This is a genomic window from Brevundimonas subvibrioides, from assembly GCF_027271155.1.
Classification (GTDB): Bacteria; Pseudomonadota; Alphaproteobacteria; order Caulobacterales; family Caulobacteraceae; genus Brevundimonas; species Brevundimonas subvibrioides_D.
On record NZ_CP114542.1, the window covers coordinates 2,636,915 to 2,694,585 of the forward strand.

Annotated in this window: 33 protein-coding genes (2 of these 33 running past the window's edge); 9 read left to right on the plus strand and 24 right to left on the minus strand. The window is 65.7% G+C overall.

The window, feature by feature from the left end:
* A protein-coding gene (locus tag O3139_RS13265; RefSeq protein ID WP_269514532.1) for a TonB-dependent receptor domain-containing protein crosses the window boundary here: on the minus strand, positions 1–192 show its beginning. Its footprint begins 2,943 nt before the window's first position; the window shows 192 of its 3,135 coding nt (coding positions 1–192); it begins with the start codon at positions 190–192; its stop codon lies beyond the left edge, outside the window.
* Between the two features lie 45 nt (positions 193–237).
* Positions 238–1,629, minus strand: coding sequence for a dicarboxylate/amino acid:cation symporter (locus O3139_RS13270; protein WP_269514533.1), 1,392 nt, complete (start codon positions 1,627–1,629; stop codon positions 238–240).
* 256 nt (positions 1,630–1,885) lie between these two features.
* Here O3139_RS13270 and O3139_RS13275 point away from each other — a divergent pair, with 256 nt between their 5' ends.
* The 5 genes from O3139_RS13275 (at position 1,886) to manD (ending at position 8,481) form a co-directional block, all read left to right on the plus strand.
* Entirely contained in the window at positions 1,886–3,685 is a 1,800-nt protein-coding gene (locus O3139_RS13275; RefSeq protein ID WP_269514534.1) for a sensor histidine kinase, read from the plus strand.
* Positions 3,685–5,031: a sigma-54-dependent transcriptional regulator gene (locus tag O3139_RS13280; protein ID WP_269514536.1), complete on the plus strand. Its 1,347-nt coding sequence runs from the start codon at positions 3,685–3,687 to the stop codon at positions 5,029–5,031. The genes O3139_RS13275 and O3139_RS13280 overlap by 1 nt, the downstream gene beginning before the upstream one ends.
* A 368-nt stretch (positions 5,032–5,399) precedes the next feature.
* On the plus strand, positions 5,400–5,606 hold the full coding sequence (locus O3139_RS13285) for a hypothetical protein (protein WP_269514538.1): 207 nt from the start codon (positions 5,400–5,402) through the stop codon (positions 5,604–5,606).
* Between the two features lie 31 nt (positions 5,607–5,637).
* Positions 5,638–7,191 carry an amidohydrolase gene (locus O3139_RS13290; RefSeq protein ID WP_269514539.1) on the plus strand — a complete coding sequence of 518 codons (1,554 nt, stop codon included), beginning with the start codon at positions 5,638–5,640 and terminating at the stop codon, positions 7,189–7,191.
* 81 nt (positions 7,192–7,272) lie between these two features.
* The gene (manD, locus tag O3139_RS13295; RefSeq protein ID WP_269514540.1) at positions 7,273–8,481 is read left to right on the plus strand and encodes a D-mannonate dehydratase ManD; all 1,209 of its coding nucleotides are present in this window, start codon (positions 7,273–7,275) and stop codon (positions 8,479–8,481) included.
* A 102-nt stretch (positions 8,482–8,583) separates the two neighbouring features.
* On the opposite strand, the gene O3139_RS13300 is transcribed toward manD, so the two are convergent.
* The 9 genes from O3139_RS13300 to O3139_RS13340 all read right to left on the minus strand — a co-directional run bounded on the left by O3139_RS13300 (position 8,584) and on the right by O3139_RS13340 (position 21,932).
* Positions 8,584–10,020 carry an efflux transporter outer membrane subunit gene (locus O3139_RS13300; protein ID WP_269514541.1) on the minus strand — a complete coding sequence of 479 codons (1,437 nt, stop codon included), beginning with the start codon at positions 10,018–10,020 and terminating at the stop codon, positions 8,584–8,586.
* Positions 10,017–13,085: an efflux RND transporter permease subunit gene (locus O3139_RS13305; protein WP_269514543.1), complete on the minus strand. Its 3,069-nt coding sequence runs from the start codon at positions 13,083–13,085 to the stop codon at positions 10,017–10,019. Before O3139_RS13305 ends, O3139_RS13300 begins: the two co-directional genes overlap by 4 nt.
* A gap of 15 nt (positions 13,086–13,100) precedes the next feature.
* Complete coding sequence (locus O3139_RS13310; protein WP_269514544.1) at positions 13,101–14,048, minus strand: efflux RND transporter periplasmic adaptor subunit; 948 nt, start codon at positions 14,046–14,048, stop codon at positions 13,101–13,103.
* Positions 14,049–14,247: 199 nt separating this feature from the next.
* Positions 14,248–14,874, minus strand: coding sequence for a TetR/AcrR family transcriptional regulator (locus O3139_RS13315; RefSeq protein WP_269514546.1), 627 nt, complete (start codon positions 14,872–14,874; stop codon positions 14,248–14,250).
* A gap of 195 nt (positions 14,875–15,069) precedes the next feature.
* On the minus strand, positions 15,070–16,269 hold the full coding sequence (locus tag O3139_RS13320) for a cation:proton antiporter (RefSeq protein ID WP_269514547.1): 1,200 nt from the start codon (positions 16,267–16,269) through the stop codon (positions 15,070–15,072).
* A 155-nt stretch (positions 16,270–16,424) separates the two neighbouring features.
* Positions 16,425–17,552: an aldose epimerase family protein gene (locus O3139_RS13325; RefSeq protein ID WP_269514549.1), complete on the minus strand. Its 1,128-nt coding sequence runs from the start codon at positions 17,550–17,552 to the stop codon at positions 16,425–16,427.
* A gap of 113 nt (positions 17,553–17,665) precedes the next feature.
* Positions 17,666–19,183 (minus strand): tryptophan halogenase family protein, encoded by a 1,518-nt coding sequence (locus tag O3139_RS13330; RefSeq protein ID WP_269514551.1) that lies wholly within the window; start codon positions 19,181–19,183, stop codon positions 17,666–17,668.
* Positions 19,180–20,703, minus strand: a complete 1,524-nt coding sequence (locus tag O3139_RS13335; RefSeq protein ID WP_269514552.1) for a tryptophan halogenase family protein — start codon at positions 20,701–20,703, stop codon at positions 19,180–19,182. The genes O3139_RS13330 and O3139_RS13335 overlap by 4 nt, the downstream gene beginning before the upstream one ends.
* Before the next feature lie 2 nt (positions 20,704–20,705).
* On the minus strand, positions 20,706–21,932 hold the full coding sequence (locus O3139_RS13340) for an MFS transporter (protein ID WP_269514553.1): 1,227 nt from the start codon (positions 21,930–21,932) through the stop codon (positions 20,706–20,708).
* A gap of 126 nt (positions 21,933–22,058) precedes the next feature.
* Between O3139_RS13340 and O3139_RS13345 the strand changes: the two genes are divergently transcribed.
* Positions 22,059–23,060 (plus strand): cupin-like domain-containing protein, encoded by a 1,002-nt coding sequence (locus O3139_RS13345; RefSeq protein WP_269514554.1) that lies wholly within the window; start codon positions 22,059–22,061, stop codon positions 23,058–23,060.
* A gap of 257 nt (positions 23,061–23,317) precedes the next feature.
* Positions 23,318–25,174 carry a glycoside hydrolase family 9 protein gene (locus O3139_RS13350; protein ID WP_269514556.1) on the plus strand — a complete coding sequence of 619 codons (1,857 nt, stop codon included), beginning with the start codon at positions 23,318–23,320 and terminating at the stop codon, positions 25,172–25,174.
* 140 nt (positions 25,175–25,314) lie between these two features.
* Here O3139_RS13350 and O3139_RS13355 read toward each other — a convergent pair whose 3' ends face one another.
* Positions 25,315–28,356 carry a TonB-dependent receptor gene (locus O3139_RS13355; RefSeq protein WP_269514557.1) on the minus strand — a complete coding sequence of 1,014 codons (3,042 nt, stop codon included), beginning with the start codon at positions 28,354–28,356 and terminating at the stop codon, positions 25,315–25,317.
* A gap of 140 nt (positions 28,357–28,496) precedes the next feature.
* On the opposite strand from O3139_RS13355, the gene O3139_RS13360 reads away from it, so the two are divergent.
* On the plus strand, positions 28,497–30,011 hold the full coding sequence (locus O3139_RS13360; protein WP_269514558.1) for a tryptophan halogenase family protein: 1,515 nt from the start codon (positions 28,497–28,499) through the stop codon (positions 30,009–30,011).
* Here the strand turns inward: O3139_RS13360 and O3139_RS13365 are convergent.
* The 4 genes from O3139_RS13365 to O3139_RS13380 all read right to left on the minus strand — a co-directional run bounded on the left by O3139_RS13365 (position 29,993) and on the right by O3139_RS13380 (position 48,168).
* Positions 29,993–32,518 carry a glycoside hydrolase family 3 protein gene (locus O3139_RS13365; protein ID WP_269514559.1) on the minus strand — a complete coding sequence of 842 codons (2,526 nt, stop codon included), beginning with the start codon at positions 32,516–32,518 and terminating at the stop codon, positions 29,993–29,995. The genes O3139_RS13360 and O3139_RS13365 overlap by 19 nt on opposite strands.
* 244 nt (positions 32,519–32,762) lie before the next feature.
* Positions 32,763–33,857, minus strand: a complete 1,095-nt coding sequence (locus O3139_RS13370; RefSeq protein ID WP_269514561.1) for a LacI family DNA-binding transcriptional regulator — start codon at positions 33,855–33,857, stop codon at positions 32,763–32,765.
* A 63-nt stretch (positions 33,858–33,920) separates the two neighbouring features.
* Positions 33,921–35,192, minus strand: coding sequence for a sugar MFS transporter (locus O3139_RS13375; RefSeq protein ID WP_269514562.1), 1,272 nt, complete (start codon positions 35,190–35,192; stop codon positions 33,921–33,923).
* 307 nt (positions 35,193–35,499) lie between these two features.
* On the minus strand, positions 35,500–48,168 hold the full coding sequence (locus tag O3139_RS13380) for an autotransporter outer membrane beta-barrel domain-containing protein (protein ID WP_269514563.1): 12,669 nt from the start codon (positions 48,166–48,168) through the stop codon (positions 35,500–35,502).
* Between the two features lie 334 nt (positions 48,169–48,502).
* On the opposite strand from O3139_RS13380, the gene O3139_RS13385 reads away from it, so the two are divergent.
* Positions 48,503–49,609, plus strand: a complete 1,107-nt coding sequence (locus O3139_RS13385; RefSeq protein ID WP_269514564.1) for a hypothetical protein — start codon at positions 48,503–48,505, stop codon at positions 49,607–49,609.
* A 159-nt stretch (positions 49,610–49,768) separates the two neighbouring features.
* Here the strand turns inward: O3139_RS13385 and O3139_RS13390 are convergent, their stop codons facing one another.
* The 8 genes from O3139_RS13390 to O3139_RS13425 all read right to left on the minus strand — a co-directional run.
* The gene (locus O3139_RS13390; protein ID WP_269514566.1) at positions 49,769–50,638 is read right to left on the minus strand and encodes a LysR substrate-binding domain-containing protein; all 870 of its coding nucleotides are present in this window, start codon (positions 50,636–50,638) and stop codon (positions 49,769–49,771) included.
* Between the two features lie 71 nt (positions 50,639–50,709).
* A complete protein-coding gene (gene hfaB, locus O3139_RS13395) occupies positions 50,710–52,002 on the minus strand; it encodes a holdfast anchoring protein HfaB (RefSeq protein WP_269514567.1) in 1,293 nt (430 codons plus the stop codon).
* Entirely contained in the window at positions 51,999–52,865 is an 867-nt protein-coding gene (gene hfaB / locus O3139_RS13400; protein WP_269514568.1) for a holdfast anchoring protein HfaB, read from the minus strand. The genes hfaB (O3139_RS13395) and hfaB (O3139_RS13400) overlap by 4 nt, the downstream gene beginning before the upstream one ends.
* Positions 52,866–52,896: 31 nt before the next feature.
* The gene (gene hfaA / locus O3139_RS13405) at positions 52,897–53,331 is read right to left on the minus strand and encodes a holdfast anchoring protein HfaA (protein WP_269514570.1); all 435 of its coding nucleotides are present in this window, start codon (positions 53,329–53,331) and stop codon (positions 52,897–52,899) included.
* Between the two features lie 70 nt (positions 53,332–53,401).
* Positions 53,402–54,016 (minus strand): hypothetical protein, encoded by a 615-nt coding sequence (locus tag O3139_RS13410; protein WP_269514572.1) that lies wholly within the window; start codon positions 54,014–54,016, stop codon positions 53,402–53,404.
* Between the two features lie 726 nt (positions 54,017–54,742).
* Entirely contained in the window at positions 54,743–55,042 is a 300-nt protein-coding gene (locus tag O3139_RS13415; protein WP_269514573.1) for a hypothetical protein, read from the minus strand.
* 191 nt (positions 55,043–55,233) lie between these two features.
* The gene (locus O3139_RS13420; RefSeq protein WP_269514575.1) at positions 55,234–56,274 is read right to left on the minus strand and encodes a cupin-like domain-containing protein; all 1,041 of its coding nucleotides are present in this window, start codon (positions 56,272–56,274) and stop codon (positions 55,234–55,236) included.
* 119 nt (positions 56,275–56,393) lie between these two features.
* Positions 56,394–57,671: the 3' portion of a tryptophan halogenase family protein gene (locus tag O3139_RS13425; protein ID WP_269514576.1), read on the minus strand. The gene runs 261 nt beyond the window's last position; the window shows 1,278 of its 1,539 coding nt (coding positions 262–1,539); the start codon falls outside the window, past its right edge; the stop codon is at positions 56,394–56,396.

Consider the following 57,671-nt stretch of genomic DNA (forward strand, 5'->3'; position numbering starts at 1 on the left):
GCCGACCGAGTCGCCAGCCTGGCCATTGTCCTCGGCCTGATCGGCGATCGACTGCGCCGCCTGCGACAGTTGGGTCGTCGAGGGCACGGACGCGGGTGTCTGCGAGGTCGTCTGTGCCCAGGCTGCAGGAGCCAGGCTCAGCAGCGCAGCAGCGGCGGTGGTCGCCAGCATTGCAGTCTTTTTGGTGTTCATGTTCATCCTCCCAAAGTCTTTTTTGTTTTCAGGCACGCGAAAGGTTCAGTCTTTCGCCAACACAAGATCGTCCCCCGGCCCGGCAGCCGGATCGGCGGCGGCGGCCAGCGGGCGGGGCGATCCGTCGAGCGCCTCGCGCAGCGCGTCGCGGTCCAGCTCGCCTTCCCAGCGCGCCACGACCAGGGTCGCCACCGCATTGCCGATGAAGTTGGTCAGGGCCCGGCACTCGCTCATGAACCGGTCGATGCCGAGGATCAGCGCCATGCCCGCGATGGGCACTGAGGGCACCACCGCCAGCGTCGCCGCCAGGGTGATGAAGCCCGCGCCCGTGATGCCCGCCGCCCCCTTGGAGGACAGCATGGCCACCAGCAGCAGCAGGATCTGGTCCTGCAGGCTCAGGTCGATGTTCAGCGCCTGGGCGATGAACAGGGCCGCCATGGTCATGTAGATGTTGGTGCCGTCCAGATTGAACGAATAACCCGTCGGCACGACCAGACCGACCACGGACTTGGAGGCGCCCGCCTGCTCCATCTTCTGCAGCAGACTGGGCAGGGCCGCCTCGGACGAGGAGGTGCCCAGCACCAGCAGCAGCTCCTCCTTCAGATAGCGGATCAGCTTGAAGATCGAAAAGCCGTTGGCGATCCCGACCAGGCCCAGCACCCCGACGACGAAGATGGCGGCGGTCAGATAGAAGGTGGCTACCAGCGCGATCAGGTTGGCGACCGTGGCGATGCCATAGGCCCCGATGGTGAAGGCAAAGGCCCCGAACGCCCCGATCGGCGCGGCCTTCATCACGATGGACACCAGCTTGAAGAAGGCGGCGGATACGGCCTCAAGGAAGGTCAGCACCGGCCGGCCCGCGTCCCCGACGCCGGCCAGGGCGATGCCGAAGATCACCGACACGAACAGCACCTGCAGGATGTTGCCGGTCGAAAAGGCGCTGACGAAGGTGTCGGGAATGACGCCCAGCAAAAAGCCGATCACCGTCGTCTCGTGCGCGGCGGTCGAATACTGGGACACGGCCGCCGGATCGAGGCTGGCCGGATCGATGTTCAGGCCCCGGCCCGGCTGGACCAGATTGCCGACGACCAGCCCGACGATCAGGGCCAGGGTCGAGAACACCAGGAAGTATGCGAACGCTTTGGCCGCCACCCGGCCCACCCGGCCGAGGTCCCGCATGCCGGCGATGCCCGTGACGATGGTCAGGAAGATCACCGGGGCGATCACCATCTTGACCAGCTTGATGAAGCCGTCGCCCAGCGGCTTCAGTTGAGCCCCGAGCCCTTCGACAACCTCCCCGTTTGCGTCGACGGTATTGGGAAAGAAATGCCCGATCAGCCCGCCCAGCAGGATCGCACCCAGAACCTGAACATACAGATGGCGGTACCAGGCGCGCTTAACGCCGGTCCCATGAACTTGATCGCTGGCGTGGATCACCCGAACTCCCCTGCAACCATGGCTGCCGTTTCCTTCACGGTCTGACGCCGTGTCTTGAAGCAAGTGTGGCCGCAATTTCGCCGCATAAGAAGTCCGGGCCGAGGTCAGTTCAAGTCACGGTAAACAAAGATATAATTTCTGGTCTCGTCGCGATCCGTGCGGCTTTTCGCGTGAATATCTGGCTTGTTTGTGCGGAAAACCGCATACCTTGCTCATGGCGAGGTCGGGCATGGTTTCCCAGGGTTTTGTGTGGCGCGTGAGGTATTCGCCCCTCTGGATCGGGCTGGTTCTGGCGTGGCTGATGGCCACAGGCCTTGCGATGACGGTCGCCGGCGAGGTGGCAAGGCAGGGGGCCCAGGCCGATCTGGCCCGCCAGGCCGAGGCCGGCGCCGCGCTCCATGCAGCCGTCCTGCGCAGCGAACTGGAGAAGCATCGGTCGTTTCCCCTGGTGCTGTCACAGGATCCCGCTGTGATCGCCATGCTGGACAGCCCCGATCGCGAAAGGGCGGATGCGGTCAGCGCGAAGCTTCAGACCCTGGCCCAGCAGGCTCGCGCTGCCGCCATCTATGTGCTGGACGATCGTGGCGTCGCTCGCGCGGCGAGCAATTGGCGTGAGCCCACCAGTTTTGTCGGTTCCGACTACAGTTTCCGGCCCTACTTCAGCGGAGCCATGCGCAATGGCTCGGCAGAGTTCTTCGCTCTCGGCACCGTCAGCGGTCGGCCCGGGCTCTATCTGGCGCGCCGGATCGGGCCGACGTCGGCTCCATTGGGGGTGGTGGTCGTCAAGGTCGAGTTTGACGCGCTGGAGGCGGAATGGAGAGGGTCGGGAGAGCCGGCCTATGTCACGGACGCGCGCGGGGTGGTTCTGGTCACCAGTATCCCGGAATGGCGCTTTCGCCGCAGCCGCCCGCTGACGGACGCCGAACGACGGGCGATCATGGCGGACCAGACCCTGAGCGGACAATCGCTGGCGCCCCTGCCGTTCGACCCTCCCGCAGTTGATGATCCCGCGATGGTTCGCGCGGCCGTCGATGGTCCTGAAGAAGACTGGATGGCGGCGCGGGCCGCCACCGATACCCCCGGCTGGACCTTGCATCTGCTCAGTCCGGTGGACGGGACGATCGTCGCCAATGTGGCCAGCGCCCGGGCCGTCGCCGGTCTTCTGGTGACCTTGCTGGCGGTCGGCGCGGGCGTGCTTCTTCGCCGCCGGCAGCAGTCCATGGCAAAAGCCCTGGCCGAGGAAGCGGCCCGCGCAGAACTCGAAAGGCGAATCGACGAACGGACCACCGAGTTGCGGGCTGCCAACGCGCGGCTCAGCGAGGAGATCGACGAGCGGCAAAGGGCCGAAGCCAGCCGCGAGATCCTGCGCGAGGAACTGGTCCAGGCCAACAAGCTGGCCACCCTTGGACAAATCGCCGCCGGTGTCGCTCACGAGATCAATCAGCCCGTCGCGGCGATCCGCACCCATGCGGAAACCGCCGTCGCCTATTCGGACCGGGGCGATGTCGAGGGGGTTCGACGCAACCTGGAGCGCGTCGCCGATCTCACCGAGCGGATCGGCTCGATCACGGACGAACTGCGCGCCTTTTCGCGCAAGTCCAGCAAAGGCGTGTCGGCGGTCAATCCCTGCGAGGCGATCGATGGGGCCCTGCTCCTGATGGGTGCCGGTCTCCGTGCGGGGATGGTCGATCTTGTTCGGACCGGCTTGCGTGATGTCCGCGTGCTGGCCGAGCCGATCAGGCTCGAGCAGGTCATCGTCAATCTCGTGCAGAATGCCTTCGAGGCCATGGTCGACCACGCCGTGAAGAGCCCGCAGGTCGTGATCGACGTGGCCCGACGCGACCAATGGGTCGAGATCTCGATTTCCGACAATGGTCCGGGCGTAGATCCATCGGTCGCAGATGCTCTGTTTACCCCGTTCGTGACCACCAAGACCAAGGGGTTGGGCCTGGGGTTGGTGATCTGTCGCGACATCATCGCCGGGTTCGGCGGGGAACTGAACCTGCGGGCCGGCAAAGCCGGTGCGGACTTCGTTATCGCCTTGAGGCCGGCCTGATGAAATTCTGCCGCCCCCGCGCCGTCGCGCTGATCGATGACGACGGCGACTTTCGCGAAGCCTTGCACGAGCGTCTGGCGCTGGAGGCCTACGAGGTCCAGGCCTTCGGCTCGGCCGAAGCGGCGCTGAAACGGATCAGTCCCGACTTTCCCGGCGTCGTCGTCACCGATCTGCGCATGCCGGGCATCGATGGCCGTGCGCTGCTATCGCGGTTGCAGGCGATCGACGAGGGTCTGCCAGTCGTGATGATCACGGGGCATGGTGACATCGCCGAGGCGGTCGATGCCCTGGCCCAGGGTGCCTATGACTTCGTCGCCAAGCCTTTCGCGTTCGAGCGCCTCGCAACCAGCCTGAACCGTGCACTGGAAAAGCGTGGCCTCGTCCTCGACAACCGGGCGCTGGCGGCCGCTCTGCCGCCTCCGGAAGCCACGCTGGCCCTGCTCGGCGAGAGCCCGTCGATCGTCCGGCTTCGGGGGGTCATCGACCAGATCGCCGACGCGGGCATGGACGTCCTGATCGAAGGAGAGACAGGCGCGGGCAAGGAGGTCGTCGCCCGCGCCCTGCACAACAGTGGCCGTCGTCGGGTCCATCCGTTCGTCGCCGTCAACTGCGGCGCGCTGCCGGAGGGCCTGATCGAGACCGAACTGTTCGGCCATGAGCCCGGTGCCTTCCCTGGGGCCCTGCGCCGGCGGATCGGACTGGTTGAGCAGAGCCATCGCGGGACGCTGTTCCTCGACGAGATCGAGAGCATGCCGGAGCAGGCGCAGATCAAGCTGCTGCGTGTCGTCGAGCAGCGGGAAATCCAGCCCCTCGGTGCCGGGCGCCCCCGGCCGCTGGACCTGCGCATTCTGGCGTCTTCGAAAACGGACCTCGAGGGTGCCGTCGCCCGCGGGGCCTTTCGTGAAGACCTGTTCTATCGGCTGAATGTCCTGAAGCTGGTCGTACCCCCGCTGCGTGAGCGTCGCGAAGACGTCAGCCTGCTATTCTCGCACTTTCTTTCGCGCGCTGCTGCAGCGCGGCAGCTGACGCCCCCCGCGATGACGCCGCGTGTCCGGCGTGTGCTCATGAATCACGACTGGCCCGGAAATGTCCGGGAACTGGCCCATTTCGCCGAACGGGTCTGTCTCGGGCTTGAGTCGACCGAAAACGACGCGACCGTCGCGGATGAAGGCAGCCTCGCCGACCGTATGGATCGATTCGAACGCGAGTTGATCGAGGACGCACTGCGGCGACATCACGGGGATGTGGGCGCGATCACTGAGGCACTCCGGATTCCTCGCAAGACGCTATACGACAAATTCCAGCGCCATGGCCTGCGACCCGCCGAATTCCGACAGGTCGTTTAGCTGCCCCAGCGCTGCCAACATGGCCTTGACAGGTCAACCAGACGAGGCTCTGTCAATCCAAACCGTCTGCAGAGCCACCGCCCGGCACCCTGGCCTTGCCCGACAGCAGAGGCTCGATCCGGGACCACTGAGCCTCATCCAGTTCATAACGCTTCACACCCATCGCTGACCTCCGCCAAAGCGGAGAACCATGAATCAGGCATCAGGCAGCGCGTGAATCCCTGGATGTCGATTGGACCTGGGGGAGACGAGTTTTCATTGGACTGACAGCATCATTCCGACGGGCACCCGGCCTGCAGCCATGGCGCAATCGGCCAACCCGTCCCACTACTTCGGCAGCTCGCCGGAGGTGATGCGGACGTGGTCTGGTGTACGTGAAGGCCCCGCAGTCGGTCTGGAATGTGGAGGACCTGCCGGCCGGCGTGCGGCTGTTGTGGACCCGCTTCGGCCCGATGTTCGCCGCCGTTATTCGTCGCAAGCGGGTGTGGGGGGACGTGCTCCCTCTATCGACCGCGCCCGGCCTCGCCATACCCGTGTTTGACCTGCCGTCAGAAAGCTGGCGCTATCGGGACTGACAACAACCCCCGGGGCCGCATGCGACACCTGTTGATCCTCCTCGTACTGGCCTGGAGCTCGCTTTTCCCGGCCTGCGCTAGTGCCGCCCAGGTCGATCTTCTTCTCCGGAACGGCCGCGTCTTCACCGGCGATCCCTCTCACCCCTGGGCCTCCAGCATCGCCATTTCCGGGGAGCGGATCGTCGCCCTCTCTGACGATCCGCTCGGCGCTGACCTGTCGATGCAGCCAGCACGAGCGATCGACCTTGAGGGCCGGTTTGTGATGGCGGGAGTGAACGACGCTCACGATCACGTCGGCGGCGTGCCGTTCGGACAGGTCGTGACGACCCCGACGCCGGCCATGCGCAACCCGCCCATGTCGGAAGTCCGGGCCGCCCTGGTCGCGGCGGCCGGTGCCGCTGCTCCGGGGACCTGGCTTCACCTCGTGGCGGGTCCGCTGGTTCTGGCGGATCCGACGACGCCGTCGATGCTGGACGAAGCGGCCGGCGATCATCCGGCGATCATCAGCGCCTGGTGGGGACATGGCGTCGTCATCAACGCCATCGGGCGTCGGCGGCTCAACCTGTCCGACGATTCCCCCGAAATCCCGGGAGGCCTGCTGGTTCGGGATCCCGAGGGGAGGCTGACGGGCCAGCTTGACGAATATGCCGGCTGGTCCGTGTTGAAGGCGCTTCATTCCTCGGCGGGGGTTGAAGCGACCGCAGACTATCTGACGGCCTATGCACAGCGGCGGCTGGCCGAAGGCGTGACCACCGTCCAGATCATGGAAGGGAATCAATCCCCCGACGTCTTTCTCGCGGCCGTTCGACGCGCAGACGTGCCTCTGCGCCTTCGCATCATCCGATTTCCGATCACCAACCTGGATGGCTCGACCGACAACTGGATTGCGAGCGACCTGCCAGCGCGCGCGCGCGTCTCGGGCGTCAAATGGGTGCTCGATGGGACTCCGATAGACGGGCTCGCGTATCGGACCACCCCCTATGAGGGGCGGGGCGATTGGCGGGGGCGACTGAACTTCGACCCTGAACATCTGCGGGCACAGCTTCGCCTCGCTCTGGATCAAAACGAACCCCTGGTGCTTCATGCCGTCGGTGACGCGACGGCCAGGCTCGTACTGGACCAGATGGAAGCCATGGCCGCGGCGGAGCAGTGGCGACAGCGGCGGGTCCGGATCGAGCATGCCAACGGCATCACCGGGGCGCAGGTCGCGCGAGCCGCGGCCCTGGGGATCGTGATCGGACAACCCCGGCCCACGTCACCCATCCGTTCCTGGCGTGAGGCGGGCATCCCCGTCGCCTATGGTTCGGATGGCGGGTTTCCTCCATTTGTCGCCTTCGCCCAAGTCACCGACCCTGCCAATCCGCACAGCGTGTCGCGCGAGGAAGCGATCGGCCTGCTGACGACAGGACCCGCGCTCGGCGAATTCGCCGAAGCCGAGCTCGGCCGCCTGGTGCCTGGAATGCTGGCCGATATTGTCGTGCTGTCGCAGGATATCACGACCGCGCCGCAGACGAGTCTGGCGGAGACACGCAGCGTCCTGACAATCGTTGGCGGACAGATCGCCTTCGACGGTCGCGCGCCATAGGCGGCGGCCCAAAGTTCGCCACCGGGATCCGCAGGTGCACGAAGAAACTGCTAGATCGCGGCGAAGGATCGAGGAACCGAGATGAAGATCGAGTCGGCGAAAGTCATTGTCACGTGTCCCGGGCGTAACTTCGTGACGCTCAAGATCACGACCGATCAGGGAGTCTACGGCATCGGCGACGCCACATTGAATGGTCGCGAACTGCCGGTGGTGTCCTATCTTGAGGACCATGTCATCCCGTGCCTTGTGGGAAAGGATCCGCGCCGGATCGAGGACATCTGGCAGTATCTCTATCGGGGCGGGTACTGGCGTCGCGGCCCGGTGACCATGTCCGCCATCTCTGCGGTCGACACAGCGCTCTGGGACATCAAGGCCAAGATGGCCGGCATGCCGCTTTACGACCTTCTGGGCGGCAGGAGCCGCGAGGGGGTCATGGTCTATGGCCATGCAAACGGCATCGATCTGGCCGAAACCGTGGACGAGGTCGGTCGCTATATCGACATGGGCTACCGGGCCATTCGCGCCCAATCCGGCGTGCCGGGCATCAAGGACGCCTACGGCGTTGGCCGGGGCAAGATGTATTATGAGCCGGCGGACGCCGCCCTTCCGTCCGAGACGGTCTGGGATACGAGCAGATACCTCAATTTCGTGCCCCGGCTTTTTGACAAACTTCGCGATACCTATGGCTTCGACCAACACCTGCTGCACGACGCCCACCACCGGTTGACCCCGATCGAGGCCGGATCGCTGGGTCGCCGACTGGAGCCCTATCAGCTGTTCTGGCTCGAAGATGCGACGCCGGCTGAAAACCAGGAGGCGTTCAAGCTGATCCGCCAGCATACGACGACGCCCCTGGCCGTCGGCGAGATCTTCAACACGATCTGGGACGCCAAGGACCTGATCCAGAACCAGCTCATCGACTATATCCGCACAACGGTCGTCAGGGCCGGCGGGATCACCCACCTGCGCCGGATCGCGGACTTTGCCGGCGTCTGGCAGGTCCGGACCGGCTGCCACGGCGCGACCGACCTGTCGCCCGTGACCATGGGCGCGGCCCTGCATTTCGATGCCTGGGTCCCGAATTTCGGCATCCAGGAATACATGCGTCACACGCCGGAGACGGACGCGGTCTTCCCGCATGACTACACCTTCGAAAAGGGCTTCCTCTATCCGGGCGAGACGCCGGGCCACGGGGTCGATATCGACGAAGCCGAGGCCGCCAAATACCCCTACAAGCCCGCCTACCTGCCCGTCGCGCGGCTGGAAGATGGCAGTATGTGGAACTGGTAAGGGCGAAGCCGTCATGACGCCGGCTCACCGATCTGCCAACCGCCCTCGCTTGAAGGGCCGGTGATCGGAGGTCCGAACTTCGTCGTTCGGCACCCGATGGAGTCACAACCGTCGTCGATACGACGTTGAGCCTGACGTCGGTGCCACCGTATCGACATCGCGCCATCCGGCACCCAATGCCAGCTGTGCCGATATCCAGGCCTGAAGTTCATCGGACTGCGCCTGAAGGGCGTTGATCTGGACCGACAAGGCGTCCGCTTCGGCCTGCAGACGCGCCAGACGCGAAGCCTGCCCGGCGCTCTCGCGGACGACCACCAGATCACGTCGGCTGTCGGAAGCGTCCATGGCACTCAGAGCCAGGCGCGCGGCCTCTCTGCGGCTCTGCCAGACATCCAGGGCGCCGTCGGCTTCTTCCAGGGCGGCCAGGGTCGTGCCTTCCCAGCGGGCGAGCGCCGCTTCGGATCGAGCGTCGGCCGCGACCACGCGCTGACGCAGTCGGGGCATGTCAAACAAGCCCCAGGTGAGCGACGGCCCGACAGAAAAGCCCGTCGCGCCGGCATCGCCCAGGCGATCGGGATCCGCCGTGAGATTGACGTTGCCCGCCAGACTTATGCGCGGATAGAGGTCCGCGACCGCCACCCTCGCCTGCGCCGCCGCGGCGGCGAACTGTCGTTCTGCGGCCGCAACATCCGGCCTGCGCCGCAGCATGCCGGCCGGATCGCCGGCCGCCAGCGTCGTGGGCACCTGTGGCAGACGCCCATCGGCCAATGTAGTGCCCGGCGCATCTCCGCTCAGCACGGCGATGCGACGGGCAGCATTGCGCTGCGCCGCGCCCACCGCAGGCAGTTCCGCCCGGGCCTGGTCCAGCGCCGCCCTGGCCGCCTCCGTATCGTATCGCGAAACCCCGCCGAGGGTTTCGGCCGTCTCCAGGCTGTCCAGGATCTGCTGCTGGACGTCCACGCGCCGTTGAATCCGCTCTTCGAGCGCGGACGCGTACCGATACTCGGCCCAGGCGCGGACGAGCGCAGCGGCGACGCCGGCTTCCACCTGACGACGCATCCAGCGCGCTTCGTCTGCCTGCGCTCGCGCCATGTCGAGGTTGGCGGCCAGACCCCCGAACAGATCGAGTTCCCAGGACAGACCGACGCCGACATTGGCGAGCGTCTGGGTCGACAGCCGTTCGGGCGTTCCCGGAACCGGGGGTTGAGACAATCCGGCGACGCGGGTCCGGGTAAGACCCGCCCCGACTTGACCGCCCGGCCCACGTGCCGCCAGCGACTCGCCCGCAAGGGCCTGTGTCGCTCGAAGATTGGCGTCCGCCGCCCTCAGATCGGCGTTGCGGCTCAAGGCGCGTTCGACGAGGCGATCCAGCGCCGGGTCGTTGAATCCGGTCCACCAGTCGAGAACGACCTGCCCCTCCTGATCGTCTGCGACGCTCCACGTCGCCATGTTCGGCGTCGTCGGATCGCGGACCGGCAGGGACATGCAACCCCCTGCTGCGACAAGCGCCAGGGCGAGCGCTGAAATCTGGGCCTTCATGACTGGATCTCCAAAGCGCTCGCAGGGCCGCGATGCCAGGTGGGTAAACGTTCGAACAGCAGGGCGTAGAGCGCCGGGATCAGCACGAGCGTGATCAGGGTGCCGAGCGCCAGCCCCCCCATCATCGCCGCCGCCATCGGTCTCCACAGATCGCCGCCGAACAGAAACAGAGGGATCAGCCCGACGATGCACGTCAGCTTGGTCATGACGATCGGCCTCAATCGAACTTCAGCGGCGCGGGTGACGGCCTCGATATGACTTGCGCCGTCCCGTCGCTCTTCGATGACCCGTTCAAGAAGAAGAACGGCATTGTTGACGATGATGCCGGCCAGGGCGAGCAGGCCAAGGGTGGCCGTGAAGTTCATTTCCTGTCCCGTCAGGAACAGCCCCGCCGTGGCGCCGATCAGGACAAACGGTATGGAGGCCATGATGATGATCGTCTTGCGCACGCTTCCGAACTGCCAAAGGAACAGGCCCGCCATGCCAACCAGGGCCAGAGGAAAATACGTGGCCAGGCCCGAGTTCGCCTCGGCCGATTCCTCGATCTCGCCGCCCATTTCCAGCGTCTGCCCCGGCACCGGTTCCAGCCTGGCGACCGTCGGTGCGACGCGATCGGTGATCGCCTGGGACGTCATGGTCGGATGACGGGCCGACACCGTGATCGCGCTGCGTTGATCGCGACGATTGAGGACGCTGTCCTGGTCGGCGATCCGGATCGTGGCAATGTCCGCCAGGGCAACGCCCTCTCGAACCGGCGTCATTCCCACACTCTCGGGTGCCAGCCGCATGGACGGGTCGGCGCGCAGGATGACGGGCGTCAGCAGGTCACCGCGCGAGAGGGTCGTCACCGTAACCCCTGAGTAGGCGGCCTGGAGCGCCTGCGCCGCGTCGATCGGCGTAACGCCGGCCGCTTCGGCGCGTGCGGGATCGATGTCGATCACCAGCCGTGGGATCAGACCCTCGGCATCGTCTCTCACATCTTCGATACCCGGGATGTTTCGTAGTCCGGCCTTCAGGACATCGGCCGCACGTTCCAGGGCGGCGCGGTCAGGACCCGAGAGGATGAATACGGCCTTGCCCGCCTCCGAGGCACCCAGAGAGAAGCGTTTCGGCTGAAGCCGCGCCTGCGGAAAGCGTTGGGCCAGATCGGAACGCAGCGCTTCCACGGCGGCGTCGCGGTTCGTTCCAGGTGCCAGATTGACGATGGCATAGGCCCGGTGCGACGCCGGCGTCGGGGGGTTCAGCCCGAGGATGAAACGCGGCCCTCCATCGCCAACATAGATGACGTTGCCGACCACGTCAGGATGGACCGCCCTGTTGCCTATGCGGGCCGAGATCGCCTGGGCGAGATCCAATGTCGCGCGCGACGACGAACCCGGCGAGAGTTCAATGGGAATCTGGACCTGATCGCGCTCGGACGGGGGCAACAGGCTTTGCGGAAGCAGGCTGTTCAGACCCACCGCAAGGGTCAGCAGCGCGGCCATGGCCAGAATGACGAGGCCCGGACGCGCCACGATGAGGCGCACCTTGCGGGCGTACCATGTCTTGATGCGGCCGATCCAATCGGTCTTCTCGTGGTCGCCGTGCGGCACCTTGATGTACATCCGGCACAGCAATGCGATCACCGTCAGCGCCAGAAACAGGGACAGCAGCAGGGTGATGCCCAGCACAATCGCCAGGCTGCGCATATACTCCGACACGCCATTGGAGCCGGCCACGAGCGGGGCAAAGGCCAGAATGATCGCCAGCGACGAAACCAGCAGAGGCGCGGCCATCGTGCGGCCGGCTGCGACCGCCGCCGACGTGGGTTGCTCGCCGTCGCCGATCCGCCTCTGGTAGTCTTCCACCACGACGATGGCGTTATCGACGAAGATGCCGAGGGCGATGATGATGGCGCCGATCGAAACCTGGTGAAGCTCGATCTTGAGGGCACGCATGATCAGCATCGTGCCCAGGACCGTCAGCGGGACGATCACGCTGGTCACGAGACCGGCACGCCAACCGAGAAACACCACGACGACGCCAAGAACCACCGCCACGGTTTCGAGAAAGATTTTTCCGACCTTCATCAGACTGTGGGAGACGACGTCGGCCTGATCCGTGATGGGGGTGAGGCTCATTCCGACCGGCAGTTCGGCCTGGATCTCCTTGACCTCTGCGTTCACGGCCTGTGCGAACCCGATGACGTTCAGACCGGGCTGCATTGACACGCCGAGCACCACAGCCGGCTTGCCGTCCATGACGACGGCCGAAACGGGTGGATCCTGCGGTTGCTGTTTGATCGCGGCCAGGGTCGACAGCGGCACGGACGTTCCGTCGGCCAGGGCAACGGGCACCGCACCGACGGCAGAGGCGTCTGCAAGAGATCCGCTGGCGTAAAGCGTCACTGTGCGGCCGGAGACGTCGATCTCTCCGGCAGCAGCCACCGCATTGCGATCCGAAATCGCCTTCACGATCGCATCCATTTTCAGGCCCGCTGTCGCCAGGGCCGATGGAGAAACCTCGACGTAGATCTGTTCCTCGCGCACGCCGTGCAGCGAAATCTGATCCACGCCCGGAACGGCTTGCAGGCGCAGGCGCGTCATCCGCGCGAATTCCTGCAACTGCCCCGCACTGTACTGTTCACCGCTCAGGGCCAGCGTCAGAACGGATACACGCCCCCAGGAGTCGTTGATGACGGGCCCGACCGTGCCCTGTGGAAACTGCCCGGCGGCCTCACCAGCCCGTGCTCTCAACTTCTGCCAGACAGCGTCGACGCGATCTGGAGGCGTCGCGGCGTGGAGCGTGACCGTCATGAAGAGGGCGCCCGGCCGAACCGTCGTCTCGATCTTCTTGACCTCCGCAACGGTGCGAATGCGTTCCTCGAGCGGCCTGGCGATGAGGCTTTCCATTCTTTGCGGCGTCGCGCCCGGCAGATAGGCTTCCACCGTGGCGGCGCGGAAGGGAACCGTCGGCTCCTCCGTCGCCGGAAAACCGAAAAGGGCGGCAAGTCCGGCGAGAAACAGCGCCAGGGCGGCGATGAGGGTAAAGCGCGAGCGCTTCACGGCGATTTGGGTCAGGGACATGTCACGAGCCGCAGATCAGGAGGTGTAGGGAAGCGGACGAAGCTTCTGTCCGGGTTTGACCAGTTCGCCGCCCGCCGCGACGACGGACTGGCCGGCAACGATCCGGCCGCGGACACGTGCGCCCCGGGAAGAGACATCGATCAGGGCGACCGGAGTCGCCGAGGCCCGACCCTGGTTGTCCAGAAGCAGGACGCGACGCCCGCCGGCGCGATCGGCCAACAGGGCCGACAATGGCACGGTCACATCTCCGGCCTGAGCATCACGTCCTGCCAGCCGAAGCTCCACGGCCGCCCCCTGGGGCGCCGCACCCGACACAATGAGGAAGCGCGACGATCGGGCGTCGACGCCGGCGGCGCGGGACGAGACACCCACCAGCCGCGCGACGCCCTCGGCACCGCCAAAGCGGAACGAGACGCTTTGGCCAGGCGTCATCTGATCCACCAGGGTGCCGGGAACCGACGCGACGATCTCGCGCGCTCCACCTGCATCCAACGAAAACAGGGCGGCACCGGCGGTCAGGACGGACGACAACTCGCCCTGACGGGCCGTGATCACGCCGTCGGCCGGCGCACGGACAGCGGTCTTGCCGAGGATGCGTGTCGCTTCTGCCGATTGGGCGGAGATGGCGTCAACCCGGCTTTCCGCCTGCTGCGCGGTCGTGCGCGCACTGTCCAGATCCTGCCGGGAAGCCGCTCCGGCCGCGACGAGGCCTTCCAGTCGCCCTGCTTCCCGTCTCGCGCCTTCCAGCGCAGTCTGGGCGGCCCTGAGTTCGGCCTGGACCTGAGCGACCTGCAGCCGCATCGGCTCCGCATCCAGTTCGGCCAGGACCTGGCCGGCGTGCACACGGTCGCCCACATCGGCGTAGAGGCGAACGATCCGTCCGCCGGTCTCTACGGCCACCTCATGCGCGCCAAGAGACCGAACCGTGCCTACGACCAGCGCCTGCCCCTCGCCAGCGGCCATCGCCGGTGCCGCCAGAACGGTTCTGGGTGCGTCAGTCGGCGGCGACGGCTCTGCGCAGGCTGACAGCGAAAGGGCGGAGAGCGCGATCCATGCAGCGCTCACCGCCGTGGCGGATGGTTTTACGACTGATGACTTACTCATAAAATTGTCACAGCGGGACGTGGTTTGCATTGGATTTGTTCCTCCGAAGATTGGACGGCTAGGGCTTCGGCGCCGTCGCGCGACGCAAGAGTTTCATCGTGGCGTCGACGAACGATCCACGGACGGCGGCAGGCAGGCAGAGGCGGCCGAATATGCCGTCGCAGAGGCAGCAGACGGCCGTTGCGAGTTCATCGGCGTCGATCTGCGGGTCGATCTGGCGGCGAGACTGCGCCACGAGGATCGCACGAACCATGGCAGCCTGCAGATGTTGCTCGGAGAAGGACAGACGGTCCGCGACTGCAGACGAACGACTGGCCTCGGCGAGAATTTCCAGCCGCACCCGGGCCAACGCCTCGACCTGAGGGTCGTTTACGATCGTGTTCAGCAGGGTTTCGGCCGCCGCCATGAAGTCATCGCCTTCGAGCAGTCGATCAATCAGCGCCGCATTGAAGGCGAGATCCTGCTCGACGAGTTCCAGGATCAAATCCTCCTTGCTCGGGAAGTATTGATACAGACCGGCGATGCTGATTCCGGCTTCCGAGCTGATTTCCGCCGTGGTGGTGGCGTGGAAGCCCTTGCGAACGAAACACCGGTGCGCCGCCTGCAGAATCTGAAGGCGCCGCGCCGCGCGCGCCTCCGGATCGGCGGGCCGCCCTCGACCTTGAGATGATTGCTTCTGAGCCATGGTCGATAACATAACTAAGTGCTCAGTAAATGTAAATACCCCTTGGAGCAGCACCGTCGGTTTATGTCGCGGGCTGAATAGCCACTGCCCTCACCGTGTTCAGCCAGCCGCCGTTGCCTGACCTTGGATCCTGCCGGGCAAGCCCGGACAGGACGCCGCGAGCCTGATCGCGACACGCGCCGGGGTTTGGCTTCGCTAGCCGGCCTTGGCGGAAAGGCCGATCAGCTTCTTCAACCGCGGCGTCACCATCGGGATCGTCAGCATGGTAGAGCCGACCGCCATCAGCAGCAGGGCGGTGAAGGTCTCGCTGGTGATGATCTGCCGGTCCAGCAGGATGTTGGCGAAGATGATCATGATCAGCGCCTTGGTCTGGAGCAGCCAGCCGATAATCGACGCCTCTCCCTTCTCCCACTTCAGAATGCGACCCGCGAGACCGACGCCCGCCAGCTTGCCCGCCACCGAGGCGACCAGCAACGTGGCAGCGGCGGCGAACACGGCCACGCCCCCGACGTCCCATTGGGTCCGAAGGCCGGTCGACAGGAAGAAGACCGGCATGATCGCGAGCAGCACATGGTCGCGGAACAGGTCCATCTTCTTGCGGTCGAACCAGTTCCCCTCCAGCACGGCACCCGACAGGAAGGCTCCGACCATGAAATGCAGGCCCGCCCAGTCGGCCGCCAACCCGGATCCCGCCAGCCAGATCAAGGCGACGTACCAGCGATCCCGTTCCTGCAGGCGCTGCATCAGCGCGCGAACGGCCCATGTGGCGACAGTGAATCCCACCAGAAACCCGGCCTGGCGTCCGACCCGCTCCCAGTCCAGCAGGATCAGGGCGAGAACCCCCCAGATGGCGATGTCGTCCAGACTGGCATAGCGCAGCACTCGCTGGCCGAGGGGCTGGCGCAGGACGTCGAGCTTTTCCAGGAACAGCACGAGAATCGGCAGGGCCGTCACGGCGCAGGCCATGCCGATGCCCATAACCACCTGCCAGGGTTCGCCCTCGGGTCCCGCCCAACCCGGGAACTGAAGCATGCCGACCGCCACGATCGCACCGAAGGCCAGGGGAACCGCAAGGGCCAGGCCGGCCGTCACGCCCGTCTCGGAGCGACGGGCCCAGGCCTGTTTCAGATCCAGTTCCAGCCCGGCGATCCAGACGAAGATCATCACCGCCCACCAGGCGATGCCGTTCAGGGCCCCGATCACCTGCTGATTGAACACAAAGCTGTAGTAGGAGGGAAACACTGCCCCCAGCACGCCGGGACCCAGCAGGATGCCGCACACGATCTGCACGACGACCAGGGGGGCATAGTAGTCCGTGCGTAGCCCCCTCCAGATCAGATAGGGCGCTGTGAAGATCAGCAGCAATGCGATCAGGAAGATCTCGGTCGTCGTCATGGCATGCATGGTCTTATCTCAACGTCGCTTGTAGAAACGAGAAGCCGGTGGGCGCGCGATGGATGGTCTCCGGTGCCCAGCGGGCAGCTGGCCGAAATGCCGACGCGCGACGACGCGATCATAGACCGCCGATACCCCGATCGACCACTCCGGCCTCATCCGATCACCCCCAGTCGAAACTCGGTCAGGGAGGTGAAGCGGTCTCCGGGGTTCAGTCGGGTGGAGGGAAATGCCGGTCGGTTCGGACTGTCGGGGTAATGCTGGGGCTCCAGGCAAATGGCCGTACGCGGCCTGTAATCCCGACCCTTGCCACTCAGATTGTCGAGCCAGTTGGCCGTGTAGACCTGCAGGGCCGGCTCGGTCGACCAGACCTCCAGGAACCGGCCGCTGGCAGGGTGCTCGAGTCGGGCCGCGCGCCTGTGGATGCCGGGTGACCCGCGGATGATCAGATTATGGTCGAAGCCTGCTCCCAGAACGATCAGGGGATCCGACGAGGCGATGTCCTGGCCAACCGGCTTTCCAGCCCGGAAGTCGAGCGGCGACCCCTCCACAGGCCGGACTTCACCGGTTGGAATGAGCCCAGGTCCCGGGACCGTGTAGTCGTCGGCATCCACCGTCAGTCGATGGTCCAGGACCTGGCTTGCCAGGTCTCCACTCAGGTTGAAGTAGCTGTGGTTGGTCAGATTGATGACCGTGGGGGCATCGGTGCGCGCCTCGTATTCGATGACAAGCCTGTCCTCGAGCAGTCTGTAGACGACCGTCGTCTCGAGGCGTCCGGGGAAGCCCTGGTCTCCCGCCGGGCTGACATGGCGGAACCGGATGGCCTGGCGGTCCGCCACGGCCTCGCTCGCCCAGATCGCCTTGGCGAACCCTCTGGGGCCCCCGTGGAGGGTATTGCCGGATTCGTCGGTGGGCAGCTGGAAGGTCTGGCCATCGAGCGCGAAGCGGCCACCTGCGATCCGGTTGGCATAGCGGCCGACGGTCGCCCCCATGCTCGCGTCATTGGCCTCGTAGTCCCGGGCGCTGTCCAGGCCCAGAACGATGTCTTTCATCAGCCCATGTCGATCCGGTGCCGTCAGCGACACCAGCGCGGCGCCGAGGGGCGTCACCCGGGCGGAGAGGCCGCCAGGATGCCGGAGGGTGATGAGGTCCACGGGCTGACCGTCGCGCGTGGCACCGAAGGGCACAGTCTCGATCTCCGGCATGGCCGCCCTCGCTCCTCTCGACAGGCACAGTCCGGCGCACCCGCTCAACAGGGTCCGGCGTGCGATGAGGCCCCGCATCCTGATCATCCCGCCCCCAGGCGGTCGTTCGAAACCGACCGCCAGCCCCCTGGGGGCTCTCCCGGCATCAATGTCGTCCATCAGGCCTGCTCGCCACTTCGGTGGAAGGTCGCTCACGCGGCCCGCAGCGGATTGTCGAGGAAGGCCTCATGCGTGGGCATCTGACCGAGGCAGGTACCGATCACCTCGCGCACATTCTGCAGGCGTTTCAGGGTTTCCTCGTCGTCCAGCACGTCGGCGACCGGATCGTAGCTGCGAGGCCAGAGATTCTGGCCGGTCATCACCGAAAACCAGCTGGTGTCGCTGAACAGTTCGTCGTTCTCGCGAAAGATGCGGCCGCGATTGCGGAAGATCTCGTACTTTTCGCGGAGACCGTCGGGAATCTCCATGGTCCGGACGCGATTCCAGAAGTCGGAATCGTCGCGGCTCGTGGCGTTGTAGTGCAGGACGATGAAGTCGCGGATGCGGACATATTCCTCGCCCACGACGCGGTTGTAGCGGTCGATCTCGACGGGGTCGAAGGATCGGTCCGGAAACATGGCGAGCAGTTTGGCGATCCCGCTCTGGACGAGGTGGATGCTCGTCGATTCCAGCGGTTCCATGAAGCCGGATGCGAGGCCGAGCGCCACGACGTTCCGGTTCCAGAACTTGCGGCGGCGGCCCGTGACGAAGCGGAGTGGCCGCGGATCGGCCAGTGGCTTCCCGTCCAGATTGGCCAACAGGGTGTCGGCGGCGGCGGCGTCGGTGATGTGATCGCTGCAGTAGACGTAGCCGTTGCCGATCCGGTGCTGCAGCGGGATGCGCCACTGCCAGCCGGCCGATCGTGCCGTCGAACGGGTGAAGGGCGTGGGCGGTCCTGCGCTTTCGCAGGGCACGGCCAGGGCCCGGTTGCAGGGCAACCAGTTCGACCAGTCCTCGTAACCGGTCTGAAGCGCGCCTTCGATCAGAAGCCCCCGGAAACCGGAGCAGTCGATGAACAGGTCGGCCGCGATGCTGGAGCCGTCCTCAAGCGTCACGCTCTCTACGAAGCCGTCGTCCGCGCGCAGGGCGACGTCGACGATCTTGCCCTCGCGTCGAACGACTCCACGGCCGGTCGCGAAGGTCCGCAGAAACCCCGAATACAGACCGGCGTCGAAATGGTAGGCGTGATGGATGTTCGACAGGGGCGACTTGCCGGCATTGATCGACCGCATGAAACGACCGGCCGCGGCTGCGGAAGCCTCCAGCGAATAGGCGGACAGAGGGGTCGTTTCCCCCAGTTGCAGGCCCTTCAGGTAAAAGGCGTGGAACGAGACGCCTTCCATGTCGATGCCGTAGCGTCCGAAAGGATGGATGTAGCGATCGCCGAGGCGACCCCAGTCCACGAACTGGATGCCGAGCTTGTAGGTGCCCTTGGTCGCCTTGATGAAGGCATCCTCGTTGAGCCCGAGAAGGTCGTTGAACAGGCGGATCTGCGGGATGGTGGCCTCCCCGACGCCCACGATTCCGATCTCGTCGGATTCGATCAGCGTGATGTCGGCGTATTGAGCCCCCAGCACCTTGACGAGAGCGGAGGCGGCCATCCAGCCGGCCGTGCCCCCGCCCACGATGACGACGCTGCGGATGCGGTTGGGTCGTGCGTCAGACTTCATGCCGCAACCTCTGAAGGACAATATCGGCCGATGTAGTCGTCCTGGGTCGGCAGCCGACGGGCCGAGGTCCGAACCGCGTCCCGCAGCCGTTGCAGGCCGGCCAGAAGCTGTGCCTCGTCACGATTGTCCACCAGGGGATGGTAGCGCTCGGGTATCACGCGCTGGCCCAGATAGACGGCGACCCAGCTGGGGTGGAGAAAGAGTCCCTCCCGGTATTCGTCGACAACGCCACGGGCGCGGAACAGCGCAATCTTCGAGGCCAGGCTGTCAGGGACGTCCATGGTCCGCACATGGTTCCAGAGCTCTGAATCGGAGCGCTCCGTCGCATGGTAATGGAGGATGATGAAGTCGCGGACCCGCTCTGTCTCCAGGTCCATCTGACGGTTGAAAGCGTCGGTCGCGATGCGGTCGAACTGCCGGTCGGGCCACAGCTCGATCAGCCTGGTGATCGCCGCCTGGATCAGATAGATGCTGGTCGATTCCAGAGGTTCGATGAACCCTCCGGACAGTCCGACTGCCACGCAATTGCCGATCCAGGTCTTGCGACGCTGGCCGGCCGTGAAACGAAGATGGTTGGGCTCTTTCAGCGGTACGCCTTCGAGGCGGCCCAGGAGTCGTCGGGTCGCGGCGTCCTGGTCAATGAAGGCGCTGCAATAGACGTAGCCGTTGCCAACCCTGTGCTGGAGCGGAATGCGGAACTGCCACCCGGCCTCCAGCGCCGTCGCGCGGGTATAGGGCACGGTGGGCCCGACGCTGGCACACGGAATGGCCACCGCGCGGTCGCAGGGCAGCCAGTGCGACCAGTCCCGGTATCCCGCCTGCAGCGCCTGTTCGATCAACAGACCGCGGAAGCCGGAGCAGTCGATGAACAGATCGCCGGTCACGACCTCGCCCCCCTCGAGCGTCACCGAGGCCAGCAGGCCGTTCTCTGGGTTGCGCGTTACCTCGACGATGCGGCCTTCCACGCGTTCGACGCCACCGTTTTCGGAGAGGGTCCGAAGGTAGGACGCGTAGAGACCGGCATCCAGCTGGTACGCATAGCCATAGGTGGACGCGAGCGATCGCGGATCGTCGGCGGGCGGCGCAAAGCGGCCTTCCCGCGCGGCCACGATCGGAACCGAGTAGTCATCGATCGGCCCGACCGGATGGTTGCGACTGGCCTTCAGCCAGTAGTGGTGAAACGGGGCTTCACCCCCGGGGGCACCATAGTCGCCGAACGGATGGATGTAGCTGTCGCCCAGGCAGGCCCAGTCGTTGAACTGGATGCCGAGCTTGAAGGTGGCGCAGGTCGCCTTCATGAACTCGGCTTCGTCGATGCCCAGTCGTTCGTTGAAGGCCCTGATGTGCGGCAGGGTCGATTCCCCCACGCCGACCGTACCGATGTCTGCGGACTCGACGAGGCGCACGCGCATGTCGGGCCGCTTGACCAGGCGGGCGATCGCAGCCGCCGTCATCCAGCCGGCCGTCCCGCCCCCCACGATCACCACGTCCCGGATGCGGATGTCGGTCTGGTCAGCCATGATCACATCACCTTGGAGATACGGGCAACCGCCAGAGCACCGGCGAGCGCGAATACGGCGGCCGATGCGAAGATCCACGTCATGGCCTGGGCCGCCATGGAAATGAGGAGCATGCCCAGCAGGGGGGCCGCAAACTGTGGAAGGGTGATCGCCAGGTTCATGATTCCGAGATCGCGCCCTGCGTTCTCGCGGCTCGGCAGGACCTCGGCCACGAGGGCGACGTCGACCGTGGAATAGAGACCCAGCCCGGCCCCGAACAGCAGCTGGGCGACCAGCGGTCCGGGCCATTGGGGCATCGCGATGAGCAACAGGGCCCCTCCCCCCATCATGAGCGCGCCGGACGCGACGAAGGCCTTGCGCCGGCGAAACCGGTCGGAAAGGAAGCCTCCGGCGAAGCCCACCACCAGGGACGCCATGGTCGCCGCGGCCATCAGCCAGCCAAGAATGGCCTCTGCGCGCAGGTCCGGAAATCGCCGGCCGATATCGGTTTCCTGCTGCAGGAAAAACAGCAGATAGAGCACGTTCAGGGTGATGGCGACCTGGACCAGCAATCGCGACACAAAGGCCATCAGGAAATCTCGATCCCGCAGGGCGTAAAAGGACAGACGCCGTAAGCCCAACGGCGCGGCCTGGCGCGTCGGCTCTTTAAGGCCGAGGCCGAACGGGACCACCAGGGTGATCACGGTCGCCGCCACAACCAGCATGCGCAACGTCTGATCCCTGAGAAGGACGGCGATGACCAGGGCCGCGAACAGGGTGGCGACGGGAAAGCCCAGTCCGATCATCGCCGAGACCATCCCTTTCTGCACGTCCGGCACCCGATCGGCCAGTACGGCATTCAGGGGCCCGAACATGATGTTCAATGCGATCTGAAACAGCACGACGGCGAGGACCAGGGCACCGCTGGTCGGCACAGCCACGATGGCCAGACAGGCAGCCGAGGTGGCCAGGGCTCCGCCGACGATCCAGGGCCGACGCCCGCGCAGGGGCCCCTCGGCCCGGTCGCTGACGGTGCCGGCGATGAAGTTCGTGGCTCCGGCTGCCAGCGCGCCCAGGATCGCGACCTGGCTGAGGACGAGGGAGCCGTTGCCAGGCGAAAGGGTGTCTGCCTGGATCGGCAGGACGATGTTGAGCAGGGGGACGAACGCCACATAGGCCCCGATCTGGGCCAACGTATATCCCATGACGAAGGCGGGGCGAACGGGCGCGGGAACGGCTGCATCTCTCATGCGCCGCAGCCTACCGCATATGCGCCGTCCATGACCCGCGCTCCCCTTACCCGTACGCAGTTCTGCCGCCGCGCATGGCCTATCACGCCATTGTGGACAGCGCTGTCAAGGTGCTAGGCGACGCACATGACGGCCGCGATTGAAGAACGCCCATCGGGACAATCTCTGACCCTTGGCGACGTCGAGGCGGGACGACCGGTCGTCTTTCGGGGGCTTGTTCGAGATTGGCCGGCCGTGGTGGCGGCTGGCCGGGGCGACGACGGGATCGCGGCCTATCTGTCGCAGCTCGACCGGGGGACAGACGCGGAAGTCTTTGTCGCCCCTCCCGGTGCGGGAGGCACCTTTTTCTACGCCGACGACCTGAAAGGGTTCAACTTTACCAAACAGAGGGCGACGGTCACCGGGCTGCTGCGGGATCTGAGCCGCATCGCGGATCTGGCCGACCCGCCGGCGCTGTACATGGGCGCAGCCCCCATGGGCGACAGCTTGCCGGCCTTCTCCGTTGAAAATCCACCCCCACCGGCCTGTGAGGCCGCAGTTCCCCGTCTCTGGCTGGGAAATGCCGTGGCGGTGCAGACGCATTATGACCTGTCCGACAACATCGCCTGCATTATCGCCGGCACCCGAACCTTCACCCTATTCCCGCCCGAGCAGACCACCAACCTCTATGTCGGCCCTCTTGAGCACACGCTGGCCGGCCAGCCCGTCAGCCTGGCACCGCTCGACGCACCCGACCTCGCTCGTTTCCCGAAGTTTGCCGACGCCTTGGCAGCCTCGGCCTCGGCGACGCTCGAGCCAGGCGATGCCCTCTACATCCCGCCACTCTGGTGGCACCACGTACGCTCGCACGCCTCCCTCAATGTGCTGGTAAACTACTGGTGGCGCTCCTCCAGGCCTGAGGCCGGATCGCCGTTCGAATGCCTCGTGCATGCCCTCCTGTCGATCCGAGACCTGCCCGATGCCCAGCGGTCGGCGTGGAGATCGATTTTCGACCACTATGTCTTTGATGCAGAGGCCCGGGACCTCTCGCATATTCCGGAGCCCGCCCGAGGCATTCTTGGCCCGCTCTCCCCCACGACGGCGTCCATCATGCGTCGCTTCATCATCGGGTCGATGGCCAGGTCCTGAGCCAGGGAATGACAGGGCTGTCAATTTGACTCGCCCCGGGAATGTTTCGGTTCTAGCGTGGGGTCGGAGGTGAGATGGCGCACAAGGCAGACATCATGCGGCCCGGCCATCGCTCGTCGCCTTCGGGTTTGGCGTCGTTTGGGCCTTTACCTGCGACGCGGACCCCACCGGGACGATCATTCGCCGCCGGGAGGCCGGTCGCCGCCTCGCCGACTTTCGGCTTTCAATCCCCTGACCCAGTTCGGAGACCCTGAGAGATGAGCCTTCGCCACCGCCTCCTGACAACCGCCGTTGCCTTCACGGTGACCCTGGCGGGTGCTGCGTCCGCGCAGGACCGCGCGACCGATCCCATCCAGATGAACCAGGTCGGTTTCCTGACTCAGGGTCCGAAACGCGCCACCGTCGTGGACACCAGTGAGAGCCCTCTGCCCTGGCGAGTGGTCGATACAATCGGTACAGTGATCACACAGGGAGAGACCCGGCCGCGCGGCTTCGATACGACGTCGGGGGTGAGCGTCCACGAAGTGGATTTCGGCGCGCTGCAGATCGCAGGAACGGGTTATCGTCTTCAGGTCGGGCAACGCCTCAGTCGGCCCTTCACCATCGCGGATCGTCCGTTTGGAGCGCTCGGCCGGGACGCCCTGGCGTTCTTCTACCAGAACCGCAGCGGCATTCCGATCGCGGCGGAGCACGTCCAGCGTGCCGACCTGGCCCGACCCGCGGGTCACGCGCCGGACCGCGCAACCTGCTTCGCCGGCGCGGATGTGCGCGGCAACGTCTGGCCGGGCTGTGCCTACACCCTCGATGTCTCGGCCGGCTGGTACGACGCGGGCGACCAGGGCAAATATGTCGTCAACGGGGGCATCGCGGTCTGGACGCTGCTGAACGTCTACGAGCGGGCGAAAGTCAGGAACATCGTTCCCGCCTTCCCCGATGGCACCGCCGACATCCCGGAGGCCGGCAATGGCGTCGACGACCTTCTGGACGAGGCGCGCTGGGAGCTCGAGTTCCTGTTGAAGATGCAGGTCCCTGACGGGGAGCATGCCAATGTGCCGGTCGGGCGCTTCGCGCGGGACCAGCCTCTGACCTTCACCCGCATCGACGCCGGCGGACTGGTGCATCACAAGGTCCATGACGCGCGCTGGACGCCGCTTCCGACCGCACCGGCGGACGACCCGGAGACCCGATACCTCTACGGGCCCAATACGGCGGCGACACTGAACCTGGTGGCGGTGGCGGCCCAGTGCGCGCGACTCTGGCGCGACATCGATGCCGGGTTCGCCCGGACCTGCTTGACCGCAGCCGAGCGAGGCTTTGCTGCCGCGCAGCGTCACCCCGACCTCTATGCCGTGGGATCGTTCGACGGCGGCGGAGACTATGGCGACGACAATCTGACCGACGAATTCTACTGGGCCGCGGCCGAGATGTACGCCACGACAGGCGACCCCCGGTACCTCGCCTTCCTCGGGATTGAGCCTGGCACAACGGCCGCTGCCGGGTCGGGGGGCTATCAGGGTGCCGACATCAGCTGGAATTCGGTCAGTGCCCTGGGCGCGATCACCCTGGCGACGGCTCCCGGTCGCCTGTCGAGCTCCGATCAGGCCGAGGTCCGGAGGCGACTGATCGATCGCGCCCGCGTCTATCTGGACGAGGGCTCGACCCAGGGCTACGGCCTGCCGTTCGCCGGACCCGGCTACAACTGGGGCTCCAATGCCGATCTGCTGAACCGCGCGATCATCCTGGGCGTGGCTCACGATCTGACGGGAGAACAGGGGTTCGCGGACGGCGTTGTCGCCGCGCTCGACTATGTCCTGGGCCGCAACCCGCTGGATCAGTCCTATGTCACGGGCTATGGGGCCCGCCCCATGCGCAACCCGCATCACCGGTACTGGGCGCATTCGCTGGATCCCGCCTATCCGGCACCGCCTGCGGGGGTCCTGTCTGGAGGACCGAACAACCAGAACATGAGCGATCCGGTGGCTGAGACCATGCGCGGCACCTGCACGCCCCAGACCTGCTGGCGCGACGATGTCCGGGCCTTCAGCCAGAACGAGGTCGCGATCAACTGGAACGCGCCCCTGGTCTGGGTCACGACCTACCTCGATCGGCCCTAGGGCCGGACCGCTTGAGCTGGACCCACGACATGGGTCCAGCCGAAAGCGTGAATCAGGCTCCAGCCCCCCCTGCAGATCTAACAAAAAACGCGCCGCCCCGGACCCGGGACGGCGCGCTCTTTTTTGGGCGCTAACGCGGCCTAGAAGGTCGCGCGAACCACGAAGGAGAAGCGTCGATCGTTCTTGAACCACGACCGCGGGGCCAGCAGCAGGCTGTCGTTCAGAACCTGGAAGGTCCGTGTCTGCTCGTCGAGCAGATTGACCGCCTGGACACCGACCTTGATCTGCTCGTTCACGGTGTAGAACGCCGACCCGTCCAGTTGCCCGGTATCGTCCGAGAAGATCGGAGCGAAGGGCACGATCTCGTCACGGGTGGTCAGCAGATATTTCGACCGCCAGCTGTAGGCCAGCCGCAGCGAAATGACGTCATTTTCGTAGATCGCAGCGAAGTTGGCGTTGTGCTCCGACAGCGACTCCAGCGGCAGAAGGCTGGTGTCGATGACCGGCTCATTCCCGCCCGGATTGGCCTTGTCGGCCGACAGGTTCTCCTGGGGCACGCCAGAGCTGTCGATATAGGTGTAGTTGGCCTGGATGCCGAAGCCCGACAGCCAGCCCGGAAGGAAGTCGTAGAACTGCTGGTATGCGAACTCCACGCCCTGGATATCGCCATCCTCGGTGCTGTTGGTCGGCCCCCGAACATAGACGGGATAGGTCGAGCCGCCGTTTGTGAGCGTGCGATCGTAAAAGCCGTTCGTGATCGCGTCCGACAGGGTCTTCTTGAACAGAGATACGGTCAGCGACCCCGTCGGGGCAAAATAGTACTCGAGCGACAGATCGAACTGCCGCGACTTGATCGGCATCAGGAAGGTGTTGCCCGCCTGGGCCTCGAACCCGAGGAAGGTGTTGTCGACGACGCGCGGGGCGATCTGCAGCTGGTTACGCGTCAGACCGAGGTCCGATCGACGAATGGCCTCGGTGTAACCGGCACGGATCAGCAGTTGCGGCGTCAGGCCGATCTTGACGTTCGCACTCGGAAGCCAGTTGTCATAGGTGTGGACGGCCGTATTGGCGACCGACGTGCCGGTCGCGAACGCGAGGGCGCGAGCCCGTTCTGTGACCGAGAGGCGGCAGAACGCGGGGATCGTTCCACCCGGCGGGACCACTGCCCCGCAGTTACCGTTGAAGACCTGGGAGGTGGTGGGAAAGCTCAGACCGCCCTCGGCCGAGATTTCGGTCTCGACATAGCGGACACCGATGTTGCCGCTGATCGACACGCTCTCACCCCAGACGGGATCTGCGTCATTGCTGAACTTGATCAGCGCGTACGCGGCAGTGGTCGCCTCGTTCGTGTTGTTGATCTCACCGGCCGTGTAGTCCGTCCCGGGCACGACGTTCCCACGCGCAGACAGGGGAACCCAACCGCCGCCGCCCCAGATCCGGTTGATGCTCCGCGCGAAGTCAACGGCTGTAGCATAATCGGCTGCCGGATTGCCGCGATACCCGAGTGCGGTCAGCGGCACACCAAGACCCGAGAAGTCGAAAGCCGCGACAGCGCTGGTACCGCTCGTCAGGCGCGAGGTCGCGACATTGCCCTGATCCAGCCAGACAGGCCCGGTCGAGCCGTTCCAGACTTCAGACAGGACGCCCCAGTTATAGACCGAGTTTCGGGTGGTCTGTTCGCGCTCGGCGTAGCGGGCACCCACCTTGACCGAGTCCAGCCAGCCCGCATCCAGGTCGTATTCCGCGTCGGCCCGCAAGGCATACTCGGAGCCGTCGCTGTCCTCCTTGTGATCCATTGCGTTGCGCCAGTAGTAGTTGGCCGGGTTCGCAAGGAAGGCGTTGATGTCGCCGCTGCCGCTTGGCGGCCGCAAGGTCAGGGTCGGTGAGTCCCCGCGCAGGTCGATCTCGTCAATCGCGAAGAAGGAGTTTGCGATCTGGAAGTCGGTGTTCTGCACCGTCGATTCAACATACTGGGCATCGAAGTTCAGGCGCAGGCGTTCCGACGGCGCCCAGCGGAAGTTGAAGCCGTAGTCGCTCGTGACGTACTCCTGCTCCACTCCGCGCTTGATGTAGCTGTGCTGGATGCCGTCCAGGGGCACCGACGAGTCGGCCGAGCGCCATCCCGCGCTCGAGGTGATCACGCCGTTGGTGAAGATCCCGCTGTCGTCGTAGCCGAAGCTGGTGCCTGGCACGGCCACACGATTGCCGGTGTCATCCACGATCGACTCGACGGCGTTTTCCGTCCAGGCCTGTGTCGAATCCGAGCGCAGATACTGGAGTGTGGCTTCCATCGTCCCGTCGTTGGAGCGCCACTGTGCGGCCGCGGCGATGCCATCGCGACGCCGGTCGAACTCTTGCGACCGGAAGGCCAGGCCCGAAGGCGTCCAGAGCTGACGCCCGCCCGCGCCCGTGCTCAGCCTGTAGTTCAGGGATTGCAGCCCGTCCGAGCGTGATTGAAGCTGGGAATGGACCCCGCTGAGCAGCAGACCGAACTCGCCGGCGGCCGTGTCCCAGCGGTTGCTGACCAGGGCGGAATAGGTCGGCGTCAGCTCTTGCGCGAGATCGCCATAGTTGCCTTCGATGGAGCCCGCAAACACGGCCCCGTCGCTGTCAAAGGGCTTGCGTGTGTTGAGATTGACCGTGCCGGCGATACCGCCTTCGATCATGTCGGCCGAAATGTTCTTGAACACTTCGACGCTGCCGAGAAGCTCGGGCGGGACGTCGGCGAACGACAGATCGCGGCCGTTGTTGGCGGAGAAGGTATCTCGGCCGTTGAGCTCGGACCGGACGAAGGTCAGACCACGGACAATGACGCCCGACCCTTCGACGGAGAAGTGATCGGGATCGTTTGCGCCCGCGAAGCGGCTGATCGAGACGCCGGGGACGCGCTGCAGCGCCTCGGTCACCGATCGGTCCGGCAGCGCGCCAATGTCCTCAGCCGTGATGGCGTCCACGAACACGTCCGACGACTGTTTGATCGCCTGGGCGTTACGAAGGCTGGCCCGGATGCCCGTAACGACGACTTCCTCGACCTGGGTGGCGTCATCGTCGGTTGAGGTCTGATCCTGCGCCTGCGCCTGGACCGGCATGGCCCCCAGCGCCATCCCGAACGTCAGGGCGGATACACCGCACAGCAGGTGGCTTACACGGGGGCGGAGCCCCAAAAATCGGGTGTCGGTCAAGAAATTCCCCCCTGAGGAACGCGTTTATTGGACAGCTTGACAGCGCTGTCATTTCGAAATCTATCACGCTGTCGATATTTGGTCAATAAGCGCCCGGCCCGGGTCCTGACGGCCGCGTTGCGTGCTTCCTTGGAGTTCTGATGACGTCCAGACCTGACAACGCGATCCGGAGCGTGCTCATCGTCGGTGGCGGCACCGCCGGCTGGATGGCGGCGGCGGCCCTGGCGCGATTAGGGCAAAACGGGGTGACCCGGGTCACCCTGGTCGAATCGGAGGACATCGGGACCGTGGGCGTGGGGGAAGCCACGATCCCTCCCCTCGCCAGCTTCAATGCCCTGCTGGGCATCGATGAGGCCGATTTCCTAAGGCAGACCCAAGGCAGCTTCAAACTCGGAATCGAGTTCGTCGACTGGGGGCAGCGCGGCGATCGCTATATCCATCCCTTCGGCTCCTTCGGCGTCGACATGGAGGGGATCAAATTCCACCAGTTCTGGCTGATGGCCCGGGCGATGGGTCGGCCCGAGCCGCTGGGTGACTACAGCCTTTGCATCGCCGCGGCCCGGCGCAACCGGATGGCCCGGCCAAGCGCGGACCCCCAAACGGTCCTCTCCAGCCTCAAGCACGCCTATCATTTCGATGCCGGACTGTACGCCGCCTATCTGCGGCGGATCGCCGAAGGACATGGCGTGACGCGCGTCGAGGGTCGGATTGCAGACGTGGCCCTGCGACCCGAAGACGGGTTTGTGGAATCCGTGACGCTGACGGACGGCCGGTGTCTGGCGGCTGACCTCTTCGTGGACTGTTCGGGGTTCCGCGGCCTCATCATCGAGCAGGCGCTGAAAGCTGGCTACGAAGACTGGTCCCACTGGCTTCCGTGCGACCGGGCCCTGGCCGTCCCCAGCGCAAAAGCGGGGGCCTTGACGCCCTATACGCGCTCGACGGCCGACAGGGCCGGTTGGCGCTGGCGCATTCCGCTCCAGCACCGGACAGGCAACGGCTATGTCTATTCGAGCGGATACATCTCCGATGACGACGCCGCCTCGGCGCTCCTCGGCGGTCTGGACGGCGAGGCTCTTGGTGATCCTCGCCCACTCCGCTTTGTCACCGGCCGCCGCAAGCAGCAGTGGGTGAAAAACTGCGTGGCGCTGGGGTTGTCTTCAGGGTTTCTGGAACCTCTGGAGTCGACCAGTATTCACCTGATCCAGTCAGGCATCTCAAAGCTGCTGGCGCTGTTTCCAGACCGGTCGTTCGACCCGGTGATGATCGACGAGTTCAACCGGCTTTCGAAAACGCAGTTCGAACAGATCCGCGACTTCATCATTCTGCACTACAAGGCCACGGCACGGACCGACACACCCTTCTGGGACTATGTGCGGACCATGGAGGTGCCCGATACGCTGTCGCGCAAGGTCGAGCTCTTCCGGCGGTCAGGCCGGTTTTTCCGCTACGAGGACGAACTGTTCAGTGAAGCCAGCTGGGTCGCCGTCATGCTGGGCCAGGGGATAACGCCCGAGACCTGGGATCCCTTGGTCGACACGATCGATCGAGGCGCGGTCCTGCGAAAGATGTCGGGCCTTCGTGACATCATCGCCCGCACCGCCGAGGCGATGCCCACCCACGAAGCCTTCATCGCGCGCTACTGCGCGGCGTCCTGAAGGGCCGGTGCGGCAGCCGGACAGATCGTGTCGTTCTCGTTGGGGGCCAATCGGACCTCCGAGACAGACACCGTAAAGGCATCGTTGCTGGACAGCCGGAAGGGGCGATCGACGACAGAAACGTCGGCACCGGCGGCCGCGAAGCAGGACAACCGGACCTTCACGCTCCGCCATTCGCCCAGCGGGGCTGCCGAGAAGACCGAAGTCGCATCGACCCCACCCTGCCCGACGGCCAGCCTGACCTGGCCCTGAGGCGCCGCGTCGACGCGGTAACGGAATGCCAGTGCGAGTTCGCCATTGCTCTGACGCGTCAGGTCCACGGCCTGACCCCAGATCAATCCGCTGGAAACATGGTTCGGCTGGAAGGCGAGCCTCAGCCCGCTTTCCTGCGCCAGATCGTCGACCGTCTCGACCACCAGCCCGCCTCGAGGGCTGGCCGCTTCTGCCGTCAGGTCGGATCGGCTCTGGCCCCCTTCGTCCTCGAGAGCCAGCGACCAGGGAGAAACCACACGGCCGTCGACAAAGTATTGGTCGAGGCTGGACGCCGTAATGGCCACCCCGCTCTCTTCGGACAGAAGTCCGAGTTCGGTCGTATCGGCGTAGGTGCGGCCGTAGCCGTAGGCGAACTGGGGGTCGTAGGCCGGGGACCCATGGTTCAGTGGTGCGCCCCTTGCATCCTTTGGCCAGGAAAAGGACAGGGTGCCGGTAAAATCATTGCGGGAGGCCCCTGCGGAATCGCCGATCAGGACGTCGGCGATGCCTCCGCCCTCGGATCCAGGAAGCCACGCCGCCACAAAGGCGTCCGACGCATTGATTTCCGGGTTGGTCCACATCGGCCGTCCAGAAAGGAACACGGAAACCGTCGGGATCCCCGCGGCTCGCAGGCGCCTCAGGATCTGGAGGGGGGTCTCATCCAGGAAATCTAGGGTCTCGACGTCGCCCTGGAACTCCGCATAGGGCGTCTCGCCGAACACGACGACCGCCACATCGGGCCTCTCGGCAAAAGAACCATCCGGACTGAGCACGGCCCTCCCGCCAGCGTTCGACATCGCTTCATTGATGCCGCCCCAGATCGACTGTCCGTTCGGGAAGTCGGCATTGCTGTTGCCGGTGCCTTGCCAGGACAATGTCCAGCCACCCGCCGCCTGACCGATGTCATCGGCAGCCGTCCCCGCGACGAGCACCGTCCCATTCCCATGAATCGGGAGGACGCCGCCGTTGTTCTTCAGCAGCACCAGGGATCGGCGGACGGCTTCGCGGGCCAGGGCGCGGTGGTCGCCCGAGCCCAGAGCCTCGAGGTGACCCTCAACGGGCCGGGACGTTTCGAACAGTCCGGCCTTGACCTTGGCGCGCAAGATGCGTCGGACGGCCTCCTCGACGCGAGACATGGGGATTTCGCCGGAGCGAACCTGCGCCAGTGTATTGGCGTACAGCGGCCGCCAGCTGTCGGGTGCCATCAGCATGTCGATGCCCGCATTGATCGCGGCGGCGCAGCTTTCGTTCGAACAGCCGGGCACCTGCCCATGGGCGTTCCAGTCCGAAACGACGAATCCCTGGAAGCCCAGCGGACCGCGCAGCACGTCCGTAAGGATGCCGGCGTTGCCGGAATGCTTGACCCCATTCCAGCTCGAGAAGCTGGCCATGATCGACAGAACGCCCGCATCGATCGCGGCAGGATAGCCGCCCAGATGGATGTCGATCAGCTCCTGCTCGGTACCCTCGAAATCGCCCTGGTCCTTGCCGCCGGTCGTTCCCCCGTCCGCCAGGAAATGCTTGGCGGAGCCGGCGATGTGACCGGGTGCCAGCGGCTGGCCTGCGATCAGCTGTCCCTGAAGGCCCAGCGTCATGGCCCCGCCATAGCTGGCCGCGATTTCAGGATCCTCGCCATAGCTTTCATAGGCGCGCCCCCAACGGTCGTCGCGCGCGACAGCCAGCGTCGGCCCGAAGGTCCAGTCCGCCCCGGTCACCGCGACTTCAAGCGCCGTGGCTTCTCCGATGCGACGGATCAGATCGGGATCTCTGGCAGCACCGAGGCCGATGTTGTGGGGAAACAGGGTCGCGCCAACGATGTTGTTGTGCCCGTGGACCGCATCGATACCGTAGATCAGCGGAACCATGGTGCCCGGGCGCGCCGCATTGGCTTCGCGGAAAGCCCGGGCGAGCGCGACCCATTCACCTGCCGGTGCCCGGTCGTTTCCGCCCGGAGCCGAATTGCCGCCCGCCAGGATTGACCCGAGCGGGTAGGTCAGCAGGTCTGACGGCTGGATGCTCGAGATATCGGCCTGGATCAGTTGGCCGACCTTCTCCTCCAGGGACATGCGCCCCATCAGTTCGGTGATGAAGGCTTCGGTTTCCGGGTCGGTCATGGCAGCAGGCGACGCCGCACGGGGCCACAGGGCAGAATGTGTGGTTGCGGCTTCGACGACCGTTGCGCCGGGCACGGACTGAGCGGCTGCGGACGTCTGCAACGCCAGCGTCAGAACCAGGATCGAAACAGCCGTGCGCATAAGCATCCTCTGGAAAAGGCCGCTGCGACGTGGGTGCGTCGCGGCGGAGTTGGTCGTCGATCGGGAGGCAGGAGACACCTCCCGAAGCGGTCGCGGTTTAAGGTTGGCTACGAAGCGATCGCCAAGCCCGTCCGGGGACGCGGATAGCGAACACGCCGCATCACCTGACACCGGTGCCCAATTTCGCTTAGGCCAGTCCTGACAGCGCTGTCAAGAAAGACACCGTCAAGGGCGGCTGCGCTTTTCATATCGCTCTCGCCGATTGTCGCCTGATCAGCTCGTAAGGAACGGTCATCGGCCCGTCCGGCCTGACGCTGTCGGGTTTCAGCAGCCCGATCAGGCCGCGCATGGCTTCCGCCGCCATTTCGGCCACAGGCTGGCGGATCGTGGTCAGGGTCGGGGTGCTGAACAAGGCGCTCGGCGTGTCATCGAAACCCACCAGCGACAGATCCTGAGGCACCGAAAGGCCGGCCGCCGCTGCCGCCTGCAGGGCACCAAGCGCCATGTCGTCGTTACTCGCGAAGACGCCGGTCAACCCGGGCACCGAGTTCAGAAGCGCCGTCATGCCCCTCATGCCCGACGGAAAGGTGAAATCACCCTCCACGATCGCCGCTTCATCCAATGCCAGGCCGTGGGCCGCCAGGGCGTCCTGATAGCCCGCCTGCCTCAACTGGCTTGCGGGATAGGCGGGTGGTCCGGTGATAAAGCCGATACGTCGGTGCCCGAGCGAAATGAGGTAGGCCGTCATGTCGAAGGAGGCCTGGCGTTCGTCCATGGACACGCAGAAGCCCCGGTCAAGCTGTGTTCGTGCGCCGATGCGGGCATAGTTCACCCCCTCCTGATCAAGCACGTCCAGAACCGTGCCATGGTCCGAATTCGGCGGCGTCAGAAGCACTCCGCCCGGGCGGATGGCCGCGAGCAAAGCCATGAGTTCCCGGTCCAGGGTTTCGGCACCATGATCGACCAACTCGACCATCAGGTGATAGTCGGCTTTCCGACATTCCATCAGGGCGCCCAGCTCCAGCCGGCTGAGATAGTCGTTCCCGCGTCCGCTCCGCCAATGCTCGATCGTCAGGGCTGCATCTGCCAGCGCCGCGATGAGGGACGAGGTCGCCCCTGCGAGACTACGCGCCGACAAGCTACGGCGATAACCGAGGGCCTCGACCGCCCTGGACACCTTCTCGCGCAGCGCCGGACTGACGTTCGGTTCTCCGTTCAGCACACGCGATACGGATTTGATCGACACGCCGGACCGGGCCGCGACATCGTAAATCGTGACAGCCGCCAAAGTGATTCTTCTCCAGGCAACATCGAATTTAGCGCCGCCGACCGGCCCCATACTAGGGCAAAGCGGACATGGGCGGGAATAGAATCGATGTCGGGGCCGGTTCCAGTCTGGACCTCAAACCAGGGGCTTGCGGCAGTATCGTCCGAACAGGGCGATGATCAGATAGCAGGCCACCGGAGCCGCCAGCGCCACGCGCAGGGTCGAAGCGTCGGCGATCATCCCGGCCAGCGGCGGAACGATTGCACCGCCGACAATGGCCATGCAGATGATGCCGGATCCTTCAGCGGCACGTTTGCCCAGGCCTTCGCACGCCAGGGTAAAGATGCCTGGAAACATGATGGCATTGAACAGGCCCACGGCGAGCAAGGCGATGCCGGCGACCGGCCCGGTGGTCACCACCGACAGGCCGATCAGGATGATGGCGCAAACGGCGACGAAGGCCAGAGCCTTCCACGCCGGCACAGCCCGAAGCACGGCGGCACCGATGAAGCGACCGACCAGGGCCCCTCCCCAGTAGAAGATCAGCAGCTTGCCGGCGGTCTCGGCCGACTGACCCAGGACGTCCGCCTGCATCAGATAGTTGACCATCAGGCTGGCGATCGCCACTTCGGCGCCGACATAGACGAAGATGCAGAGCGCGCCAAAAGCGAACCGGGGCCGCTTCAGCAATTCGAACGCCCGCAGGATGGAGGTGCGCTCGGCCGGGGCCTCGACCAGCCGCGCGCGGTTGAGCCAGACCACCAGAGCCACGACCGCCAGGGCACCAGCAATCCCGAGATAGGCGTTGGTGATCACCGCAGATTCCGCTGCGCGGTAGGCGATCAGGGCCGGGCCGGCCATTTCCGTCGGATCGGCGGTCGCCAATGCGCCCAGGATCATGGCTGCGCCGACGAAGGGAAACACCGTCGTGCCCAGCGAATTGAACGCCTGCGCAAAGGTCAGACGGCTATGCGACGAGCGCGGGTCGCCCAGCATCGAGATCAGCGGATTGGCGACGACCTGCACGAGCGTGACGCCGGCGGCCAGCACGAACAGCGCACCGAGGAAGGTCGGGAACAGCCCGGACCGTGCCGCAGGGATGAAGAGGAGGCAGCCGACCAGCATGATCAGCAGACCGACCACGGCACCTCGCATGTAGCCTATTCTCTGAACCAGCGCAGCGGCGGGCAGGGCGACGATGAAGTAGGCGGCAAAGAAGGCCGTCTGGATCAGCATCGCCTCGAAATAGTTCAAGTCGTACAGTTCTTTGAGTTTGGGTATCAGGACGTCATTAAGGCTTGTGATGCCGCCAAAAATGAAGAAAAGGCCAAATACAAACCATTGGAGATATCGGACATCTCCGGACACCACACCCTGCGGACTGTCGGCCGTCGAAGGAGCATTCATGGCCTGGATCTTTCCGCGTCGATGGGTTGAACAGGCGGAATGCAAAAACCGCATTGGCCTTCATCATTCCTGCTCACTTCGACGACAAATAGACAGCGCTGTCAACTCGCTCGGCAAAGAGAAGAAGGGCGCGCGACCACTCCGCATCGTCGATGCCGTCTGCGCTGAAACACGTGAACCAGCCACCGCCGACGGTCGGCCGCAGTGGTTGAATGGAGGTCACGCGCCACCCGACGATCCCCTGCCCTGCCCCGGTGCGTCGGGAGTAAAACGTCAGCGCGGAACCGACAGCATCCGCCTCTCGTCTTTAGAACCGGATCCTCAGGTCCAGGCCCGCCGAGTGGCTTTCGGTCCGGTCACCGTATTCACCGGTGTAGCTCAGACGCAATGACTCACCGTGGTCGCCGAACCAGCGCAACTCTGCACCGGCCCGGTAGGCCTGACCATCGATCGGGCTGGCGATGTATGCCGGCATGGCCTCGGGATTGGAGCCCTGCAGGCGCATTGGCGATGTGAGCTGGTCATCGGTGTGGAACACTCCACCGAGGGTCACCGCGAAGGTGACGCCGTTGCGGGTTTGATCGCCCACAGCAAAGCCGAGCGAGAGTTCCGGGTTGAGGGTGCCGATCAGGTCCGTATTGGCATGACCCTCGACCCCGAGACCTGCCAGACCGGCCTCCTTGAAACCTGCGTGGTGCAGGGCCGTCACCGAGGCCCTGAACGCCGGACGTGCGAACAGTGCGCCGCTCGAGAAGATGCGCGCCACCTGGGCACTGGCCTGCAGATAGCCGCTGTTCGGCGAAGAGGTCCCTTCCAGGGGTTCGAACACATTGACCGCCCGTGCCGTATCGATCTGCTGCCAGCCGCCGCTCATCGACACGGCGACCTGGACCCCATTGTCGGAGTTGCGTCGAAGGCCCAGGCCGCCATGGAAGCCGGTGCCTTCCGATACCGCGCGCCAATCCCCGACCTCGATCGACCGAATTCGGTCGTGGCCTATGGCACCGCCCAGCATCCAGCGATCCTGCAACGGTCGCTCGAAGCCGGCCCGGAAGCGCGCCGTGGCCTCGCTGCGGACACTGAACGCCTCAAAGTCGGTGTCGCGATCGAAACTGCTCATTTCGACCTGGGCCCAGGCGCAACGGTCTGTCGCGGGATCGACGACCGAACCGCAGTTGAACATCTGACTCGAGAAATCCCGTGCGGCCGTAAACTGGGCGACGGACATGGCGACGAGGGGCTCGGGATTCAGTTCGGTGAAGATGGAGCTGTAGAGCGCCTCATCGCCCGTCTGGAGATTGCCGATCAGGGTCATGAGGCGACCGATCCCGGACGATCCGCCCTCAAGGATGGCGGAATTCATGTGGAACCCGAGGGTGCGGCCATTCACGTTCAGGAACGGCTGTCCGAAGCGGGGCGTGAAGGCCAGATGCACGCCGTCGCCATCGGCCTCGATCCGGTAATCCAGGCCCAGGGTGTCGCGGATATTCAGACCATTGTCGGTCCCGTTACCGCCCGTTGCGAACAGGGTGACGCGATCGGCATTTTCCAGCCAGGTCAGGATGACGTCGCCGGTGCCGTTGACCGTCGCATCACCGCTGACATTGACGCGATCGGACGCATAGGGACCGAAGGCGACATCGAACGCCAGATGGCCGGCGGCCGTCTGGACGAAATTGCCGTCCAAAGCGACGGTGTTGTTGACCCGCGCCCCGAACAACAGATTGAGCGAGGGATCGCCCATACGATCCAGATTGCCGAAGGTCGCGCCCCCCGCGAGGTCGATCGGCAGGCGCGAGGCGCTCAGGCCCATGAGGAAATCGCCCGCATTCGTGAAGGTGCCGCTGCTGCCTGGCCCGTCCTGAAGGTCGATGATGCTGAAGGCGGTGAAGACACCACCGACCCCGTTCAGGACGCTGTTGTTGCCGGACCCCAGGTCGAGGTTGCCGAAGATCTGACCGGTGTTCTCGACGCGATCGTTCCCGGCTCCGGTGTCGATCGCCAGACCCGAGGTGGCCGAGACGGATCCTGACGTCCGGATCCGGTTGTTCGCGCCGCCGGAGAACCGCACACCGACAGCACCCCCGCGGATCAGGCCGTTGGACGTCAGGTTGATGTTGCCCGCGCCTGCGGACCCCAGGCTCTGTGCCAGCACGCCCACTCCATTGGCATCCGGTGCGAAGATCGACCCGGAGACCGTCAGATCGATCGTGCCGCCGCGCCCGGTGCCCCCGGCCGTGCCCGCAAACAGGCCATCGACCCAGCCCCCGCCGCCGCCAAGACTCTGTGCAATAAGGCCGTAGGTCCGTGCGCCGGACACGACAATGTCGCCGGTCTGATTGAAGACGATCGCGCCGCCGTCGCCCGAATTCGTACGATTCAGGCTCACGGTCGGCGCGGTGAAGGCCCCGAAAACGGCTCCTCCGCCGCCGCCGATCGATTGCAGGAAGACACCGTGCGAACCGGCACCTGCCGTCGAAATCCGGCCGCTGTTGGTCACCGCAATGTTGCCGCCGTTGCCGGACGCCCCCGCCGAGCCGCCCAGACTTACGCCAGGCGACGCGACGCCCGACAGGCGAACCTCGCCCCCGCCGGCCCCGATCGACTGGATGATCAGTCCGGGCGCATGGGCCCCCTGGGTCGTCACGCCCCCGGTGAACCCTGCATTGATCAGGCCGCCGTGGAGGCCCGAGCCGCCCTGCGCACCCATGGCGATCGTTACCTGGGGAACGGCGGGAGCCGCCAGGTCGTCGCCCGCCGGAAGCACAAGCGGACCCTCGGGGTCGACCTTGAGGGTCGTGGCCGGCAAGGCGTTCCGTCCGTCGGCAACAGGAGATGCCGCAGCGCCCGCGCCCGAGATGCGGATGCTGGCCGATCCGCCGCCGCCGCCGATCGACTGCAGGATCGCACCGGCAGACAGATCGCCGACCGAGACCACTTGGCCACCCTGGGTTCGAACGATATCCCCGCCTGTGGCATTGAGCGTCCGGGCAGCACCCAGCGTCATGGCGACAGGACCGAGGGAAGCCCCTGTCGGAACTTCGATGTCCAGGATGGCTCGCCCTCCACCACCGCCGATGGACTGGATCAGGGCGCCGGGCGTGTTGCGCCCGAGGGTGGTGATGCGGCCAGTATGGCCGCCACCGATGTCGCCACCGTCGTTGTCCCTGCCGCCGACGCCGCCCAGACCGATGTCGAAGGCGACCGGCGCGGCCGGCGCGGTGATCGTCGGATCGACGGGCGCGGCCAGGCCGACCTGAAGGTCGATCGTGCCCCCGCCGCCGCCGATCGACTGGTTCGAAAGGCCCAGGCTGTTTGCGCCGGCTAGTCCGAAGGTGCCGGTGCTGTTCACCGTCACCGAGCCTGCGTTCATGCTGGAAACGTCGTCGCCACCGGCCCGCGAACGGATGACCGGCTCGGTGACCTCGGGCGCGCCGCCCGGCCCGGACAGAGCGGTTCCCAGGAGGCCGGTGAGCGCCGAGAAATCAAGGTCCAGGGTGCCCCCACCACCATTGATGCTCTCGGCCCGGATCGCGACGGAGCCTTCGCCAAGGACCGTGATGTCACCCGAGTGATTCACGGTCACGCTGCCACCGGTACCGCCGGTGCCGCCGCCCGTGGCACCGACGATCGCAGCCAGGGCGTTGGAGATCGCAAGGCTGCCGACGTCGCTCGTCAGGCTGAAACCCACCGCCGCATTGCCGCCTCCGCCGCCGATCGACTGGGCCACAATGCCGTGCGAGCCCGCGCCGCGGGTCACGATCGCGCCGGTATTGGTCACGGTGACCGCACCCCCGTTGCCTCCGCTGCCACCGGTTCCGCCGATGGCGATCAGCGGCGATGTGCCCGTCGATGCCAGGGCCCCGCCGGCCGCGACAGCCATGCCGCCGTTGCCGCCTCCGCCGCCGATCGACTGGGCCACAATGCCGTGGGCCCCTGCGCCCGAGGTGTCGATCAGGCCGCCGTTCAGCACATCGACGCGGCCGGCCGCATTGCCGCTGCCACCACTGCCGCCGAGGTTGAAGCCGATCGAGACGGAGTCTGTGCCGACGCTGAGGCCGGTCATCTGCAGGATGGACGAACCATTTCCGCCGCCGCCGCCCAGACTCTGGGCGAAGATACCGTATGCACCCTCCCCCTGCGTCAGGATAGTGCCCGATCCGGTCGCCCCCGTCGGGCGGTTGATGACGCTGACATTGCCGCCCGTGCCCCCCACGCCGCCGCTGCCACCGACGTTGATCGCCACACGATGGTCCTGCTCGCTGGTGCCGGTCACCCCGGCCACGATATCGAGCACCAGACCGGCGTCGCCGCCGCCACCGCCCACGCTGATGGCGCTTATACCCATGGCGTCGCGGCCGAGGGTCTGGATGTAGCCTTCGTTCAGGACACTGACCGAGGCGCCGGTGCCACCGACGCCGCCCGAGCCACCGACATTGAGGTCGACCGACTGGGCGCTGCGTGTGCCGGCCACGCGGATGTTGGTCACGGCCCCACCCATGCCGCCACCGCCGCCGACGGACTGGGCACGGATGCCGGCCGAGTTGAGGCCGGAGGTCGCGATCAGGCCGCGATTGACCACCGAGACAGCGCCGCCGTCACCGCCGGTGCCGCCGTCACCGCCCACATTGACCGATATGCTGCGCGAAGGCCCCGAGCCGCCACCCCCGCCGCCGCCGCCCGGATCCAGGGTCACGAGCCCCGTGATGATGTCCTCGATCGAGGGCGGTGCGATGATGTCTTCCAGGCTTTCGTATTCACCGACGACACTGCCTCCGGTGCCGCCGCCACCACCGATGGACTGGGCCAGAATGCCGTCCGAGTTCTCTGCGAGGGTGATGATGCTGCCTGTGCTGGTCACCGACACCTGACCTGCGACGGCCCCGATGCCCCCGGACCCGCCGACCGCGAGACCGGCTGAGCCGGCCGTGCCGGAATCGCGGGCGACCATGTCGCTGGCCGAACTGCCCTCGCCGCCGCCACCCCCGACGCTCTGGGCCATGATGCCCCGCGACTCGGCCCCGCGCGTCACGATCGCAGCGCTCGATGTTACGGAGACGTCGCCCGAAACCGCCCCGACCCCGCCGTTCAGACCGATGGACAGGCCGACGTTGTAGGACTCGTCATCCTCCGTCGTCGTCGATGCTCCGATCGAGACAAAGCCGCTGCTACCTCCGCCGCCGGCGATCGACTGGGCCAGAATGCCGGAGGAGAGATCGCCCGACGTGTCGATGGCCCCGCCTGCGATGACCGACACGTCACCTGCGGTTCCGCCAAGGCCACCCGCGCGGCCCAGAGTCATTGTCAGCTCGTTGGTGGCCTCTTCGCTCGAGACATCGTCAACCGATGCATTGCCGCCGCCGCCGCCGATGCTCTGCGCCCGGATACCGGCCGAGTTGTAGCCGGACGTCACGATCGTGCCGACGTGGGCGACCTGGACGTCCCCGCCGCTGCCGGCCGCTCCGCCGGAGCCGCCGACCGCCATGGTCAGCGCATTTGCGTCGCTCATCAGCCCGCGACCGAGGTTGAAACTGCCGTTGCCGCCACCGCCGCCCACGGACTGGGCGAAGAGGCCGTCACTCGTCTCGCCGTCGGTGACGATGTCACCGGCATGGCGAACGCTGACCGTGTCGCCATTGCCCGCGTCGGCACCGCTGCCTCCGACGCTGACCACGGCCGCCACGGGATTGCTCACCGAGGACCCGCGGGTCGCCGCGAACGTCAGGTTCATGCCCGCATTGCCGCCGCCTCCGCCGACGCTCTGGGCCAGCAGGCCGGTCGAACTGTCACCGAAGGTGCGGATCAGGGCCGACGCTCGCGTCTCGACCCCTCCGATCGTTTCGTAGCCACGGGTCACAGTGACCGAGCCCGCATGGCCACCCGCGCCACCCGAACCACCGATGCCGACCGCGACCGGTTGTCCGCTCGGGGCCAGGACACCGGTGACATTCAGGCCACCCGAACCACCCCCGCCGCCGATCGACTGAACCAGAACGCCGACCGAGCCTCCGGTAAAGTCGACAGCCTGCAGAACGGAGGCTCCGCCGCCCGGAGGGGTGACCAGCCTGCCGTTGACGATCACATTGCCGACGCTGTTCAGGCTGACGTCGCCCGCATCGGCGCCCGCGCCGCCGGTACCGCCGATTCCGGCCGCAAACGCCAGACCGCTGAGGCGGCGCGTGCCACCGGCGGTCGTGATGTTTCCGGCGACATTCAGCCCGCCGGAGCCGCCGCCGCCGGCCACGCTCTGAACCAGGATACCGGTCGAATCGACGCCCTCGACCTGGACCTGGCCCCGCTGGGTCACGGTCACATTGCCGCTGCGGTTTCCCGCACCTCCGTTTCCACCCATGCCGAACACCATCGAGGGTTCGGTCGCCTGACGATCGGCCTGAAGGCCGCCGGAAAGGTTGATCCCGCCGTGGCCGCCACCGCCGCCGATCGACTGAACCATCAGGCCGCGTGACCGGTTTCCGGCCGCGAAAAGGTCTGCCGTGACGCTGGCGCTGACATCACGCCCCAGACCGCCGCCCCCCCCGAAGCCGCCGATGCCGGCGGTCAGTTGTCCGTCCATGGCGATGCCGCCAGAGATGTTCATCCCGCCGGAGCCGCCGCCACCGCCGATCGATTGCGCGGTCACCGCCGAACGATCATCACCGGCGGAGACCGCCTGGATCCGGGTCGCGCCCGGCCCGCGCAGGGTCAGGTTCACCGTGCCGGCGTCGCCGCCGGCGCCGCCAAAGCCGCCGATGCCGATCGAGACCGCACGCCCGGCATTGGCCGGACCGGGCGGCGTCACAGAGATCTGGCCCGTGACGTTCAACCCGCCGGCCCCACCCCCGCCGCCGACGCTCTGAACCAGAACCCCGTTCGAGCCGTTCAGCCGTTCACGGCTCCCGGGCTGCAACACATCGCCGGTCGCCGAGTCACCGAGATCCACCGCGGCAATCCGGGTGTCCGAACCCAGGCCCGTCGCAATCACATTGCCGGTGATCGAAGCCGTGACGGCGCCCGCGTCACCGCCGTCGCCGCCGAACCCGCCGAGGCCGAATCCGAAAGCTCCGGCATTGCCGTTTGTCGTCGCCGCGATCCCGCCGGAGACATTCAGTCCGCCCGCGCCGCCGCCACCGGCGATGCTCTGGACAATGATCCCGTCTGAGTCCGCACCGTCCGTGCGGGTGTCACCGACACGGGTCAGGCCTGCGGTTCCGGAATTGCCGCCACCGCCGCCGAAGCCACCGATGCCTATGGCCGCTGACCCGGCGGTACCCGCTCCGGCCACGATCGAGCCCGTGATGTTGAGCCCACCCGCTCCGCCGCCGCCGCCAAGACTTTGGACAATCACACCATCGGCTTCATCACCGCGAGTGTTGTAGATCCCGGTCACCGTCGCCTGGACGCTGGCGCCATCGCCGCCGTCCCCGCCGAAGCCACCAAGACCGAACCCGATCCCGACCGCAGCACTGCTGCTGGCCGTCAGTGCCATGGTGCCGGTGACATTCATGCCGCCCGCGCCACCACCACCGCCGACGCTCTGCATCATTGCCCCGAAGGCACCGTCGCCCAGGGTGGTGACGTCTCCGGTCAAGGTACCGGTCACCGTGCCCGCATTGCCGCCACCGCCGCCGAAGCCGCCCAGGCCGACACCGATGGTCCCGGCCATCCCGGATCCCGCGCTGAGGCCCCCGGTGATGTTGAAACCCCCTGCGCCGCCGCCGCCGCCGACGCTCTGGAGGAGCACACCGTGAGCCTCGTCGCCGCGGGTCAGGACATTCCCCGTCAGGGATGCCGTGACATTGCGGCCCATGCCGCCGTCGCCGCCGAAACCCCCGACGCCCACGCCCAGATTGCCGCTGAGGCCGCTGCCGAGCGTCAGGCTGAGGCCCGCCGTAATGTTGAACCCGCCGTTGCCGCCGCCGCCGCCCAGCGACTGGGCGCTCGCGCCGAAGGCTCCCTGGCCGAAGGTCTCGATATCGGACGTGATCGTCGCATCGACATTGCCGGCATCGCCGCCGCCGCCCCCCAGGCCGCCGACACCCACCAGCAGATTGCCGGACCCCGTCTGGGACAGGGCCACCCCGGCCGATACGTTGAAGCCACCATTCCCGCCGCCGCCGCCCAGCGACTGGACCAGAATGGCCGAGGCATCGTCGCCCGCCGTCAGGACATCGCCGTTGATCCGGGCGCTTACGGCTGCGGCGTCTCCGCCATCGCCACCACTGCCGCCCACGCCGACACCGATGTTGCCGCCCGCTGTCAGCGAAGCCGAAATGGAGCCGGTGATGTTGAAGCCGCCATTGCCGCCCCCGCCACCGATGCTTTGGGCCACGATGCCACGCGCACCGTCGCCCCCGGTCTGGACCGCCAGCAGACTGCGCGCCGGATCGGCCACGCCCGAATTGACGTCCAGCGAAACGGCTCCGCCGGTCCCGCCCGATCCGCCGGACCCGCCGATACCGATGCCGATCGTACCGCCGGCCCCGGCCGAGCCCGTGATCCCGCCGGTGATGTTGAACCCGGCGTTGCCGCCTCCGCCGCCCACGGACTGGGCCAGGACGCCGTCACTGCCCAGCCCGGCCGTCCGCGCCGCTCCGGTCACCGCCAGGGTGACCGCGCCCGAACTGCCGCCGCCGCCGCCCGAGCCCCCCAGGCCGACGTTGATCGCTCCGCCCGCACCTCCGGTTCCAACAATCCCGCCAGAGACGTTGAAACCGCCCGAACCGCCGCCACCACCCAGACTCTGGGCCACGATGGCGCTGGACTGATCACCCAGGGTCGTAACATCGCCGACCACGGTCGCACCGACGCGTCGGCCGACACCGCCGGTGCCGCCCGAGCCACCGAGGCCGACCGTTACGGCCGCGGCACTGCCACCCGAGCCGGCGATCCCTCCCGAGACATTGAATCCGCCGGAGCCGCCGCCGCCGCCAACCGACTGGGCCAGGAAACCGCCGGACTGATCGCCGAGGGTGCTGATGCCGACCGCGCTCGCGTCGACCTCGCCGGCGTTGCCGCCGCCGCCGCCCGAGCCACCGAGGCCGATCGCCACGGCCGCCGCGAACGAGCCGCTACCGCCGATCGCGCCCGAAACGTTGAAGCCGCCATTCCCGCCGCCGCCGCCCACCGACTGGACCACGACACCGCTGGACTGGAAGCCCTCGGTGTAGACCCGTCCGTAGGCGTCGCCGCGCACCTGGCCGCCGCTGCCGCCCGATCCTCCCGACCCGCCCATGCCAAAGGCACCGGCACCGCCGAAGGAACCGCCTGCGCCGATCGAGCCGGTGACGTTAAAGCCGCCATTCCCGCCACCGCCGCCAACCGACTGGACCAGCAGACCGCCGGACTGGTCCCCGAAGGTCGTGACCCTGCGGCCCGTGCTGCCGGTCGCGGAGCCTCCCGCACCGCCACCACCGCCCGAGCCGCCCAGTCCGACGCCCAGCGCCCCGGCACCCGTGCCGCCAGCGATTGAGCCGGTGATGTTGAATCCGCCGTTGCCGCCGCCGCCGCCGACGGACTGGACCACCACGCCGGTCGACCGGTCGCCCAGGGTCTCTACGTCACCAAGCACATGACCCGTGACGGTGCCGCCAGCCCCGCCTGAGCCGCCCGAGCCACCGATCCCCACCGCGACGCTGCCCGATGCGCCGGCCGACGCCGCGATGGCACCGCTTACGCTGAAGCCGCCGTTCCCGCCGCCGCCCCCGACGGACTGAATCAGGGCTCCGCCCGCGTCATCGCCCCCGGTATGGATCGCGCCATCGAAATCCGCAGTGACCTGACCCCCGGCACCGCCCGACCCGCCCGAGCCGCCGACGCCCACCGACACGGAGGCCGCACCGGCGGCACCGGCCGCCGCCGCGATCGTGACGGTAAACCCGCCGTTGCCACCCCCGCCGCCAACCGACTGCGCGACCAGACCGGTCGAGAAGTCACCGCGCGTCTGGATCAGGCCGCCGGAGTCGACGGCGACCTGTCCGCCCCGACCGCCAGAGCCACCCGAGCCGCCAACACCGACAGAAACCGAGCCGCCACCGGGGCCGCCCGCGCCGGAAAGAGACACGGCAAAGCCGCCATTCCCGCCGCCGCCGCCCACGGACTGGGCGAACAGGCCTTCGGAATAGTCGCCCTCGGTCAGGATCGACGCTTGGCCATCGACCCTGACGAGGTCGCCCAGACCGCCGGAGCCGCCGCTTCCGCCCAGGGCCAGACTGAAGGCCCCGATGAACCCGCCCGTGACCTGGGTGGCAAATCCGCCGTTGCCGCCGCCTCCACCCACCGACTGGGCAAAGATGCCGCGCGAACGATCGCCGCTGGTCTGGATCAAGGGGTTCAGCGTGGTCGCAGCGCCCAGCACGGTGACCGTCCGAGGCGTCAGATTGACATCGACCTGGCCGCCGTCGCCGCCGTTGCCCGCCGAGCCACCGATGGCGACACCGGCGAAAGCGCTGAGCGACCCGGCCGCGCCGCCGTTCCCGCCACCGCCGCCCACCGATTGCGCGAAGATGCTGTGAGAGTCGTTTCCACTCGTCGTGAGATCGTGGCTGGTGTTGACGGTCACCAGGCCCGAACGACCGCCGCCGCCTGCGCCGCCGCCGATGGCGAATGCACCGCCGGTGGACCCACCGTCCCCACCCCCGCCGCCGATCGACTGCACCTGAATGGCGCTGGACAGATGGCCCGCCGTCTCGATCGCGCCCGCGTTGGTCACGGTGACGGCGGCGCCATCACTGGCCGCCGCGCCGCGACCGCCGAGGGTCACCAGCCCGCCACCCTCGCCGCCGTTCCCACCGCCGCCGCCGACCGATTGAGCGAAGATGCCGCGTGAGAAATCACCGCTGGTGCCGATCGTTCCGTTGTTCGTCACCGTGACGATATTGCCGTTGCCGCCGGCTCCACCGACACCACCCAGGGCGACCAAACCGCCAGAGGTCGATCCGGAGCCGCCGCCGCCGCCGATCGACTGGGCGAAGATGCCGTCGCCGCCGCGTCCCTCTGTGACGATGCGACTGGATGCGCCTGTCGAGATGGTGACCGTGCCGGCCGTGCCCGCCGCTCCGCCACTGCCCCCCAGCGACACCAGGCCGCCGGTGCCATAGGCCGATCCGCCGCCGCCGCCGATCGATTGGCCGAAGATCCCGCGCGACCCCAGGCCGGTCGTTTCGATCCGTGCTCCGGAATCGATGATGACGTTGCGGCCGATCCCGCCCCCGCTCCCGCCGGCACCGAACGCCACCGCGCCGGCGGTCACACCACCGTTGCCGCCCCCACCGCCGATCGATTGACCAAAGATACCATGGGAAAAATCGCCATGGGTGGTGACGAATGTCCCGGCCCCGGCCCGAACCTCGGCCTGCCCCCCGTTACCGCCCGTTCCGCCCTGGGCTCCCAGCGAGACCAGGCCTGCGCTGACCCCGCCGTTGCCGCCGCCTCCACCGATCGACTGCGCGAACAGACCGTGCGAACCGGTTCCGCTTGTCGTGATGGCCGATCCGGTTTCGGCCCTGACGATTGCCGTACCGCCGTTTCCGCCCGGCGCTCCGCTGGACGTGAAGGTGACGATCCCGCCCGCATTGCCGGAATCCCCCCCGATCCCGCCGATGCTCTGGGCGGCGACACCGAATGAGGCACTGCCGTAGGTGGTGATGCTGCCGAAATTGATGGCCTCGGCCTGCCCGCCGTCACCGCCCGTATTGCCGTCGCCACCCGAGCCGGTGATGCCATAGCTGCTGCCGCCGTCGCCGGCCGCGCCGCCGAGGCTCTGGGCGAAGACCCCGTGCGCTGCGACGCCGCGCGTCGTGATGGTGCTATAGTTCGTAACGGTGGCCGTGCCGCCGACACCGCCGGAACCGCCCGAACCGCCGCTCGAGAAGCCGATGCTTCCGCCGCCGGGTCCGCCGCGTCCCGCGCGGCTCTGGGCGACCACACCGTGAGACTCGGCCCCTGTGGTCGAAATCGTGCCGACCCGCGATGTCAGGGTGGCACTCCCACCGGCCCCGGCATTACCGCCGCGCGCGCCGCCGGATCCCAGATAGCTGGTCCCGCCGCCCCCGCCGTTGCCGCCAATACTGGCCGCGATCAGGCCCGGTGTCGCGGCGGTCACCGTCGTGATGTTCCCGTTGGACGCACCAACGGTTTCATTGATCGTCGGTCCCGTCCCGCCGTTGCCCCCGGCCCGTGCGGAGACGAACAGCGCTCCATCGCGCCCTCCCCGGCCGCCGCTGCCCCGTTGGACGAACGTCCGGCTATTGAGATCGTCGGTGCCGGCCGGGAGGGTGAGGGTGTCGCCGCCCGCACCGCCGCTCGCATCGGTCAGACTCAGCGTCGTGACGACGTCCAATGTCCGAGAGTCCGTAAACGTCACCCGCTCAACCAGATTGGTCGTGGCGTTGACAGTGGTCGACGCAATGGTGACCAGCGGGACGGGCGCATCTGGATGGGCCGGATCGGGGACGAAGGCCGGATCGGGAATGCTACTGCCGATACCTGTGGTGGTCAGAATGAACAGGTCACCGTCGACGATGACGCCATTGTCCTCGATCGAGACGACCACCATCGGCATGCCGGTCACCGGATGGATGACCGTGTCGCCGATCTGGAGAGACGATTGTAGAAGCGGGGGTGTGACCACCCTGGCCGCAGCCACCATGGGGACGGCCAGGGCAGACATGCCCACGACGATCAGCGCGATGCGTCTGAGGCTCCGGGCCAGGCGAGGTCCCGCCCTGAGATCGACATGCTTGCGATGGCGCGACCTGGAGAGTTTCAGCAGGCGCTCTCGCAGCTCGCCCAGCGCACGTACGATGGTTTCGACGTCCTCGCCACCGGAGCCCGAGAGCATGGCGCAAAGGCGATCCAGTTCGGCGACGGCGGCCCGGCAGCTGGCCGAAGCCGGGGGGGCCCGGTCGATCCGGGCTGCGAGTTGATCAATCAGCCCTGCGACACGGACAAGCTTGGGCTCGTTCGACTGCTTGATCACGACTGCCCCCCGCAAAGTCCGGGCGCAGACCCTTACAGGTATTTTAACCTTTTAGAAGACGAACAGGGTCATAAGATTTGCTGATGCATCATATGTACATTCGGCGGTCCAGCTTGCGGTGCCCTGGACGGAGGATGGCGCGATCCAGACCGGAGCCTCCCCTGTCAAACAGGGAAATAGGGATTTTTTCGCATTTACCGTCTATTTTTATGAATGACGATAGCCAATAAGGGCGGCAGTAGACCGGCTTCCTGAATGGCCGAATGGGGATCGGTTCGACCCTCGAGGCAACCTTGAGCATCCTCGACGGTGGTGCCTATAGCTGGAGGTTTAGTTGACCTATCGTTCTTTTCGCAGTCTAGAAGATTTAGAACGCACGGGCTCAACTGCACGCATCCTGAATTTGCTCAAGGTCTATCGAGAAAATGGCACCGAACAGGAATGGATCGAGAAGCCTTTATTTGCCAATCGAGAATTGAACTCCAGCATCATTATCAAGCACAGACTTCGACAGAATGAGCATGATAGGTTTTTTGCTCCACGAAAGAATGCGACCAAGATTGTAATACCGATAGAGAAGAGCGACCTTAAAACAGGTGGAAGATATATATTTGTAAATCAGATTAATTTTGAAGACGTCATGCAAGAGCATTTTGGCGTCAGCAGAGATAGCCAAGACCTCGTCGTTCTTGATATTATGGACAAACTACCTTCGCTTGATCCATTTTTACTAAAAGAGCGTCTGTCACGATCCAACATAGTTCCGGCAAATTGCTATTTTGCTTTAAGCGATAGCGATCTGCTAGCCATGCAAGATTTTGTCAAGCTGGAGATTACGCCTCTTGTCAAACTGAGCATGGAAGATCCGAATGCGGAGACTCGATCCATAGATCGTATGGCTGCCATGATTTTGTCAAATGCGCCCGGTGCGAATAATGATACACTCGGAAAGACATTAAGACTTAATCCAAGTCAATTTCAGGAAGGTGTTTTCTCCTGGAAGGGTTTCTTGTATTATAAATGGTCCCTGGGTGCGCTGCTGAAAGACATATCAAGCGTTGCGGATAGAATCACGAATGTAAAACCTATCGGCGCTATGGATAGCGCGTCCAGAGATTACATATCAAAAAGCAGAAAATTTCTCCGAAGAGAGATCGGGCGCGCGTGTGTAGAGGTTCGAAATACAATAAAGATCTATGAGACGGCGTACAGCGCCTTAACAAATGACGGAAATCCTCTGGCATTCAAGAACTTTCTTCTGGAAGCCCCCGCTCTCTTCGATCAACTTGGTGAGCAGATCGGTGTGATACAGCATATTGTGAGTTTTTCTAAACATCGGTTCGGCCCCAAATCTGCTTCTATCACGGCCGAAGAACTCATGGATATTCTGATGGATTTTGAAATGAGCCTGCGCAGGCAGGATGTTGATGATCTGGACTAGGCCTGTTCCCGGCTTGAACGAGTCCATCATGCACGACGTGGATCCGGGACTCGCGGCCGGTTTGTGAGGATCAGCCCCTGGATTGTTCGGGCACCGTCCCGGCGCGCAGCGCTTCCGGCAACCGCCACGATAGTCATGACCTGGAAGAAGGCCGGGACCTCAGTCGCGGGACGGCCACCGTTGCAAGGCCAGCAAGACCTCCCTGGCCAGCAGTTCCGACGGGCCGTCGCCGCCCTTTCTTGAGACCAGCGCCATCTCGCTGTCGCTCAAGGGGGGCAGGTGTCCGTGAAGGCGCGGCAGGTCCGGGGGCGCTGTCGCGGCCGGCAAGACGCCAATGCCCAGTCCTCCGCGCAAGGCGGCCAACTGCCCTGACAGGCCGGGTGACGTAAACGAAGCACGGTAGGACAGGCCCGCCGCATCGAGGGCCTCGATCGCGCGGCGGCGATATATGTCGGGGGCCGGAGCCACGATCAGGGGAAGGGGCGAAATCTCCTGAAGCGACGGGTCAGCGGCAACCCAGACGAGGGGTTCTCTCCAGACCCGCACGCCCTCGTCCGCGCCCATGAACGCGCGCTTGACGAGCGCGAGATCGAGCATGCCGCGCGACATCTGATCGAGCAGGTTGGGAGTATAGTCGCAGGTAACGGTCAGCCTTATGCGAGGATAACTGCAGCCGAAACTCCCCAGGATGCCGGACAGGTGCGTCGTGGCTATGTCTTCGGGCGCACCGAAACGCACCTGGCCTTCCACGCCTCCATCGCATGTGCCGGCTACGATCTCGTCATTGAGCCGAAGCAATTTTCTGGCCTGGCGCAGCAGGGCCGCCCCTTCCATTGTCGGCGCAGACCTCTTGCCGCTCCGATCCAGCAGCGTCGCGGCCATCTGTTCCTCGAGCCGACGGATCTGGAGACTGATCGCTGGCTGGGAGCGGCCAAGAAGTGCCGCCGAGCGTGTGAAGCTGCCCGTTTCGACGACCACGACGAAGGTCCGCAGCAGGTCGACGTCCAGGTTCTTGAATCGACCGCCCATGTCTTCTGTCCTGTTGGTCTTGGCCTCCTTGTCTCGACGCCCGGCACGATCCCGGCGGGCGCATTCGCGCCCTAGCCGCCGGCTCGCAATCTTCCCGGGCCATAGAACGGCTGCCTGTTGCGCTCCATGGCGTCAGGGCGAGCGCCTTCGTTCGCTTCCGGGCCTGGATTGGACGAGCGGGTGTTCAGCCCCATCTCCGCCCCGGGAGCGGTCTCGCGGCGGACCCTCCAGCCATTTGGATCGAGGCGTGGCCGAACCACGGTCCAGGGCGCGGCAGCCCGGTCAGGCGCGTATGAAGCTGCCGGGGCAGGAGCTTCTGCCCCGTACCCACGCGGGGCATACGCCATGATTGAGCTTGGGGCCGTGGCCGCGACGTTCGCCATGCCCTGGACGGCAGCCGGAGCCTGCCGTGTTTCGGCCGCGACCGATGTCGTCGGCGCAATGGGAACGGTGATCGGGAGAGGCGACGCGAAAGCCCGAAGGCGGCGATAGCCTCCCGAGGTATCGATGGTCTGATCGGCCGGGAGACAGGTCGAGCCTGTCAGGCCATAGAGCTCTGCTGACACATCAAAGACGCCGCGTTCGATGAGGGCGCGTACCCCGAGCTGTAGCGGCTCCAGAGCACTCTGTCCGCCCGACAGGTCGACGAGCACACCCCCCAGAATGTCGAAGACGCCGGCGCGGATCTCACGCCCGACGATCTGCTTCTGGTAGGCGGCAATCGCAACGACCTCCTGCGAAACGGAGTCAACCAGTCGCAGGTCAATCGCCACATTCATGACGAAACGCGAGGCACCGAAGATCGTTTTCGCTTCGTCGGCGTCGAGCGAACCCAGGGCTGCCTCTCCACCCGAGGAGGAGATGTTGTAATTCAGCTCGGTGATGCCACCGACGAGATAGTAGCGCGAACCGGCGATCTGACCGGCGTTGACCGGTCGAACCGGACCGGGTGCCTCGCCGGCTCCCGTGGGCGTATCGGAAAGGACCTGGGCCGTGGCATAGGTCCGCTCGACCTCGGCGACCGTTTGATCGGCCCGTTCGACCAGAGGCACCCCTGCCCGCCCGAAGGCCGTCACGGCAAACAGGGACGCGCCCTGGCTGACGCGGCGTCCCGTTTCCAGATCCAGCTTTCCCGTCAGGTCCGCAATCTCGCCGACGGCGATGCGTGGAGCCGCAACGCCTCGGCCGACTGCTGAGGACGCGAGACAGGTGAGCGCCGGTGTGATGGGCGTGGCGTTCGCGGTTGCCGGGGCCCCGCCGACCGGCGCGGCATAGAGGCCGGTCTCGGGGTCGAAACCCGTCGACGCGCATCCCGACAGCAGGGAGGCGATCATGACACCCGCAAGAAGACCTCTGGTGTTCATGACGCAGCCTCATTTTCGTTGAGGCAGCCGCTGTAGGTGCCCTCGGCCTGCAGGCCGGCCAGCAGTTCGAACACGCCCCGTTCAACGAGGGTGCGGACGGCTGCCTGAAGGGGTTCGACCGCCTGGGTCCCCCCCGACAGGGCCCCGACCACGCTGTCCGAGCCCGTGCTCAGGCCCAGGTTCATCTCCCGGCCAACCAGTTGCTTCTGGAACGAGACGGTATCGACCACGATCTGAGACCTGCTGTCGACCATTCGCAGGTCGATGGCGACATTCATCACATAGTCGGACAATCCCGCCCTGCCCCGCAGACCCGTCACCGCCGTCTCGCCGACCTGGGCGTTCAGGCCGGAACTACGGATGTTGTAGTTGAGCTCGGTGATGCCGCCGACAATGAAGAAATCGGAGCCCGCGACCTGGCCGGCGAAGATTGGCCGAAAATTCTCGGCCGATTGCCCGGCCAGCTCGGGCGTGTCCGAAAGAAGATGTTTCTGGGCATAGTCAAGTTCGAGCTGGGACACTGTGTTGTCGAGCCGCTCGACGACTGGCGCGCCGGCGCGGGCCAGCGCTGTGATGGCGAAGAGCGAAGCGCCCTGGGAGACGCGGGCTCCCGTGTCAAAATCGACCCGTCCGGTCAGATCGCCAATCCGTCCCACGGACACCCGGGGGGCGCGACGACCCATCGCTCTGTTGCGCTCGGCCAGACAGATCAGCGCAGGGGTGTAGGGCGTATAGTTGGACGTGGCCTGAACCCGCCCGCCACTGACCGTTCCGTCTTCCGGTGCGGCCGCCGCTACCCCCGGCATCGTCACGCAGACGAGGCCCAGGACCAGAGTTGAAATCGAAAGAATTGACCGGGTCATATTGATCTCTGCAAAGGGATGGAACGGACCATCACTTCGGTGCCGAGGCACCGTTGGCGGTGATGTTGCCCGAGTTCGTCTGGCGAGAATCGACGATGACCGTGTTCCACGAACCGTTGACGGTAACCGTCAGGAGATTGCCGATCGCCGTGTTCGACGCGCTGTCCGCCCCCGTCGAGATAAAGTCGGCACCGCTGTTTCCCTGGGCGGGAGTGGCCCCTTCAGAGCGGCTGTAGGAGTTGCCGTCGGACTGGATGATGCCATTGACGATCAGTCGGTTCCGGCTTCCGGACTCGAGGCCGTAGGGGCGCGACTCCATTTGTCGGCCATTGCCGTAACCGGCCTCATACGTCGCGAGCGACCCACTGCGGGACGGGCGGCTCTGGGCGATGACCGGCGATACGGACAGGCCGGTGGCAATGACCACAACGGTGGCGCGGCCCAGAGCGGAGTTCAGTCGGTTCATGATTTGAGACCTTTCGAGGACCTCGGCGTCGCCGCGTTCTCACGCGGCGACACCTTGCGGTAGATGAAGCCTAGAAGCCGGTGACGGTCAGGCTGTTGCCGATGGCCGCCGCGGTCACGTTCACCGAGCCGGCGACGTCCCGGATGGTCGTGCTTACGCCCGCATAGACGCCGGCCTGGTTGACCTGCTTCGAAGCCAGAGTGCCGAAATCGGTGTCGAAAGTCGCCGAGTTGCTCAGGGCCGCCGAGGTGGTGGCCACGTCACCCTCGACATCCTGAATGGTCGCATTCAGCGTGGCCGTCGGGTCATAGGCCGCGTACTGGGTGTTGTTGATATGGCCGATCCAGTCGCCTTCGACGCTGGCGGAGTTCGCGATGGCTGCGGAGGTCACAGACACATCGCCCGCAACGTCAGCGACGGTCGCCGACAGGTCCGAGCGCACGTCGCCCCAGAAATTCTGGTAGTTGTTCAGGCTGCCAAGGCTCTCGCCGTCGGCGCTGAAGGAGTTACCGATAGCCGCCGAAGTCAGGGCGACGTCTTCGCCGATGTCTTTGATCGTCGCGTTCAGTTGCGCACGGACATTGGCGTTGTTGCGCTGCTCGGTATTCAGGCTCTGGGCCTGCGCCGCGCCGGCGGAGGCGGCGATTGTGAGGGCGGCAGCCAGGATAGCGTGGGACGTCTTCATCGTTCTGTTCCTTTCGATGCCGGGGTTTCGGCATGAGGAAGTCAGCAACGACCATACCAACTGCGCGTTTCAGAACGATCTAGAGGTTATTCACCTTTATAAGTCTGAAAACACGCTTCTTTTCGCCAAAACCGCGACTTCCTCGCGCCTGATTGACGATATCAGCGTATTGAAAACGGTGCCCGGAAGTACTCAATTCATGATGAATCTGTGCCGCAATTTCCATTAACCTCATAATGGAACACGCGATCGCGCCATTATGGGATTTGGCCGACGCTGCGGCAGAAGACCGGTTCTTCTGGACCGAGGATCGGCGGCAGACATACCTCAAGCAGTCGCTGCGAATGCCCGCGGCGGCGAACCTCGGGCCGTCGAAAAGCGGCCTGCCGGCGGGACAACGGATATCGCGGCCGTTCTCGCCAGCTGGTATCGCGCCCTCGCGAACCAGGCCTGACATTGAGCCCACGGGCGGGAAAAAACCCAAAGCCGTCGACCGGCCCGGTCTGCAAGCGCATCCCGACCCCCGGAGATGCCTGCGGGCATTATCGGAGATGTGGCCAGGAGGCCAGGACGGGTTCTGCGCGCCGCAGGACGGGCCGGTTGCCCGAAAAGGTCCAGATCCGGTTTCAGGTTCGGTTCAGGAATGGGGACCGGGCCTGGGATCGCCCCTCGCCTGCGTCATCCCCCCGTAACGCCTATGCATCGCTGGGGACGCTGAGGGGCCACCTAAACAGAAGTGGGGCGCACAAGGATGGTTTCGGATTTGGTGCAGCGCTGGATGCCAACGACATCCTCGCTCTGCCATACTGTGGTTCCGAAGATTTCCGTCCCGTCTTTGGTGACGATGGCAATGGTCTCGATTGACGAGCCTATGCGCTGGAGCAGTCTGACCCGCGCGCCATAGGGATCCAGTTGGCGCAGAATACCCTGCACAGTATGGCCCCTGCCGATATCGACCACACAGGGTTCGGCGAAACGGCTTCTCTGCACGATGCGACGGTTGGGGTGGCCGATTGGAAAACTCATGCGGCCACAATCCAGCATGGCCCTGAAGCCTCGCTTAAGCTTTGGCGTTAACGGCAGCGTCCCTGGTGCGGAAAGTCCAGCCCGGGACCTTGCCGCCCTCGGAGCGAATTCTGCGATGCTGTTCACCCGTCATGTCACGACGGTGGTCGCGGCCGAGCCCGCGGTCGAGGATCTGGGAGCACGGATCACATTCAATGGTCGCCTGAACGGTCCTGGCGCTGGAGTGATTGCAGCAAAATGGCCTTGATCCGTGCCCGGACGGCTCCGGTCATGGAACCCAGAATCCCCCGCGCATCGGGCGGCAGGTGCCCTACCGGGTCGTCCCCTGTCTGGAAGATATAGTGATCGAAGAAGGCGCGCCATTGCTGACGCTCGCCAGGCGGCAGGTCACGGATCGTCAGCAACGCATGCAGCATCGTCAGCATCGGCGTGGTCAGATACTCCGGACCATCCCGCCACCACAGATTGATCATGGCTCCGAAATTGTCGAGTGACTCGACGTGGTGCCACCACAGGCTGGGCAGGTAGAGGGCGTCACCCGGTTCCAGGTCCGCGACTTCGGCGACGGCCAGCGCAGACCTGTATTTCGGATGACGCTCGAAATCGGGTTCGACGATGTCGACCAGACTGATCGGCTGGCCGGCCAGAGTCATGTCGATCGGCCCGACATAGAGATTGCCGATCTGGTCGGGGGGAAACAGGGTAAAGCGGCGTCGCCCGGCGACCACGCAGGCCAGATTCTGGGCCAGGTCCCAGTGCGCCGCCGTCCGCGATCTGTTGCCGATCCACAGCGAGGTCAGTCGCTCCCTGGCCGGGTCGAGCAAGGGCATGGGGTGGCTTTCGGCGAGACCGGGCAGGACCTTGGGCAGGGGGACGCCGCCGGCATAGATGTGACCTGCATCCGGCCGATCCCGACCGTCCAGCACCTGGGCGACGACGTCGCGCAGCGTGGTCTGACGCTGGTCATGATTGAAGCCGGTCAGGTCGTCGGAGTAGCTGAACCGACCCTTCATATCCGACGCGCCGAAGAAGGCCCGGACGGGGCCACCATTGTCGAAGCGGGAGAGATAGGTGGCCAGAGCTCCCGGGGATATTGCCGCCTCGCGCACGGCCGGCCATGGCTTGACCAACCCCTTCAGGACCGCCGGGCGACCCGCGGGGACGATCTCGGATTCGAACCGTGCGCGATCGACGCCATGGTGGACCGGAACCTGGACGGATGGCTGGGTCACCTGCGTTTCTTGATCCATGACACCCGGCGCGGCGGTCGGCACATGGATACCCTAAGCCGCTGACGTTATCTCGGAAAGTGGCAGCTATCGATCATTACGCCCGATCACCGCCCTGCGGTTCACGCCGCCGCGCTCCCGGATCCTACGTCCGTCCCTGTCATGCCAAGCCGCCGCAGGAAATCGTCGTGCCCACCGAGCGGCTTCAGCCCCTGCGCCACAAGCCCTCCGACATCGTTAAGGAAGCCGGCCAGCTGATCGTCGCGAATGGCGTCGGCCAAGCGGTGGCGGCCGTCCGGCTGGATGTTCTGACCCAACAGGACCTGAAGCCAGCTCGTGGGTTTGAAGAGGTCGTCTTCCTCATCCGGCAGGACCGCCGATGCACGCCAGGACGCCAGTTTCCGCTGGAGTCCCGGCGGGATCGGCAGGCCCCGGCAGTGCCGCCAGAAAGGCGTGTCGTCTCGCCGCGTCGCGCGATAGTGCAGCACCAGAAAGTCGCGCACCGCTTCATATTCCGCGTCCAGCGTACGGTTGAACTGGGCGGCAAGAGCCGGGTCAAAGCCGGTGTCTGGAAACAGGCGGATCAGCTTTTCCAGACCCGATTGAACCAGATGGATGCTGGTCGACTCCAGCGGCTCCATGAAGCCGGATGCCAACCCAAGCGCGACGACATTCTTGTTCCACATCTGGCACCGCTTGCCGGTGGTGAAGCGGATCACGCGGGGCTCCGCCAGTGCCGGGCCATCGAGTTGGGAAACGATGTCCGCCGTCGCTGCCTCGTCGTCGATGAACCGACTGGAATAGACATAGCCGTTGCCCGTGCGGTGCTGCAGCGGGATGCGCCAGTGCCAGCCGGCATCCCGTGCCCTGGACCGGGTGTAGGGAGTCACCGTGCCGACCCCCTGCGACGGGACGGCCACGGCGCGGTCGCAGGGTAACCAGTCTGTCCAGTCCTGATAGCCGGTCTTCAGCGCCTCTTCGATCAGCACGCCTCGAAAGCCGGAGCAGTCGATGAACAACTGTCCCTCGACCCGGCGGCCGTCCTCCAGGGTAAGGGCTTCGACAAAGCCGTCGTCGGGCCGCAGCCCGACATTCGCCACCTTGCCCTCGACCCGGATGACGCCACGCGCCTCAGACCATTCGCGCAGCATCCTGGCGTACAGTCCCGCGTCGAAATGATAGGCCCAGATCAGTCCGCCCATCCGGTTCGGTGCGACCACCTCCGGACGCGAGAAACGGCCCGCCAGGGCCGCCTGGACGTTCAGACTGTAGCGCCACAGATCCCCAGCTGACGTCGCATCCGCCTCACGGGCACGAAGCCAGTATTGGTGAAAGCCCAGCCCGGCGAGCGGCAGGCCGACGTCACCAAAGCCATGAATGTAGGAATGGCCCTTCTCCAG

Excerpts from the sequence above, each read along its gene's own strand:
- O3139_RS13280 (WP_269514536.1), top strand. The coding sequence starts at position 3,685 with ATGAAATTCTGCCGCCCCCGCGCCGTCGCGCTGATCGATGACGACGGC.
- manD (WP_269514540.1), top strand. The coding sequence starts at position 7,273 with ATGAAGATCGAGTCGGCGAAAGTCATTGTCACGTGTCCCGGGCGTAAC.
- O3139_RS13300 (WP_269514541.1), bottom strand. The coding sequence starts at position 10,020 with ATGAAGGCCCAGATTTCAGCGCTCGCCCTGGCGCTTGTCGCAGCAGGG.
- O3139_RS13305 (WP_269514543.1), bottom strand. The coding sequence starts at position 13,085 with ATGTCCCTGACCCAAATCGCCGTGAAGCGCTCGCGCTTTACCCTCATC.
- O3139_RS13310 (WP_269514544.1), bottom strand. The coding sequence starts at position 14,048 with ATGGCCGCTGGCGAGGGGCAGGCGCTGGTCGTAGGCACGGTTCGGTCT.
- O3139_RS13315 (WP_269514546.1), bottom strand. The coding sequence starts at position 14,874 with ATGGCTCAGAAGCAATCATCTCAAGGTCGAGGGCGGCCCGCCGATCCG.
- O3139_RS13320 (WP_269514547.1), bottom strand. The coding sequence starts at position 16,269 with ATGACGACGACCGAGATCTTCCTGATCGCATTGCTGCTGATCTTCACA.
- O3139_RS13325 (WP_269514549.1), bottom strand. The coding sequence starts at position 17,552 with ATGCGGGGCCTCATCGCACGCCGGACCCTGTTGAGCGGGTGCGCCGGA.
- O3139_RS13330 (WP_269514551.1), bottom strand. The coding sequence starts at position 19,183 with ATGAAGTCTGACGCACGACCCAACCGCATCCGCAGCGTCGTCATCGTG.
- O3139_RS13335 (WP_269514552.1), bottom strand. The coding sequence starts at position 20,703 with ATGGCTGACCAGACCGACATCCGCATCCGGGACGTGGTGATCGTGGGG.
- O3139_RS13340 (WP_269514553.1), bottom strand. The coding sequence starts at position 21,932 with ATGAGAGATGCAGCCGTTCCCGCGCCCGTTCGCCCCGCCTTCGTCATG.
- O3139_RS13345 (WP_269514554.1), top strand. The coding sequence starts at position 22,059 with ATGACGGCCGCGATTGAAGAACGCCCATCGGGACAATCTCTGACCCTT.
- O3139_RS13350 (WP_269514556.1), top strand. The coding sequence starts at position 23,318 with ATGAGCCTTCGCCACCGCCTCCTGACAACCGCCGTTGCCTTCACGGTG.
- O3139_RS13360 (WP_269514558.1), top strand. The coding sequence starts at position 28,497 with ATGACGTCCAGACCTGACAACGCGATCCGGAGCGTGCTCATCGTCGGT.
- O3139_RS13365 (WP_269514559.1), bottom strand. The coding sequence starts at position 32,518 with ATGCGCACGGCTGTTTCGATCCTGGTTCTGACGCTGGCGTTGCAGACG.
- O3139_RS13370 (WP_269514561.1), bottom strand. The coding sequence starts at position 33,857 with ATGGGGCCGGTCGGCGGCGCTAAATTCGATGTTGCCTGGAGAAGAATC.
- O3139_RS13375 (WP_269514562.1), bottom strand. The coding sequence starts at position 35,192 with ATGAATGCTCCTTCGACGGCCGACAGTCCGCAGGGTGTGGTGTCCGGA.
- O3139_RS13390 (WP_269514566.1), bottom strand. The coding sequence starts at position 50,638 with ATGGGCGGTCGATTCAAGAACCTGGACGTCGACCTGCTGCGGACCTTC.
- hfaB (WP_269514567.1), bottom strand. The coding sequence starts at position 52,002 with ATGAACACCAGAGGTCTTCTTGCGGGTGTCATGATCGCCTCCCTGCTG.
- hfaB (WP_269514568.1), bottom strand. The coding sequence starts at position 52,865 with ATGACCCGGTCAATTCTTTCGATTTCAACTCTGGTCCTGGGCCTCGTC.
- hfaA (WP_269514570.1), bottom strand. The coding sequence starts at position 53,331 with ATGAACCGACTGAACTCCGCTCTGGGCCGCGCCACCGTTGTGGTCATT.
- O3139_RS13410 (WP_269514572.1), bottom strand. The coding sequence starts at position 54,016 with ATGAAGACGTCCCACGCTATCCTGGCTGCCGCCCTCACAATCGCCGCC.
- O3139_RS13415 (WP_269514573.1), bottom strand. The coding sequence starts at position 55,042 with ATGAGTTTTCCAATCGGCCACCCCAACCGTCGCATCGTGCAGAGAAGC.